The sequence below is a fragment of the Xanthomonas hawaiiensis genome (assembly GCF_031834635.1).
Taxonomy (GTDB): domain Bacteria; phylum Pseudomonadota; class Gammaproteobacteria; order Xanthomonadales; family Xanthomonadaceae; genus Xanthomonas_A; species Xanthomonas_A sacchari.
Genome location: NZ_CP115873.1, coordinates 1288840 through 1346510 on the forward strand (window position 1 = coordinate 1288840; position 57671 = coordinate 1346510).

The following is a 57671-nucleotide window of genomic DNA, read 5'->3' on the forward strand; positions in this document are numbered from 1 at the left end:
ATCGCGCTGGCGATGGTGGCGCTGGGCATGTGGCTGACCCAGTGCACCCGCTTCGGCCGCTGCGTGTACGCGCTCGGCGGCAGCGAGGCCTCGGCGCGGCTGATGGGCCTGCCGGTGGAGGCGACCCAGGTACGCGTCTACGCCTTCAGCGGCTTCTGCTCGGCGCTGGCCGGGGTGGTGTGCACGTTCTACATGCTGTCCGGCTACAGCCTGCATGCGCAGGGCCTGGAACTGGATGCCATCGCCGCGGTGGTGATCGGCGGCACGCTGCTGGCCGGCGGCAGCGGCTACGTGATCGGGACCCTGTTCGGCGTGCTGATCCTGGGCGCGATCCAGACCCTGATCGTGTTCGACGGCACGCTCAGTTCGTGGTGGACGCGCATCGTGATCGGCGGTCTGTTGCTGCTGTTCTGCCTGCTGCAGCGGTTGCTGACCCGGCGCCTGCCGGCGGCGGATGCGGATGCCTGAGCCAGGTCGCCGCGTGGCACCAGCGCGACCGCTCGCGCGCGCCTGCGTTCCCGGCGGCGGCACCCGCTAGCGGGGCGCCAACGCCGCGGTGTCGTCCTGCAGCGGGGTGACCGCGATCCAGTCGATGTCCGGCGCGTCGCGCGAGCGCAGCAGGATGTCGGGCGCACGCTGCGAGATGTAGTGGATGCCGTCGGCGTCCGGCACCTCTTCGCCTGAGATCTGGATGCGATTGCGCCCGGCGTGCAGTTCGACCGGCACGCTCAGTTCCCACCAGTTGTTGCGGTGGAAGCTGTGCGGGAAGCTCGCCAGGATCGGCGGTGCCCCGTTGACGCGAATGCGCCCGATGCGGGCCAGCGGATCGGGATTGTAGTGGCTCGCCTTCGACTGTTCGTCGTTGGCGTAGCGCAGGGTCAGCATGTACAGACCGGTGCGTTCGACCGTGACCGAGGCGAAGGTGAGCGTATTGCCGTTGCCGGGTTCGCCACCGATGCCGGTGACCGCCTCGCCGCCGCTGGCGAGGGTGGCCTTGGTGCGATGCGCAGTCCCGGCGAGGGTGGCCTGTTCGGCTTCGTAGCGCGGGCCGAGCACGGCGCCGGGACCCACCCGCAGGCGATCCAGCAGCGGGCGCTCGGCACTGCCGCCGACCACGATCTTGTTGATCCCGCCCATCAGGAACACGCGCTGCGCAGGCGCCTGCAGCGGGTGGCCGTTGACGGCGAGCGACAGCGCGCCGGGCGTGGCCAGGTCCAGCGACAGCGGCGTCATTCCTTCCTGCGGCGCATACACCCAGAAGGTGGCGGTGGCGCCGGCCGGCAGCGCCACCGCGCCGGCGCCGGAGACGTCGTCGCGGTCGTAGCGCGCCTGCGCGCCGCCCGCCAGCGCGGCGAGTTCGGCCTCGTAGACCTGCGTGTCGCTGGCGGGATCGGGCAACGACAGGGTGATGCGGTCGATCAGCGCATTGCCGCGCGTGTGCCGGCGCCCGTCCGCGCTTGCGCTGGCGATGCTGAGCACATGGCGGCCCGCGCGCAGTGCGATGCGCAGGTCGGCGTGGTCCCACACCACCGGCTTGTAGCCGAGCGGCAGCATCACCTCGCGTTCGCTGGCCGGATCCCCGTCGAGGCGCACGAAGACATTGGTCGGCCCGAGCGCGGCGACCAGCGGGTCCTGATTGAAACTGTTGGCGAGGATGCGCAGATCGTACACGGCGTCCTGCGGCACCTCGATGGGGAAGTCCAGGCGCACGTCGCGGTCGCTGGCGAATCCGCCGACGGCGTAGCGGCCGGAGGTGAAGAAGCGGTCGAGCGCCTGCGGCGAGCCTTCCGGACCGCGCCGTTCGTAGCCGCTGCCGTGGTGCGCGGCGTCCTCCGCCTCGTACTGCCGCTGCCAGCGCAGCGCCGGCGGTTGTGCAGGGCCGCCGTGCATGCCAGGCATGACCACCAGGCTGTAGGCCGATTCGGCCGCCAGCGCCGGCAACGCGCCATGGCCGAACTGCAGATCGATGCGGTCCGCGACGACCGGCACCTGCACGTCCGCGACAAGCCGCGGCGCGGCGGCGTCGCCGAGCTGTCCGGTCCAGGGGGTTTCGCGGACCACCACGCGAGCCTGCGCGCCGAAGCCGGCATGGGGAATGTGGATCAACGACAGCGTGGCGGGTCCGCTGCCGCCGCCGAACAGGACCCGCGCCTGCAGCTGTTGCGGATCGAACGCGGCCACCGCCTGCAGGCTGTCGTCCTGCCCGGGATGCGGTGGCGTGACCGCCACGGTGCGCATGCCGCGCATCGCGGCGTAGGCGTTCAGCAGCCACCACTGGCCGTTGCCGCGATTGGCCTGGACGGCCGAGTCGCTCAGGTTGCCGTCGATGTTCCAGTACGCCAGGTCGGCATCGACCTTCGCCGCTTCGATCGCCGCCGCCCACTGCACGATCTGCCCCGGCACCGAGGTGTGGTAGTTGAACGCGTACTCGTCGATGTTGATCGGCAGGTGCCGGCCGGCCAGCGCGGTGCCGGCGAACAGTTCCTGCTCCCAGCCGCGGAAGCGGGCCACGCTGCGCGTCAGCGACGCGGGATTGCTCAGCTCGTGCCAGGTGACCACGTCCGGCAGCGTGCCCGCGCGTAGCGCATGCTGCAGGAAACCCTTGTCCTGGTCGTACAGGATGCTGGTGTTGGGGCCGGCGATGCGCGCGTCCGGCAGGATGGCGCGGATGCGCCGCCACGCACGGTCCCATGCGTCGAAATAGGCGCTCGGGTCGCTGCGCCAATCCACGCCGTTGCAGCTGTCCGGACCCGCCTGACCCGGCGCGGCGGCCTTGGCGAACATATTGCCTTCGGGCTCGTTGAACGGCACGAACACCACGTGTCGGCGGTACTGCGCGGGCAGCGCCTTGATCTGCTCGACCTGGCGCGCGATCTCGTCCAGGTAGCGCGCCACCGACTGCGCGCAGTCGCCCTGCGTCCAGCGGTAAGGGAAACCGCGATGGATGTCGGTCATGTAGATGTAGGTATCGCCACCGGAGCCGGTGGCGATGGAACGAATCACCTCCAGCGCATCGGCGCCGGGATGCTGCAGCCCGTCCTGCGCCTTGGTCGCCACGCTGCGCAGGCCGATACCCTCGACCAGGTTCGGGAACGGCAGGCGCGCGTCGTAGAGGCCGTAGAGACTGCCGGACGCGCCGCCATGGAACGGGCCGGTGTCCTGCCCCAGGTCGACGCTGAGGCGATCGGCCGCGATCGCGGTGCCGGCGCAGGTGACCAGGCAGAAGGCCAGCAGCCGCGAGGCGGGAGAACGGTCGAATGCGCGCATGGGCGGGAGGTCGGTAGGGGAGCGATGCGTCCGGCAGGGCACAGCAACGGCGTCTGCCAGGCTTGGCGGCAGGATAGGGCAGCCGTCCGGCGCCGACCAATCACGTAAATCGGCCGCGCGATACGCAAACTGGAATGGTGCGCTGCGCCCGCCGCCGATCGCGATGGCGCGGCTGCGCATGCCGCGTTGGGCGCTGGCGCAGTGTGCGGGCGTAGAATCCGGCAACCGCAAGCGGAGTGCCGACATGCTGACCATCTGGGGCCGCCACAACTCGAGCAACGTCCGCAAGGTGCTGTGGTGCGTCGAGGAGATCGGCCTGGCCTACACCTCCATCGAGGTCGGCGGCGCGTTCGGCGGCAACGACGCACCGGCCTATCGCGCGCTCAATCCCAATGGCCTGGTGCCGGCGATCGAGGACGATGGCCTGGCACTGTGGGAATCCAACGCCATCGTGCGCTACCTGGCCGCGCGCTACGCGCCTGACACGCTGTATCCGCAGGATCCGGTGCTGCGCGCGCACGGCGACAAGTGGATGGACTGGACCACCTCGCGCTTTGCCGGCGCCTTCCGCGACCTGTTCTGGGGCGTGCTGCGCACCGCGCCCGAGCAGCGCGATGCGGGCAGGATCGCCGTCGCACTGGAACAATCGGCCGAGCTGCTGCGCACCGCCGATGCGGCGCTGGCGCAGCAGCCGTGGCTGTCGGGCGAGCACTTCGCGATGGGCGACATCCCGCTCGGCAGCTTCGCCTACGCCTGGTTCGAGATGCCGATCGAACGCCCGGCGCTGCCGCACCTGCATGCCTGGTACCAACGCCTGCAGCAGCGCCCGGCCTATCGCAAGGGCGCGATGACGGCGCTGACCTGAGTGGCCGCCGTCACCGCCGGCGCGTCGTCGTGGCGGCGGCCATGCCCGTGAACTGCTCGCGCGTGCGCGATCCCATCTGACGGCAAGGAGCCGCCACCCATGATCGAGCCTCCCAAGATCGTGCTCTGCATTCCCGGCCCATGGCCGGATCGGTCGGACCTGCTCGCGCGCATCGTCCAGGACAGCGGCGGCTACCTGTTCGCCGGGCAGGTGCTGATGCACATGGACAGCGGCCAGGCGTGCGAACTGCAATACGAGCCGCACGATGCACGCATGCTCGACGCGTTCGCCGCCGCCGGGCCGCACTGGCGCGGCTCCGCGGACATGGCGCGCATCGGGACGCATGCCTCGGTGGTCTACCTGATCGGTGCCGGCGGCTCGCGGGTGCGCGCGGAGGCGATGATGCGCGCGGCCGCGGCGGTGCTGGACGCCGGCGGCCTGGGAGTCAAGGTCGAAAGCAGCGGCGTCGCCCACAGCCCGGCCGACTGGCGGCAGCTGTGCGTGAATCTGGCGCAAGGCAGTGCCCATCGCGCCTACGTGCTGAACATCACCGGCGAGCAGGTGCATTCCTGCGGCATGCACCAGTTCGGCATGAAGGACGCGATCGTCGCGGCGCAGGCGGCAGCCGACCCGGTCGGCCTGCTGCACACCTTCACCTGCTACCTGTTCAACGAAGCGCCGGACGTGCGCGTCGGCCATACCTTCTCGGTCGCGGCGGACGCGCCGCGCTACCGGCTCCAGGCCGAGCCGAGTACCCAGTTCCAGCCCGGCGACCTGTTCGCCAATCCCTACGGGCTGTGGCGGCTGACGCCGCTGTGACCGCGGTTTTCTTGCCGCATCCGTGTACGCCGAGTCGGCGCTGCCGTCGTCGAACGCCTGCGTGCGTCAGGGGCGTCCGCCCGCTACCGCCGGCAGTGCGTCGCCGCCCGCGCGGCGCATCACCCAGTTGAACAGCGGGGTGGCCATCAGCGTGGAGGTGATGGCCATCAGCACCAGGATCGAGAACAGACCCTGCTCGATCACCCCGGCCTGCAGGCCGATGTTGATGATGATCAGCTCCATCAGCCCGCGCGCGTTCATCAGCGCGCCGATCGCCATCGCATTGCGGTTGTTCTCGCCGCTGATCCGCGCCGCGGCCCAGCAGGCGATGCCCTTGCCCAGGAACGAGGCCAGCAGGATCGCGCCAGCGGCCAGCAGGATCTGCGGGTCCAGCAGCACGCTCAGCTCGGTCTTGAGGCCGGAGAAGGTGAAGAACATCGGCAGCAGGAATACCACCACGAACGGTTGCAACTGCTCGCGCAGTTTCTCGGTCAGCGCCCCCTTGGGCAGGCAGGCGCCGAGCAGGAAGCCGCCGAACACCGCGTGGATGCCGATCGCATCCATCGCCCAGGCGCTGAGGCAGAAAAGCATCAGCACCACCGCCAGCACGCCGGCGCTCAGCGGCTGGTCGGGGCGCACGTGGTCGGCCAGGCGGCGCAGCCAATGGCGGCCGACCAGCAGCATGAACAGCGCGTAGCCCACGCCGCCGCCGATCGCCAGATAGGCGCTGCCCCAACTGCCGCCGAAGCTGGCCAGCACCACCGCCAGGATGCACCAGGCCGCGGCGTCGTCGACCGCGCCGGCGGTCAACGCCAGGGTGCCCAGCGGGCTGCCGGTGAGGCCGCGCTCGTGGATGATCCGCGCCAGCATCGGGAACGCGGTGATGGCGATGGCCGCGCCCAGGAACAGCGAGGCCTCCAGCAGCTTGGCCTTGGCCGAGAACAGCCCCGGCACGTGCAGCAGCCACGGCGCCAGCACGAACGCCAGCACGAACGGCACCGCGATGCCGGCCAGCGACACGCCCATCGCGCTGCGGTAGCGCGTGCGGAAGTGGTCGCCGCGGAAATCGGTGCCGACCAGGAACATGTACAGGCCCACGCCGAACTGCGCGGCCACGTAGAGCATGTCCAGGGTCGGCTTGGGAAACAGCGCATGCTGCAGGTCCGGCAGCAGCGCGCCGAACAGCGATGGCCCCAGCGCGACGCCGGCGATCATCTCGCCGACCACCTGCGGCTGGCCCAGGCGCCTGGCCAGCAGGCCGACCAGCCGGCACACCAGCAGGATCACCGCCGCCTGCAGGAAGAAATATACCGACATCTGCGGGGTGGTCATGGGCGGCCGTCCTGGAAGTGTCGGCGGATGATAGGAGGCCGGCGCCGCGAAATCCATGCGCGCGCCGCTTCACGTGGTGGGGCGGGGCGCGTTTGCGGTATGGTGCCTCGCGCGCCGCGTGGCACATGCCCGATTCGCTGTTCTTCCCGGCCACGGAGCAGGACAGGCGCGCGTTCGCCGCGGACCTGGTGCAGCGGCGCCGCGACGGCATCGGCGCGCCAGGGGAGAACCGGCTGCCGTACCTGCCCGACGTCAACACCCCACGCAAGCTCGAACGCGTCGCCGACGCGCTGCTGCGCCAGGGCTACGGTGCCCGGGTCGCCGAAAAGGTGCTGGGAGCGAATTTCGAGCGGGTGTTCGGCGAGATCTGGAGCGTGTGATGTTGCGCGATGCGCAATGGACCAGACGTTACGCCACGCCAGGGCGCGTTGCATGCAGCATCGTTCACCGTTCCAGCGACGCTACGCCGATCGCATTGACCCGGCCCGCGCACAGGTTCAGACTTGCGGCCACATCTCCACCCGAACGTCCTGCCGCCATGGCCCACGCACCGCTGCTGATATTGCCCAACGCCCTGCGCGTCAGCGCAGGCCGGGTGCGCCTGCCTGAAGGAGTGGTCGACGCCGTGCGCTAACGCCGGCCATCGTCGATCCGCCGCAGCCAAGCACCCGATGGGTGCTTTTTTATTGCCTGTTTTTCGCTGTTCCACCGTTCCGACACGCCAAGGAGAACGTGCCATGCACTACGCCGCCGAACCCGAAACCTAGCCGCATGCCCGCCTCGCCAACCGGGGCATGCGGCGTCCCCCGTGTTGGCAATGCGGAACCTAATCTCATGAACACGCACACCCTTTCCCGCTGGCGCAACCTCGGCATCATCGCCCACATCGACGCCGGCAAGACCACCCTCACCGAACGCCTGCTGTGGGTCACCGGCGCGATCCATCGCATCGGCGAAGTCCACGATGGCGCCGCCACCACCGACTTCTCCGAGATCGAGCGCGCCCGCGGCATCACCATCGGTGCGGCCGCGGTGCAGGCGCAGTGGGCGCCGGCCGGGCAGCCGGCGCATCGCCTGACCCTGATCGACACGCCCGGGCACATCGATTTCGCGATCGAAGTGGAACGTTCGCTGCGCGTGCTCGACGGCGCGGTCGCCGTGTTCTCTGCGGTCGACGGCGTGCAGCCGCAGTCGGAGACCGTGTGGCGGCAGGCGCGTCGCCACGGCGTGCCGATGCTCGCCTTCGTCAACAAGATGGACCGTGCCGGCGCCTCGTTCGACGGCGTGCTGGCGCAGTTGCGCGGCAAGCTCGACGCGACCGTCTGGCCGGTCGGCGTGCCGTTGCCGGGCGTCTCCGGCTTCGACGGCTGGAGCGACCTGGTCGGTGGCCGCCTGCTGACCTGGGACGACGAGGGGCAACTGCACGCGCGCGCCTGGAACACCGAGGAGCAAGCCACGTTCGCTGATGCACGCGAGCAGTTGATCGCCGCGGTGGCCGAGCACGACGAGGCGCTGGCGCAGGCCTATCTCGAGGAACGCGCGATCGACGCCGAACTGCTGCGCGCTGCCTTGCGCCGGGCCACCCTGGCCGGCGCCGGCGTGCCGGTGCTGGCCGGTTCGGCGTTCAAGCGCAAGGGCATCGAGCCGCTGCTGGACGCGATCGTCGACTGGTTGCCGTCGCCGCTGGACCGCCCGCCCGTCGCCGCCCGCGCCGACGCGGGCGCCGATGCCGAGGACGGACACGAGACCTTGCTGGCGCCGGATCCGGCCGGTCCGCTGGCGGCGTTGGTGTTCAAGTTCGCGCATACCGCGCAGGGGCCACTGGCGTTCGTGCGCGTGTATTCGGGCACCTTGCGCGTCGGCGACACGGTGTGGACCTCGCATGCGCGACGGCCGCGCCGGGTCGGGCGGCTGGCGGTGGTGCAGGCGCAGCGCACCCACGACGTGGACCAGGCGCAGGCCGGCGAGATCGTCGCCGTGCTCGGCTGGAAGGACGCGGTCAGCGGCGAGACGCTCAGCGGCGTGCAGGCGCGGTGGGTGCTGGAACGCATCCGCACACAGCCGCCGGTGCTGGCGTGGCGGCTCGGCGCGGCCAACGCGACCGAGCTGGTGCGGCTGGGTCAGGGCCTGGCGCGGTTGGCGCAGGAGGATCCGTCCTTCCGCGTCGACAGCGATCCGGAGACCGGTGAAGCGGTGATCTGGGGCATGGGCGAACTGCACCTGGAGGTGATGGTGGAGCGCTTGCGCAGCGAGTGGCACGTGGACGTGCGTACCGGGGCGCCGCGCGTGGCCTACCAGGAAACGCCGCGCGCGGCGGCGCTGGACGTGGCGGCGCGGCTGTCCAAGCAGAACGGCGGCCAGGGCCAGTTCGCGCAGGTAGTGCTGGATGTGCTGCCGCGCGCGGATGGTGCGGTCACCTTCGTCGACCGCAGCCGCGGCGGCGTGGTGCCGAAGGCCTTCGTCGCCGCCACCGAGAAGGGTGCGCGTGCGGCGCTGGCGCAAGGCCCGCTCGGTCATCCGGTGGTCGGCGTGGAGGTGGTGCTGGTCGATGGCCAGGCGCATGCGGTGGATTCGTCGGACCTGGCGTTCCAGCGCGCGGCGTCCGACGCGGTGAAGGCGGCGCTGGCGCAGGCCGGCACGCACCTGCTGGAGCCGGTGATGGCGGTGGCGATCGACACGCCGGCGGGTAGCGTGGGCGACGTGCTCGGCGATCTGCAGCGGCGCGAGGGACGCGTCTTGGCGATCGAAGAGCGCGGCTCCCGTGCCGAGGTCGTCGCGCAGGCGCCGCTGGCGCAACTGCAGGCCTATACCACCGCGTTGCGTTCGCTGACCCAGGGACGCGCATCGGCGAGCATAACCTTCGACGGCTATGCGCCGGTCAGGGCCGCGTGAGCCGGATCGCCTGCTGGCGATGCGGTAGGAGGACGAGGAGCCGGTTCGCCGGCTCCTCTTTTTTTGTCCGCGCTTGCGTCGGCGCCGCGATCCAGGCTTCATAGCCGGCCCCGATCGCCGGAGCCACCCATGCATCGCCGTCTTGCCCTCCTGACCCTGCTTGCCCTGTCGCCGGCGCTCGCCGCGGCGCAGCCGCCGGCATGCGCCACGCCGCTGCAGATGGCCGAGCGCCTGTACAAGGCGCGCGATTTCTACTGGCAGCCGCAGAACCTGGACGGGTTGCTGACGCCGTCCTTCGCGCACGCGCTGCAGGCCGACCAGCGCTGCGCCGCGCGCGAGGGCGTGTGCAGGCTGGACTTCGATCCGTGGACCAGCGCGCAGGACGGCGACATCCAGGGCGCACCGACCTTCACCCTGGTCTCGGGCGGTTCGCAGGCCACCGAGGTGGAGGTGCGGATGGACTACCGGCTCGCGCTCGGCGGCCGCGCCGCGCGGGCGCGCTCGGTCAAGATCGAGCTGCAGCGCCGCGGCAACGGTTGCTGGGCGGTCAGCGACCTGATCGCGCCGGACGGGCAGTCGCTGTTCGCGCTGCTGACCGATCCGGAGGACTAGGCGCGCAGAGCGTCGCGCCGCGCAGGCGTCCCAATCCCTCTCCGGGCAAGGGACGCGTGCGCCGTGCGCATGGCCGCATGCCGCCCTCAATGTGCGGGAGGCGATGGATGCGCAGGGGGGGGGCTCACTCGCACGCGCACGCTGGCGAGCGGTGGATTGGAATGGGGAGGAGTGGATGTGCGGCGCGGACCGACCCTCACCCCAACCCCTCTCCCGGGGGAGAGGGGCTAGCAGTGCGGCAGTGGCCTGGGGGCTACTTCAGCTTCAGCATCACGATCGCCTTGGCCGGCAGCGCCACCCGCAACGTGTCGCCCTGCAGGCGGGCGCCTGCGAACGCGGCTGGGCGTACCGCCTGCGGCTGGGCGAAGGTGTTGAGCGCGTCGATGGTCGGGGCGGTCAGGATCTGCCCGTCGACACTGCGCGCCTGCACGCCGTCGACCTGCAACGCGACGTCGGCGCTGCGGTTGGGGTCCAGATTGGTCAGCGCCACGTACACGTGCCCGTCCTTGGCCCTTACCGCCGAGCCGTGCACCGCCGGCACCGTGTAGCCGGCATGCCGGTAGTCCGGCGTACTGATCTGCAGCGGCAGTGCGGTCGCGTCCTGATAGGGCTTGTACAGCATGAACACGTGGTAGGTCGGCGTGAGCAGCATCCTGTCGCCGTCGGTGAGGATCATCGCCTGCAGCACGTTGACCATCTGCGCGATGTTGGCCATGCGCACGCGGTCGGCGTGCTGGACGAAGATGTCCAGGTTGAGGGAGGCCACCAGCGCGTCGCGCAAGGTGTTCTGCTGGCGCAGGAAGCCCGGGTTCACGTCGGGCAGGCCCTTGTACCAGGTGCCCCATTCGTCGACCACCAGCGCGACCTTCTTGTCCGGGTCGTACTTGTCCATGATCGCGCTGTGCTTGGTGATCAGCTCGTCCATCAGGAGCGTGCGCGACAGCGTCTCGATCCAGGCCGCCTCGTCGAACGTGGTGGACGAGGCGCGCGGCGGCCAGCCGCCGGGAATGGTGTAGTAGTGCAGGCTGAGGCCGTCCATGTATTTGGTGGCCTCGCGCATCATCACCTCGGTCCAGTGGTAGTCGGCATCGCTGGGGCCGGGTGCGATCTTGAGGATGGTCTGGTCGGCCGGCGCCTTGACGAAGGTCTGGTAGCGGCGGAACACGTCGGCGGCGTATTCGGCGCGCATGTTGCCGCCGCAGCCCCACAGCTCGTTGCCGACGCCGAAGAACGGCACCTTCCACGGCGCCTGGCGGCCGTTGCGCCGGCGTTGTTCGGCCAGGGTCGAGCGGGTGGGCGCGGTCATGTACTCCACCCACTGCGCCATCTCGTCCGGCGCCGCGTCGCCGACGTTGCCGGCCACGTAGGCCTGCGTTCCGAGCAGTTCGGTGAAATCCATGAACTCGTGGGTGCCGAAGCTGTTGGGTTCCTCCACGCCGCCCCAGTGGGTGTTGACGCTGGTGGGGCGCTGGCTGCGCGGACCGACGCCGTCGCGCCAGTGGTATTCGTCGGCGAAGCAGCCGCCGGGCCAGCGGATGTCGGGCACGTCCAGCGCCTTCAGCGCGGTGACCACGTCGTTGCGGTAGCCGCGAGTGTTGGGAATCTTCGAGTCCGGCCCGACCCAGACGCCGCCGTAGATGCCGGTGCCCAGGTGCTCGGCGAACTGCCCGAACAGGTGGCGCGACACCGCGGCGCCGGGGCGGTCGGCACGCAGGGTGCCGCGCACCTCGACGTCGGCGGCCTGGGCCAGCGTGGCGGCCAGCGCCAGGCCCAGCGTTGCGGCGAGCAGCGGCAGCCGCCGCCACTGCACCGCGCGCTGCTTCAGGGAACGGGGCGAACGCATCGGGAACTCCTTGTCGGGTAGGGCGGCGCTGTCGCCAGCGTCGCGTGGAAGCGACGGCCGGCAGGCGGCCACGACGTGGCGCCAAGCCGATGCCGCATTCGGGTGGCGCAACCCCGGCACGCATCGCCTCCGCGCCTGTCCCCGGTTGCCCCGCCCCCGAGCATAAAAGAGACGTGCAGGGCGGACCAATGTCCGAATGCGCTGCCGCCATATCCGAATTGCAATACGCGGCACCGCCCCGCGCGCAGCCCGGTCCGCGCGTGTGCGCGCTATCGCACAGCGCACGGCCGATGCTGGCGCAGCGATGGCCGCGCCGCGTCCTCGCTGGTTATGCTGCGGACCCCGCGCATGCGCATCACCGAACAGGCTCCTGCATGTCCTCGCTCTTCGGTCATCTTTCCGACGGTACCGCCATCCAGTGCGCGATCCTGGACAGCGGCGACGGCCTGCGTGCCGAAGTGCTGACCTACGGCGGCCTGCTGCGCAGCCTGCGGCTGCACGGCGCACACGGCGATACCGAGCTGGTGCTGGGGCTGCCGACGCTGCAGGACTACCTGCACGACCCGGCCTACCTGGGCGTGCTGGTCGGGCGCTTCGGCAACCGCATCGCCGGCTCGGCCTTCACCATCGATGGCCGGCACTACACCGTTACCGCCAACGAGGGCGCCAACCACCTGCATGGCGGGGCAGTGGGCTTCGGCCGGCGGGTGTGGACGGTGCTGGCGCAGACCGAGCGCATGCTGCAGTTGCGCTACGACTCGCCAGCCGGCGAGGAGGGCTACCCGGGCAATGTCTCGGTGGAGGCGACCTACCGCGTCGATGGTCGCTGCCTGAGCGTCGAGTTCGTCGCGCAGACCGATGCGCCGACCCCGCTCAATCTCACCCACCATCCCTATTTCAACCTGGCCGGCGATGCTGCGGTGCCGGCCGCGGCGCAGCGGCTGCGGGTCCCGGCGGATCGCTACCTGCCGGTGCGCGACGCCGCGCTGCTGCCGCGCGGCGAGGTCGCCACGGTCGTCGGCACGCCGTTCGATTTCCGGCAGGCGCGTGCGATCGCCGACAAGGACATCGCCGCCGATCCGCAACTGTCGCTCAGCGCCGGCTACGACCACTGCCTGGTGCTGGCCGACGGCCACGACTGCACCGCGCTGCTGTATTCGCCGCACAGCGGCGTGGCCATGCGCATCGCCAGTCCGATGCCGGCGGTACAACTGTACGAGGGCCAGGGCCTGGACCGGCAGCATCCGGAGCTTGGCCGTGGCATCTGCCTGGAGCCGCAGGGCTACCCGGACGCGCCGAACCAGCCGGGATTTCCCGATTGCATCCTGCGCCCGGGTCAGGTCTATCGCCACCGCATCGCCTACCACGTCGCCGAGGTTGGCCGCGGCGCCGACTGGGCGGCGGTGGAGGCGGCGCTGGTGGAGCAGGGCCGCGGTTGATGCGGGGGGGGGGGGGGCCAGCTTCAGCCGCGACCGGGCATTCCCGGCAGGACCGGTCGCGGCTGAAGCCGCTCCTACAAAACATACGTCGCGCTAGTCTGCTCAGGCTACTGCGCGTGCCCCAGCACCAGCTCGATCACGAACTTGCTGCCGAAGAACGACAGCAGCAGCAACAGCATCGCCGCCAGGGTCCAGTGCACCGCCTTGACCCCGCGCCAGCCATAGCGCCAGCGGCCGAACAGCAGCGCGCCGAACACGATCCACGACAGCACGCTGAGCACGGTCTTTTGCACCAGCCGCTGCGCCAGGAAATCCTGCACGAACAGCACCCCGGTCAGCAGGGTCAGGGTCAGCAGGATGAAGCCGACCACGATGGTGCGGAACAGCAGCGTCTCCAGTGCGGTCAGCGGCGGCAGCGCGCGCAGCCAGGGATGGAAGTCGCGGCGTCGCAGCGCGCGCTCCTGCAGCCACAGCATCACCGCCAGCAGGGCGGCGATGCCCAGCGTGGCGTAGGCCAGCAGCGCCAGCCAGGCGTGCAGTTGCAGCCGCCAGTCCAGCACCGGTGCCGGCGCGTGGCCGTAGCCGTGGTAGGCCAGCAGCAGCGCGGCCGACAGCGGGAACACCACCACGCCCAGCGCGGCCATGCGCCCGCTGGCGCCGACCAGTGCGGTCATCAGCGCCATGCCCAGGCTGACCAGCGACAGCGCGGCGAAGAAATGCATGTCCGGGCCGCCGGCGGTGTGCAGGGCCACCTGCACGTGATAGCCCGCATGCAGCGCCACCGCCGGCAGGGCCGGCAGTAACCAGGCCCGGCTGCGGTCCACCCGGTCGCGCACCACCGCGGCGATCAGCAGGCCGGTCGCGGTCAGGTACAGCAGGGCGGCAAGGACGGTGATGAGCATCGCGCCAGTTTCGCATATCGGCCCGCCGTCGTGACGGCGGCGCCGGGGATCGCCGGCGCGCCCGGCTATAATCGACGGCCGTTTCCCGTCCGCGACCCGCCCGCATGTTCGAATCCCTCACCCAACGCCTCTCCGGCACCATGCAGCGCCTGCGCGGCCGCGGTCGCCTGACCGAGGAGAACATCCGCGAAGCCACCCGTGAAGTGCGCATCGCGCTGCTCGAGGCCGACGTCGCCCTGCCGGTGGTGCAGGCGCTGATCGAGCGCATCAAGGTGCGCGCGGTCGGCCAGGAAGTGCTCAAGAGCCTGACCCCGGGCCAGGCGCTGATCAAGGTCGTGCGCGACGAGCTGACCGCGGTGATGGGCTCGGCCGCCAGCGACCTCAACCTCAACGTGCCGGCGCCGGCGATCGTGCTGATGGCCGGCCTGCAGGGCGCGGGCAAGACCACAACGGTCGGCAAGCTGGCCAAGCACCTGAAGGAAAAGCGCAAGAAGAAGGTGATGGTGGTGTCGGCCGACGTGTACCGTCCGGCCGCGATTGAGCAGCTCAAGACCCTGGCCGAGCAGGTCGGGGTGCTGTTCTTCCCGTCCGAGGCCTCGCAGAAGCCGGTGGACATCGTCCGCGCCGCCATCGCCGACGCGCGCAAGTCCTTCGTCGACGTGCTGCTGGTGGATACCGCCGGCCGCCTGGCCATCGACGCGGCGATGATGGAGGAGATCAAGGCGCTGCACGCCGCAATCGCCCCGGTCGAAACCCTGTTCGTGGTCGACGCGATGACCGGCCAGGACGCGGCCAACACCGCCAAGGCATTCAGCGAGGCGCTGCCGCTGACCGGCGTGGTGCTGACCAAGACCGACGGCGACGCCCGCGGCGGCGCGGCGCTGAGCGTGCGCTACATCACCGGCAAGCCGATCAAGTTCATCGGCGTCGGCGAGAAGCCCGACGGCCTGGACGTGTTCCATCCCGACCGCCTGGCCAGCCGCATCCTCGACATGGGCGACGTGCTGTCGCTGGTCGAGCAGGTCGAGCACCAGGTCGACAAGGACAAGGCGCAGAAGCTGGCCGAGAAGGTCGCCAAGGGCAAGAAGTTCGACCTCAACGACATGCGCGACCAGCTCGAGCAGATGCAGAACATGGGCGGCCTGTCCGGGCTGATGGACAAGCTGCCGGGCATGGGCCAGATCCCCGAGCACCTCAAGCAGCAGGTTGCCGGCAACAAGGACGTGCCGCGGATGATCGCCATCATCGGCTCGATGACCAAGAAGGAGCGGCGCAACCCGGGCCTGCTCAACGGCTCGCGCCGCGCGCGCATCGCCCGCGGCTCCGGCACCCAGCCGGCCGACGTCAACAAGCTGATGAAGCAGTATCAGCAGATGGAAAAGATGATGTCGAAGATGGCCGGCGGCGGCATGAAGGGCCTGATGCGCGGCATGAAGGGCATGATGGGCGGCATGGGCGGCCGCGGTGGTCTGCCGTTCCGCTGAGCCCGCGGCACGGCGCATCGCGCCCCGCGCCTGCGCCGCTTACGATCCATTGCAAGCAGGAGTCGATGATGAGTAAGGACACTACCTATTCCGTGGACGGCGAGGACGCGGCGATGCGTGAGGCGTTTCTCGCCGCGCGCCGCACCTTCAAGTTCTTCTGGCGCGAAATGTCCTGGGAGTACCGGCGCATCGTGCCGGGGCTGGACATGGCGGCGATCAAGCTGGCGTTCGCGACCGATTCCGACGACGGCGACGCGCCGCCCGTCGAGCACATGTGGGTGGGCGACGTGCAGTTCGACGGGGACACCGTCTCTGGCGCCTTGCTCAACGATCCGGCCTACATTTCCTCGCTGCAGGCTGGCGACGCCGTTTCCGCGCCGGTCGCCGAACTGGAGGACTGGATGTACGTCATCGACGGCAAGGCCTATGGCGGCTACACCATCGACGCGATGCGCCGCGACATGTCGGCGGCCGAGCGCGCCGAACACGACGCTGCGTGGGGGCTGGACTTCGGTGCGCCCGGGCAGGTCAGGCTGGTGCCGGCGGAGAAGAAGCGTGGGCTGCTCGGCGGCCTGTTCGGTCGCAACGACAAGGCCGAGGACGACGCCGACGCGCTCGCGCTGCGCGAGCACCCGATGAGCGAGAACATGGGGCCGCGCATGGACGAGGATCTGCGCGCCCGCCCCGATATGGCGCAGATGGTCGACGAGCAGGGCTGGACGCTGCTGCAGCGCGACGCGCTGGCCGGCAACTATCAACCGGTGGAGACGCTGTTGCGGCACGGTGCCGATCCGTCGCTGCGCAACCCGCGTGGCCACACGGCGCTGGAACTGGCGCAGCAGATGCAGTGGCCGCGGATCGTGCAACTGTTGCAGCAGGCGCACTGAGTATGAACGGCCTGGCAGGCGGGAAGTCCGCGGCGCGCGCGCGGGCATCGCGCTTTTGCCAGGATTTCGGCCTGCGCCTGCCCATCCTGCTCAGCCCGATGGCCGGCGCCTGCCCGGTGTCCTTGTCGGCCGCGGTCGCTGCGGCCGGGGGCATGGGCGCGATGGGCGCGGTGCTGTCCGCGCCGCAGGACATCGTGACGTGGATGGACGCGTTTCGCGCCGCCGGTGGTGGGCCGGCGCAGGTCAACCTGTGGGTGCCGGATGCGCCGCCCGTGCGCGACGCCGTGGCCGAAGCCGAGGTGCGCGCCTTTCTCGGGGCCTGGGGACCGCCGGTCGATGCCGCCGCCGGCGATGCGGCGCCGGCCGATTTCGACGCCCAGTTCGAGGCCCTGCTCGCGGCGCGGCCGGCGGTGGCCTCGTCGATCATGGGCCTGTTCCGCCCGGACCAGGTGCAGCGCTTGCAGCAGGCCGGAATCGCCTGGTTCGCCTGCGCCACGACCCTGGACGAGGCGCTGGCCGCGCAGGCCGCCGGCGCCGACGCGGTGGTCGCGCAGGGCGCCGAGGCTGGCGGCCATCGCGGTGCCTTCGAGGCCGGCAGCGCCGAGCGGCAGTTGACCGGGCTGTTCGCGCTGCTGCCGCGGCTGGTCGATCATCTGCGGATCCCGGTGATCGCCGCCGGCGGCATCGGCGACGGCCGCGGCATCGCCGCCGCGCTGACCCTGGGCGCGAGCGCCGTGCAGATCGGCACCGCCCTGCTGCGCAGCCCGGAGGCGGCACTGGCGCCGGCCTGGGCGGCCGCGCTGGCCCAGGCCGAACCCGAGCAGACCACGCTGACCCGCGCCTTTTCCGGCCGCCTGGGGCGCGCGCTGGACACCGATTACGTGCGCGCCGCCGCCGCGCCGGACGCGCCGCCGCTGCGGCCGTACCCGGTGCAGCGCGGGCTCACCGCGCCGATGCGCCAGGCCGCGCAACGCGACGACCGCCTGGCGGGGATGCAGGCCTGGGCCGGGCAATCGGCATGGATGGCGCCGGCCGAGCCTGCTGCGGAACTGCTGGCACGCTGGTGGGCGCAGGCGCAGAACCTGCTGTGAGCGCGCAGGTCTTCCACCGCGGGCAGCCTGCGGGCGCAGAACTGCTGGCCGCGGCCGCGCTTTTGAACTACGGGCATTTCAGCACCATGCAGGTCCGCGATGGTGCCGTGCGCGGGTTCGACCTGCATCTGCAGCGGCTGCAGCAGGCCAACACGGCGCTGTTCGGCAGCGATTTGCCTGTTGCGCGCGTGCGCGACGCGCTGCGAGCGGCGCTGGCCGCGTTCGGCAGTGGCGACGCTTCGCTGCGCGTCACCGTGTTCGCGCCGGGTTTCTCGCTGCGTCGGGTCGATGCCGACTGCGAGGTGGAACTGCTGGTATCGCTGGCGGAGCCGGCGCAGGCCGACCTGGCGCCGCTGCGCCTGCGCAGCGGCGTGTTCGCGCGCGAGGCGTCGCAGTTCAAGCATGTCGGCACCTTCGGCGCTTTTTACCAGCGCCGCCTGGCGCAGCAGGCCGGCAGCGACGACGCGCTGTTCGTCGACGCGCAGGGGCAGGTGGCCGAGGGGCCGACCTGGAACCTGGGGCTGTGGGATGGCGACTGCCTGCACTGGCCGCAGGCCCCGGCGCTGCACGGCACCCAGCAGCGGCTGCTGCAGGCGGGCCTGGCCGCGCTGGGCGTGCCGCAGCAGGTGCGACCGCTGTTGCTCCCGGAATTCGGATCCGACGCGGCCGCCTTCACCTGCAACGCTCGCGGGCAACATGCGGTCGCGGCGGTGGATGGGCGCACGCTGCGCCCAGCCGCGGATCTATTGGCCATGCTGGAGGCCGCGCTGCACACCCAGCCCTGGCAGGCGATCTGAGCACGCCGTGGACGGCCATCGCGGCATGGCTGCCGCTCCTGGCGAATCCCCAATCTCGAACCCCCAATCCCGCGGCCACAGGCCACAGCCCAGACTTGGCAGCGCCGGGGCCGCCCGCTATAATCGTCGGTTCACCGCGCCATCCTGGCGACTGGGCAACACCGGAAACTCACCATGGTCAAGATCCGCCTTACCCGTGGCGGCGCCAAGAAGCGCCCCTTCTATCACATCATCGTGTCCGACGTGCGCAGCGCGCGCGACGGCCGCAACATCGAGCGCCTGGGTTACTACAATCCGGTCGCCCAGGGCGCCGAGCCGCGCGTAGTGCTGGACCTGGCCCGCGTCGACCATTGGGTGTCCAATGGCGCGCAGCTGACCGACAAGGTGCGCAACCTGTACAAGGAAGCCACCAAGAACCAGGCCGCCGCGGCCTGATTCCGCGGGCCGCGCCCAGCGCGCGGCCCTTGCGTTTGCGCCAATGAAAGACAGCCAGCGCCGCATCCTGCTCGGTCGGGTCCTCGGCGCGTTCGGCATCCGTGGCGAGGCCAAGCTCGAGTCCTGGACCGAGCCGCGCCTCGCCATTTTTCGTTACCAGCCCTGGATCGTGCGCAGGCCCGACGGCAGCGAGAGCAGCCTCAGCGGTGTGCGCGGCCGCGAGTCCGGCAAGTCCCTGATCGCCACGCTGCCCGAGGTCACCGACCGCGATGCCGTGGAAGCCCTGCGTGGCACCGAGATCTACGTGGCGCGCAGCAGCCTGCCGCCGCCGCGCCCGGACGAGTACTACTGGGTGGATCTGGAAGGCCTGGATGTGCGCACCGTCGACGGCGTGGCGCTGGGGCAGGTGTCGCACCTGTTCTCCACCGGCGCCAACGACGTGCTGGTGGTGCGCGGCGACCGCGAGCGGCTGGTGCCGTTCGTGCAACCGGACTACATCAAGTCGGTGGACTTCGAGGCCAACCTGATCGTGGTCGACTGGGACCCCGAGTTCTGAGCTCAGCGGCCATGCGGCCGCTTTGGCTTTTGCTTTTCCCATTCCCCATTCCCGACTCCCCATTCCCAGCCTCATGCGCATCGACGTCATCAGCCTGTTCCCCGAGTTCGTCGCCCAGTGCGCCGGGTTCGGCGTGGTCGGGCGTGCCCAGGAACGCGCGCTGCTGGACCTGCACGGCTGGAACCCGCGCGACTACGCCGCCGGCGGCTACCGCAAGGTCGACGACCGCCCCTTCGGCGGCGGCCCGGGCATGGTGATGATGATCGAGCCGCTGCAGGCCTGCCTGCAGGCGGTGCGCGACGCCGATCCGCAGCCGGCGCCGCTGATCTACCTGAGCCCGCAGGGGCGGCCGTTGACCCAGGCCAAGGCCCGCGAACTGGCCGCGTTGCCGCGATTGCTGCTGCTGTGCGGGCGCTACGAGGGCGTGGACGAGCGCTTCGTCGCTGCCGCGGTGGACGAGGAAATCTCGATCGGCGACTACGTGCTGTCCGGCGGCGAACTGGCCGCGGCGGTGCTGGTGGATGCGGTGACCCGGCTGCAGGAGGGGGCGCTGAACGATGCCGAGTCCGCGGCCCAGGACAGTTTCGAAGGCCCGGACGGCCTGCTCGACTGCCCGCACTACACCCATCCGCGCGAACACGCGCTGGGCGAGGTGCCGGCGGTGCTGCGTTCCGGCAACCATGCCGCGATCGCGCGCTGGCGGCGCATGCAGGCGCTGGGGCGGACCTGGCTGCGGCGTCCGGAACTGCTGGACGAGGCTGCGCTGAGCGCGGCCGACCGGCGCCTGCTGCAGGAATTCCGCCAGGAGCGGGAGGCGGCGCTGGCCGCCGAACAGGAAAATCCATCCAGACCCTAGCCATTGCCGCCAGGCTGGGTTAAAATGCCCGGCTTTCCGGCCAGTGCGTTCCGTGCTTGGCCCATCCGATATCGCGCAATCGCCGTGCGGCGACTGCCGGACCACCTCACCAGACACAAGCGGTGCCCACCATGAGCAAGCTCAACAAGACCATCCTGGCCGACTTCGAAGCCGCCCAGATCCAGCGCAAGCTGCCGGAGTTCAACCAGGGCGACACCGTTGTCGTCAACGTCAAGGTGAAGGAAGGCAACCGCGAGCGCGTGCAGGCCTACGAAGGCGTGGTGATCGGCACCAAGAACGCCGGCCTGAACTCCTCGTTCACCGTGCGCAAGATCTCGCACGGCTACGGCGTCGAGCGCGTCTTCCAGACCCACAGCGCCACCATCGACTCGGTCGAAGTGAAGCGCCGCGGCAAGGTCCGCGCCGGCAAGCTGTACTACCTGCGTGGCCTGGAAGGCAAGGCTGCCCGCATCAAGGAAGACCTGGCCGCCGCTGCGCAGGCCAAGGTCGCGCGCCAGGCCGCTGCTGCCGCCGCCAAGGCCGAGTAATTCCCGGCGACCAATCGGTCGCTGCCGCAACGGCCGCCTTCGGGCGGCCGTTTGCGTTTGTGGAATGGCCAGGATGTGCGCCGTGGCTTGTGGTGCGGTGAGTCCCGGCGCTGTTTGCAACCGACGCCGCGCGAGGCACTCGTAGGAGCGGCTTCAGCCGCGACCGGGCCGCCGACCATCATCAAGACGCAGGCAGGCGCTTAGCGGTGAGCGATTCCAGGGGAATGCCCGGTCGCGGCTGAAGCCGCTCCTACAAATGGCGTGTGGATTCGGTCGCGCCGCGCTTAAGCAATGTCAGCGCGCCGGATCCTGCGCCACCGCCACGTCGGCGACCGGCGCCGGCGGCTGCACCGGGACTTCCGCCGGATGCGCCACCGTCTCCGGCGGCGCGGGCGCCAGCATCCGCGCGGTGCGCCAGTTGCCCCAGCGGTAATACGCCAGCGACACCAGCATCGCGCAGGTGGCGCTGGTCGGGAAGCTCCACCACACCGCATCGGCGCCCAGTTGCGGCTGCAGCAACTGCGCGAACGGCACGCGGATGCCCCACAGCGACAGCGCCAGGATCAGCAGCGGTGGGATCACCGCACCGGTGGCGCGGACCACGCCCGAGATCACGAAGGTGACCCCGAAGAACAGGAACGACCATACCGCGATGTGGTTGAGGTGGCGCGCGATTTCCAGCGCCGCGCTGTGCGGCGGCAGGAACAGCGCCAGGGTCCAGCGGTCGAACAGGATCAGCGGCGCGATCAGCGCGCCGGTCAGCAGGAAGTTGAACAGCACGCCCTTGCGCGCAGTCGCCGCGACGCGGTCCCAGCGCTGCGCACCGACGTTCTGCGCGGCCATCGACGAGCAGGCCGCGCCGATCGCCATCGCCGGCATCTGCAGGTAGGCCCACAACTGCAGTGCCGCGCCGTAGGCCGCGGACGTGTCGGTGCCGTAGCCGTTGACCAGGGCGATCATCACGATCATCGCCAGCGAGATCAACACCATCTGCAGGCCCATCGGCACGCCCTTGACGATCAGCGCGCGCAGGATCGGCAGGTCGAGCCGGAACAGCCGCGCGTCGCGGCGGCCCAGCCACAGCACGTGGCGCTTGCGGCGCAGGTACAGCAGCAACCCGGTCAGCGACACCGCCTGCGCGATCAGCGTGGCCCAGGCCGCACCGGCGATGCCCAGCTTGGGAAACGGCCCCAGCCCGAACAGCAGCAGCGGGTTGAAGCCGATGTCCAGCGCCACCGACAGCAGCAGGAAGCGGAACGGCGTGCGCGAATCGCCGGTGCCGCGCAGCGCCGCCGACAGGAACGCGAAGGTGTACAGCAGCGGCATCGCCAGGAAGATCACCCGCAGGTAGGCCTCGGCCAGCGGCAGCGACGCCGCTGGCGTGCCCATCGCCGCCAGCAGGTGCCGCGCCAGCCACCAGCCGCCGGCGGCGATCAGCACCGAGATGCCGATGAAGAAGGTGGCGCTGGTGCCCATCACCCGCCGCGCCTGGGCCACGTCGCCGCGGCCCATCGCCTGGCCGATCAGGATGGTGGCGGCCATGCCGATGCCGAACACCGAACCGATCAGGAAGAACATGATGCTGTTGGCGTTGGCCGCGGCGGTGAGCGCCGCTTCGCCGAGATAGCGGCCGATCCACACGGCGTTGACCGAGCCGTTGAGCGATTGCGCGATGTTGCCGGCCAGGATCGGCAGCGAGAACAGCAGCAACTGGCGGCCGATCGGGCCTTCGGTGAGCGCAGCGGGCTTGGTCATCGCGGGTCGGGATCGAGAGTGAGCCGGCCACACTAGCACCGACGGATGTCGCTGGGGCGATGGTCGGCTGGGGTCTGCTGCGTTCGTGCAGCAGGCCTACGTGGGGCCTGCTTGCGCCGCGCCATGGCGAGCGCGCCGTCGCGGGCGATGTCCAGTCCCACCCGAGCCATGCGGTCGTGCGCTTGCGGCGGGAGTGGACGCGCGTTCGGCACAGATCGCGTCATACGGGCCTTGGGCCTCGTGCACCCAAACACAGCGAGCCGCTGCGCGCCGCACCCTCACCCCAACCCCTCTCCCGGTGGGAGAGGGGCTTTGGCTTCTCCCTTTTCCCCTCGGGACCATGGCCCCCTTTTCGGGGGAAGGTGCCCCGCAGGGGCGGATGAGGGTGCGGACGCCGCCTCGTGCACCCAACCATCGCGAGCCGCACCGGTGTACGCGCCGCGCGTGGTCTGCTCCAGCTCGGCGATGATCTGCATGCAGCGCACCTCGGGGCAGCCGATGATGGTGTCCCCCGGGGAAGGTGGCGGGGGGATCGTCTCGGAGTGCATCCCAGCCGGTGATCGTCGATCCGTGCACGCCGCGCCCGGGCCAGCCCACCTTGTGACTGGTGGGCCTGCCAGCCCATCTTCGCCGCCAACCCATTCATCTCGGGGGAACGGGTTCCGGTGGGCGTGGTGCTTGCATTGGTGTGATCGCATCGCCATCTGTGCGGAGAGACCAGCGCGCCGACCATGCATTTGGGTTCTGATCCGGCGCCGCCCCTTGACTGCCTGCAACCCCAACGCGAGTGATGTCGAGCAACGCAATGAATCAACCTGTCGTGCAAGCTGCTTCGGTGCGCCTGGATGTCTGGCTGTGGGCCGCGCGCTTCTTCAAGACCCGCAGCCTGGCCAAGCAGGCGGTGGAGACCGGCAAGGTGGACGTGGCCGGGCAGCGGCCCAAGTCCTCGCGCGCGGTGCGCGTGGGCGAGCAGGTGCGGGTGCAGCGTGGCGACGAGGTGTTCGAGATCCAGGTGCTGGGGCTGAGCGACACCCGCGGCCCGGCCAGCGTGGCGCAGGCGCTGTACCAGGAGAGCGAGGTGTCGCGCGAACGCCGCGCGCAATTGCGCGCGCAGCGCAGCGCCGAGCGCAACGGCTACCAGGCACCGGAGGGCAAGCCGGACAAGCGCGCGCGGCGCCTGATCCGTGCGTTGGGCGATCTGGACGCGCTGTAGTCGAACGCCCTGCGTCGCCGTGCGATGGGCCGGGCGGCGTTGCGCCGATCCTGGTCAGAAAGTGGGCTGTGGCCTGTAGGCCGCTCGCGTCGATGGCAGTGGCGACGCGTCCGGTGTGCCGCAGTCGTAGCCGGCGCGGATCCTACGAGGAGGCTTTCGCCGCCGCCAATGTGCGGTATTCCCGATCCAGTCGCTCCACCGACGCCTGCAAATCCGCTGCGGCGCCGTCGTTGAGCACCACGTCGTCGGCAATGGCCAGTCGTGCGGCGCGGGTGGCCTGCGCCGCCAGCATGCGCTGCGCCAGGTCGGCGGTGATGCCGTCGCGCTGCATCAGGCGGGCGTGCTGCACTGCCTCGGGGGCGTCGATCACCAGGATCCGGTCGAGCCAGGGATAGGCGGCGCGTGCGCCGACCTCGGTGAGCAGCGGAATCGCCGCGATCGCGTACGGTCCTGCAGCCTCGCGGCACTGTTCCTGTAGCAACAGGCGGATGGCGGGGTGGGTGATCGCTTCCAGGTCGCGGCGTGCGGTCGCGTCCTCGAAGATGCGCTGGCGCAAGGCGGCGCGGTCCAGGTTGCCATCGTCCTGCAGGATCTGCGGCCCGAACCGCGCCACGATCTGCGCCAGCGCCGGATGCCCGGGCGCGACCACCGCACGTGCGGCGAGGTCGGCATCGGCGACGACGATGCCCCTGGCCTCGAAGCGGCGACTCAGTTCGCTCTTGCCGGAGGCCACGCCTCCGGTCAGGCCGACGACGAAATCAGTCAAGCCGCAGGCTCCGTCAGCGCAGTCCCGACCAGCGCATGTAGGTCTCGACGATCTCCGTGCCCCAGAAGAAGGTGATCCAGCCGGCGATCGCCAGGTACGGGCCGAATGGGATCGGCGTTGCGCGGTCGCGGCCCTTGGCCGCCAGCCACAACGAGCCCAGGATCGCGCCGACCAGCGAGGAGATCAGGATGGTCGGCAGGATGCCCTTCAGGCCGCACCAGGCGCCGATCGCGGCGAGCAGCTTGAAGTCGCCATGGCCCATGCCTTCCTTGCCGGTGATCTGCTTGAACAGCCACCACACCGACCATAGCGAGAAATAGCCGACCGCGGCGCCGAGCAGGGCAGGCTTGGCCGGCATGTACAGGTTGTCCATGCTGCCGATCAGGCCCAGCCACATCAGCGGCAGGGTCAACTGGTCCGGCAGCAGGCGGGTACGCAGGTCGATGCCGGACAGCGCCACCAGGAAGCAGCTGAACACGATCGCGCCGAAGCCCTGCCAGCCGAAGCCGAAGCGCCACACGCTCGCAACCACCAGCAGACTGGTGAGCAGTTCCACCAGCGGGTATTGCGGCGAGATCGGTGCATGGCAATAGCGGCATTTGCCGCGCAGCGCCAGCCAGCTGAACAGCGGAATGTTCTCGAACCAGGCCAGCTTGTGCTTGCAGTGCGGACAGTGCGACGGCTCCACCACGATGCCGGGCGGCGGCGGATCGTAGAGGTCCGGAAGCTCCAGGATCTCGCGCGCGTCGCGCTTCCACTGCCATTCCATGCGCTTGGGCATGCGCAGGATCACCACATTGAGGAAGCTGCCCACCAGCAGGCCAAGCCCGGCCGCGGCCGGAAAGCCGAGGCCGGGATGTTGATCGAGAAATGCCATTAATGCTTATCCAACGACGGAGGCCAGCTTGAAGATCGGCAGGTACATGCCGATGACCATGCCGCCGACGATGGTGCCGATGAACACCATGATCAACGGCTCGATCAGGCTGCTCAAGGCATCGACCGCGTTGTTCACTTCCTGCTCGAAATACTCGGCTACCTTGAACAGCATGGCATCCAGTGCGCCGGCCTCTTCGCCGATCGCGGTCATCTGGATGACCATGTGCGGGAACAGATTCGTCTGCTTCATCGCCATGTTGACCGGATAGCCTACGGCCACGTCGTCGCGCATGCGCAACACGGCTTTTTCGTAGACGCTATTGCCGGTGGCGCCGGCGACGATGTCCAGCGCCTCCACCAGCGGCACGCCGGCACGGAAAGTCACTCCCAAAGTGCGCGAGAAGCGCGCCACTGAACTGTTGTGCATGATCTGACCGATGATCGGCACCTTGAGCACCAGTCGATCCATGCCGTGCTGCATCGAAGGAGAGCGTTTGTAGGCAAAGATGAAGCCGCCGATGCTGCCGACCAGTAAGAGCAATAGCATCCACCAGTAAGAAACCATGAAGCGTGAGGCGGTGACGATCATCTGGGTGAAGGCAGGCAGTTCCGCACCGAAACCCTTGAACACATCCTCGAACTGTGGCACCACCCACACCAACAGGATTGAACTGACGATCAAAGCGACGGCCATTACCATGGCCGGATAGAACAAGGCTTTCCTGATCTTGCCCTTCAGTGCTTCGATGTTTTCCTTGTAGGTTGCGACCGTCTCCAGCACGGTCTCAAGAACGCCGGCGCCTTCGCCGGCACGTACCAAGTTGCGGTACAACTCGTCAAATTGCACCGGATGTCTGCTGATTGCTTCATAGAGCGAAGAGCCGCCCTCGATGTCTGTCCGGATATGGTCGACCATCTGCTTCATGCGCGGGTTCTTGTGCCCGCTGGCGATGATCTCCAGGGAGCCCACGATCGGGACGCCGGACTTCATCATGGTCGCCATCTGGCGGCTGAAGAAAGCGATGTCCTTGGCGCCGATCTTGCGGCCGTTAGCGCCGAACAAAGGTTTTGGCTTGGGCTTGACTAAAGACGGAGTGATGCCTTGGCGGCGGAGTTCTGCGCGCAGTAGGTTGGCACTTTTCGCCGTCTGCTCGCCCTTCATCTTGATGCCGCGCTTGTCCGTGCCCTCCCAGACGAAAGGTACCTGCTGGCTGGCCGCACGCGCGACCGGTTCTTTTTTGACTGCGCTGCGCGTTGCGGACATCGGATCGTCTCCCCGTCCGGCCATCCCCGGGCGGACTGGAGGATAGTATAGGTTTCTGCGGCAACTGGCACCTAAGGCCATAACGCGCGCCATCCCTTTCGAGGTGACGCATTGCGTCACTTTTTGACGCATCGGGTCGAATGGTCCATCCCGTCGCAAATCGCTGATTTGGGAGAATTTCGTCCGCCACTCTCAGGCATCATGGTCGTGCGGGGCATTTGGCGAGGCGTGCTACGAGGCGTGAGAAGTTGGCACGCGATCTGCTTGAAGCATCTCGCACGTGGCACTTCGCCGCGGCGCTCGGGGAGTTGCCTTCGCGGGCGAGTGCCAGATACCTCAACCTGTACAAACCATCTCTAGGGGTTCATTATGAAGAAGCAAGAGGGCTTTACCCTGATCGAATTGATGATCGTTGTCGCGATCATCGCTATTCTTGCCGCCATTGCGTTGCCGGCCTATCAGGATTATACCATTCGGTCCCGTGTCAGCGAACTCGCAGTCATGGCGAGTTCGTTCAAGACGACCGTCGCTGAAAATATCGCCAACAATGGGGGGGCGCTCTCTGCCAAAAACTGTACTGGGGTTGGTACCACTGCGGCAACCACAAACATGGCCTCTATCACTTGTACAGATGCGACCGGTGTTATCACTGTCACTGGTGATGCAACTAAAACCAAGGGTACCATTTTGACCTATACCCCTACGGTTGGTGCGGCTGATTCCGCTGTTGGTACGACCTGGAAATGTGTTGGTAGTGGTAGCCAGGCTAAGTATTACCCTGCCGAATGTCGCTGAGTGTTTGTATCTTGATTTAAGTTATGAAAAGTCCCGCGCAAGCGGGACTTTTCATTTGGTGAGAATTGGTTATTGATTAGGTGTTGTGTTTTTATGCGTCTGGGTGGTGGCCATGATTCTATCGGCTTTATGGGGGTGATTAGTGCGCTGGATGTTGTATTGACTGTTTGGTCGCTCAAAATCCATTTTAGTATGATGGCTTATGAATAATCTAACATCTGCCAACCTCGTGGGTATCACCGGAATTGCCCGCCGCCTTGTTCAGGATGGCGCGCTGGAGGAAGCTGCTGCGCGGACGGCGATGGCACACGCGGCCGAGGCCAAGGTCCCGCTGCCGCAGTGGTTCTCCGAGAAGAAGCTGGTCACTGCCGCGCAGTTGGCCGCCGCGAACGCGGTCGAGTTCGGCATGCCGTTGATGGATGTCTCGGTTTTCGACGCCAGCCAGAACGCGATGAAGCTGGTCAGCGAAGAACTGCTGCAGAAGTACCAGGTGCTGCCCCTGTTCAAGCGCGGCACCCGCCTGTTCGTCGGCATCAGCAACCCGACCCAGACCCGGGCGCTGGACGACATCAAGTTCCACACCAACCTGACGGTGGAGCCGATCCTGGTCGACGAGGACCAGATCCGCCGGACGCTGGAGCAGTGGCAGGCCAGCAGCGACACCTTCGGCAGTGCGCTGGGGGGCGATGACGAGGGCATGGACAACCTCGACGTCAGCACTGGCGACGAGGACATGGGGGGCAGTGGCGACACTGGCATCGACGCCAAGGGCGACGACACCCCGGTCGTCAAGTTCGTGAACAAGGTGCTGGTCGATGCGATCCGCCGCGGCGCGTCCGACATCCACTTCGAGCCCTACGAGGACGACTACCGGGTGCGCCTGCGCATCGACGGCCTGCTCAAGAGCGTGGCCAAGGCCCCGGTCAAGCTCAACCAGCGCATCGCCGCGCGCCTGAAGGTGATGGCGCAGTTGGACATCGCCGAGAAGCGGGTCCCGCAGGACGGGCGCATCAAGCTCAACCTGTCCAAGAACAAGCAGATCGACTTCCGCGTCAGCACGCTGCCGACGCTGTTCGGCGAGAAGATCGTGCTGCGTATCCTCGACGGCAGCGCGGCCAAGCTGGGCATCGACAAGCTCGGCTACGAACCCGAGCAGCAGAAGCTGTTCCTGGATGCAATCCACAAGCCGTACGGCATGGTCCTGGTCACCGGACCCACCGGCTCGGGCAAGACGGTGTCGCTGTACACCGCGCTGGGCATCCTCAACGACGATACCCGCAACATCTCCACCGCCGAGGACCCGGTCGAAATCCGCCTGCCCGGGGTCAACCAGGTGCAGCAGAACAACAAGCGCGGCATGACCTTCGCCGCGGCGCTGCGCTCGTTCCTGCGCCAGGATCCGGACATCATCATGGTCGGCGAAATCCGCGACCTGGAGACCGCCGAGATCGCGATCAAGGCCGCGCAGACCGGCCACATGGTGCTGTCCACCCTGCATACCAACGACGCGCCGCAGACCATCGCGCGCCTGATGAACATGGGCATCGCGCCCTACAACATCACCAGTTCGGTGACCCTGGTCATCGCCCAGCGCCTGGCGCGGCGCCTGTGCAACAACTGCAAGCGCCCGGTCCAGTTGCCCGAGAAGGCCCTGCTGGCCGAGGGCTTCACCGAGGCGGAGATCGCCGCCGGCGTCCAGCTGTACGAGGCGGTCGGCTGCGACGAATGCACCGAGGGCTACAAGGGGCGCACCGGCATCTACCAGGTGATGCCGATGAACGACGAGATCGCGGCGATCGTGCTGCAGGGCGGCAACGCCATGGACATCGCCAGCGCCGCGCAGAAGATCGGCGTCAAGGACCTGCGCCAGTCAGCCCTGCTCAAGGCCCGCAACGGCATCACCAGTTTGGCCGAGATCAATCGGGTGACGAAGGATTGAAGAGCTGGGAATGGGGAATGGGGATTGGGGAATCGGAAAAGCGGCTTTCCCATCCCTGGTGGCCTGCTGGTATTCCAAGTCTTATTCCCAGGTCTCTCGTAGCGCAGGGCGCACGATGTCGGTCGCGCCCAATCGCATTACCCGTCTGGTCGGATCACTCCCTCGGGCGAAGGGCCGAGAGGGCCGAGGTAGCCGGAAGAGCGGCTTTTCCCATTCCCAAATCCCGATTCCCCATTCCCGGCTCCACTACTCCATCCCCAACTTCTTCAGCTTGTAGCGCAACGCCCGAAAGGTGATGCCCAGTTGCGCGGCGGTGCGGGTCTTGTTCCAGCGGTTCTCTTCCAGTGCCTTCTGGATCGCGGCGCGTTCGAGTTGCTCGATGTAGGACGGCAGGGCGGAGGAGCTGGGGTCGATGTCGACCACGCCGCGCGGCAGCGCCGGGGCGGCCTCGGCGGCGCTGCGGGCGTGGTTGCCGGGTTGCGGCAGGCGCAGGTCGGCGGCGCTGATCTGGTCGTCCTCGGCCATCGCCAGGGCGCGTTCGAGGATGTTCTCCAATTCGCGCACGTTGCCGGGGAAGGCGTAGCTGCTCAGGGCGTCCAGCGCCGAAGGCGACAGCAGCGGGGTGGGGCGGCCGTGGCTTTTGGCCAGTCGCGCCAGGATCGCCGCGGCCAGCTGCGGCAGGTCGCCGCCGCGCTCGCGCAGCGGCGGCACGCGCAGTTCGATCACGTTGATGCGGTAGTACAGGTCGTGGCGGAAGCGGCCCTCGGCGACCAGGTCGGCCAGGTCCTTGTGCGTGGCCGAGAGGATCCGCACGTCCACCGGCACTTCGCTGGCGGCGCCGACCGGGCGCACCGATTTCTCCTGGATCGCGCGCAGCAGCTTGACCTGCATCGGCAACGGCAGTTCGGCGACCTCGTCGAGGAACAGCGTGCCGCCGTGCGCGGCCTGGAACAGGCCGGCCTGGTCGGCATGGGCGCCGGTGAAGCTGCCCTTCTTGTGGCCGAAGAACTCGCTTTCCATCAGTTCGGCCGGGATCGCGCCGCAGTTCACCGGTACGAACGGGCCGGCGGCGCGGGCGCCCTGCTCGTGGATGGTGCGCGCGACCAGTTCCTTGCCCACGCCGGATTCGCCGAGGATGTAGACCGGCGCCTGGTTGCGCGCGACCTTGGCGATGGTGCTGCGCAGCGCGTCCATCGCCGCCGAGGCACCCAGCAGGCGGCTGGCCTGCTCCGGGGCCGGCGGCGGCGGCGCGGCGCGGCTCTCGTTGTTGAGTTCCAGCGCATGCTTGACCAGGCCGCGCAGCACCTGGATGTCCACTGGCTTGCTGACGAAGTCGAAGGCGCCGGCCTTCAGCGCCTCCACCGCCAGGTCCATGCTGCCGAAGGCGGTGATCATCGCCACCGGCGTGCGCGGGTAGTGTTTGGCGATCTCGCTGACCAGTTCGATGCCGTTGCCGTCGGGCAGGCGCATGTCGGTGATGCACAGATCGTAGGGATTGCTCGCCAGCAGTTCGCGCGCTTCGGCGAGGTTGGCGGCGGTGCTGATGCGCAGCCCCATCCGGCCCAGGGTCAGGACCAGCAACTCGCGGATGTCGCGCTCGTCGTCGACGACCAGGGCGCTTCGGGTTTCGTTCATGTGCAGGGAAGATAGCGTAGGAACCGGGGCATGCGCCAATTTACCGGCGCCGGCCGCGCGCTGGCGGAGCGATTCTCACCTGTCAGCCGCTGAGCATGGCGTGTGGGCCGGGCAGGGCGACGCGGAAACAGGCGCCGCCGGCAGGCACCGGCACGTACTCCAGACGCGCCTGGTTGGCCCGGCACAGTTCGCGGGCGATGTACAGGCCCAACCCGGTGCCGTGCTCGGAAGTGGTGAAGAACGGCCGGAACAGCTGTGCCGCCACCGCCTCGGGGATGCCGGGGCCGCGGTCCATCACGTCGACAATGGCGTTGCGCTCCTGCAGCGCCACGCGCAGGCGCACCCGCGCCGGTTCCTCCATCACCCGCCCGTACTTGAGCGCGTTGTGCACCAGCGCGCTGAGGATCTGGTGCAGGTGCTTGGGATCGACCAGCGCGTGCACCGGCTGCGGGGCGAGGATCGCTTCGAGGCTGTCGGTCTCGATCGACAGGGTCTGCCGGTACTCCAGGACGAAGCGGCGCACGAACGCGCCCAGGTCCAGGTTCTCCGGATTGGAGCGTTCGCGCCGGGCCAGGCCGAGCACGCTCTCGACGATGCCGTTGGTGCGCTGGCACTGCTGGTGGATGATCTGCAGCAGGCGGCGGTCGGCATCGCCGATCGCCGGCGATTCCTCCAGCAATTGCGAGGCGTAGTTGATCGCGGCCAGCGGGTTGCGGATCTCGTGGGCCAGGCTGGCCGAGAAGCGGCCCAGCGCCGACAGCGTCAACGACTCGGCGCGCCGCGACACCACCGTGGCGTCGTCCAGGAACACGAGGGTCAGGTCGCCCTCGGCCAGCAGCCGGGCGAAGCGCGGCTGCACTTCCGGCTGGTCCGGCGACAGCTGCAGCGGGCTTTCGTCCTGGTTCCAGCCGTTGCGCCAGCGCTGCAGGCGCCGGGCCAGTTCCGGCGCGGCGCTGAGCAGGTCGAGCCGGCCGCTTTCGCTGTTGCCGTCGGTGTCGCCGAGCAGCGCCGACGCGGCCTCGTTGGCCAGCGTCACCCGGTTCTGCGCGTCCACCACCAGCACCCCGGTGCGCATGCGGCGGATGATCAGTTCGTTGATTTCGTAGAGGTTGGCCACCTCGGCGCCGCGGCGTTCGGCCAGGCTCTGGCTGGCGCGCGCGCGCTGGCCGAGGCGGTTGCAGATGTAGGCCACCGCCAGATAGCTGGTGGCGAACATTGCCAGTTCGGCCAGGCTGCGGGTGTTGTCGGCGCCGTCCAGGACGCTCCAGATGTACTCGGCCAGCGTTGCCGCCGAGGCGGTCAGGGCGACGGCGAGGCCGCCGCGCAGGCGCAGCAGCATCGCCGCGGCGGCGACGTTGAACAGCAGCATCATCGCGATGCCGGCGCTGGCCGCGGGCAGGGCGTGCGCGGCCAGGGTCGCGGCGACGATGTCGGCGACGGCGCTGAAGCCGACGATCGGCGCCAGGTGCGCCTCGTTGCGGCCCCACACCAGCAGCGCCAGCGCCACCGCCAGATAGGCGGTGGACAGCGTGCTGGCCAGTTGCGGGTAGCGCGGCTCGCCGACCAGCACACTGAGCGGGCTGAACACCAGGGCGGCGATCAGCCCGGCCACCAGCACACGGTACAGCGCGAAGAAGTACAGCTCGCGGCGCGGAATGGACTCGATGCGATCGATGAGCGAGGCGCTGGTGGGCAAGCCGGACTCCGGGCGGACAGCGGACGGCGCGAGTATAGGGGCGGTGCCGTCTGCGCGGATGGCGGCCAGGGCGGCGGCGGCCTGGCCGGGCCGTCGCCGCCGGTGGTCCGGTTCCCGGTCGGGGCAGGAGGAAGCACGGGCGAGCACGTCGGGGCGGATGCCCCCGCCAGTCGATGGCGCCACCGGGGACCTCCCCGATGTCCTCGGCCGGGTCAGCGCGCCGGCGCTTTTGCGCCGCCGCCCTCGGTCGGCGACAATAGGCGCCCCGTCCGTACCGCTCCCGGCCGCCACTCAGGGCCCGGATCGCTGCGGGACGGCCGTTCCTTTTCCCACGGTGACGCATGAATTTCCACGAATATCAGGCAAAACAACTGCTTGCCGAGTACGGCATCCCGGTCCCGGCCGGCAAGGTCGCGGCTACTGCGGAAGAAGCGGTTGAAGCCGCCAAGTCGCTGGGCGCTGGCCCTTGGATGGTCAAGGCGCAGATCCACGCAGGTGGCCGCGGCAAGGCCGGCGGCGTCAAGTTCTGCAAGACCACCGACGACGTGAAGGCCGTTGCCGAGAAGCTGCTCGGCACCAAGATGGCCACCTACCAGACCGCCGGCGTCGAGCTGCCGATCAACCTGGTGCTGGTGACCACCGCCGGCGAGATCGTCAAGGAGCTGTACCTGTCGGTGCTGGTCGACCGCGGCACCCGCACCATCAGCTACATCGCGTCCTCCGAGGGCGGCATGGAGATCGAACAGGTCGCCGCCGAGACCCCGGACAAGATCCACACGCTCAACGTCGACTTCGTCGAGGGCGTGCAGGGTTACCACGGTCGCGACATCGGCTTCAAGATGGGCCTGACCGCCAAGCAGGCCGGCCAGTTCGCCAGCATCATGGTCAACCTGTACCGCATCTTCAACGAGAAGGACCTGGCGCTGGTGGAGATCAATCCGCTGGCCATCCTGGACGACGGCAACCTCTACGCGCTGGACGGCAAGTTCAACAGCGACGACAACGCCAACTTCCGCCACAAGGAACTGGTCGCCATGCGCGACAAGTCCCAGGAAGACGAGACCGAAGTGACCGCTTCGGAGCTGGACATCAACTACGTCACCATGGACGGCAACATCGGCTGCATGGTCAATGGCGCCGGTCTGGCCATGGCCACCATGGACGTGATCAAGCTCAACGGCGGCGAGCCGGCGAACTTCCTGGACGTGGGCGGCGGCGCCAACAAGCAGCGCGTGATCGAGGCGTTCAAGCTGATCCTGTCCTCGGACAAGGTCGAGGGCATCTTCGTCAACATCTTCGGCGGCATCGTCCGCTGCGACATGATCGCCGAGGGCATCATCGCGGCGGTCAAGGAAGTGGGCGTCAAGGTTCCGGTCGTGGTGCGCCTGGAAGGCACCAACGTGGAAGAGGGCAAGCAACTGCTGCGCGACAGCGGCATGGCCATCATCCCGGCCGACAACATCAACGACGGCGCCAAGAAGGTCGTTGAAGCTGTCAAGAACGCCGCCTGATCCACGACACCAAGGAACTCCAATGTCTGTTTTGATTAACAAGAACACCAAGGTGATCGTGCAGGGCTTCACCGGCCAGCAGGGCACCTTCCACGCCACCCAGATGATCGAGTACGGCACCCAGGTGGTCGGCGGCGTCACGCCGGGCAAGGGCGGCACCACCCACATCGACCTGCCGGTGTTCAACACCGTGGCCGATGCCGTGCAGAGCACGGGCGCCGATGCCTCGGTGATCTACGTGCCGCCGCCGTTCGCGGCCGACGCGATCCTGGAAGCGGCTGCGGCCGGCATCAAGGTCATCGTCTGCATCACCGAAGGCATCCCGGTGCTGGACATGCTGCGCGTCAAGAACGTGCTGACCCGCTCGCATCCGGAGACCGTGCTGATCGGGCCGAACTGCCCCGGCGTGATCACCCCGGGCGAGTGCAAGATCGGCATCATGCCGGGCCACATCCACAAGCCGGGCAAGATCGGCATCGTCTCGCGTTCGGGCACGCTGACCTATGAAGCGGTCAAGCAGACCACCGAAGTCGGCCTGGGCCAGTCCACCTGCATCGGCATCGGCGGCGACCCGATCAACGGCCTGAACTTCGTCGACTGCCTCAAGCTGTTCAACGAGGATCCGCAGACCGAAGGCATCATCATGGTCGGCGAAATCGGCGGCGACGCCGAGGAAGCCGGTGCCGAGTACATCGCCAAGCACGTCAAGAAGCCGGTGGTCGGCTTCATCGCCGGTGCCTCGGCGCCGGCCGGCAAGCGCATGGGCCACGCCGGTGCGATCGCCTCGGGCGGCAAGGGCACGGCCGAAGGCAAGTTCGCGGCGATGGAAGCCGCTGGCGTCAAGACCGTCCGCTCGCCGGGCGACCTCGGTGCGGCGATCGCCTCGCTGGTGAAGTAAGCTGCCAGCGCTGCGGCAGCGACCCGCCCTCGGGTGTGTCGTTGTCGCCGCCGCTGTCCGCAAAGGCCTCGCGCAAGCGGGGCCTTTTTCGTTTCGGCTGGCAGGTGCACGGCACCGTTGCGGCACCCTGGCGTGACGGGCCGGGCGCGGACGGTCACGCGATGCAGCCCGACCAGCCCCTGCGCAATCAAGCGTTTGCATTATGCCCGGGGGCGCCACTCGTCCCTGCCGACCCGCCATTGGTCCCCAGGCCTGGGGTTGCCGTCCCTGCTGCGCTGACAGGAACCGGCGCGGTGCCGACACTGGCGCCACTTTCTTCGGCAGCGACAGGAGCGGATGCGTGATCAGGCGATGGCGGGCAGCGGTATGCGGGGCGGGCATGGCGATGGGCATCGGTGGCCTCTGCGCGGCGGCGCCAGGCGACTGGGCCAGTTATGCCGGCGCGCCCGGCGGCGGGCAGTACTCGCCGCTGACCCAGATCACCCCGGACAACATCGGCCGGCTGCGCATCGCCTGGTCGTTCCGCACCGGCGAACTCGGCGCGGGCCTGCCTGATCCGGAACGGCGCCGCTTCGAAGCCAATCCGCTGGTGCTGGGTGGGCGCATGTACCTCACCACCGGGACCGGCATCGCCTTTGCGCTGGATGCGACCAGCGGCCGCGAATTGTGGTCGTTCGATGCCAAGGTCGCGCGCAACAAGCACTACAGCGATCCGGCCTCGCGTGGGGTGAGTTTCTGGCGCGACATCCAGGCGACGGCGGGCGCGTGCCGCGAGCGCATCGTGTTCGGCACCCTGGACGCGCGGCTGATCGCGCTGGATGCCGCCGACGGCAAGCCCTGCGCCGGGTTCGGCAATGGTGGCAACGTCGACCTGCATGCCGGCATCGACGTGCACGACAACGCCAGCGATGCCTGGGCCAACTATGCGGTGACCTCGCCGCCGGTGGTGGCCGGCGACGTGCTGGTGGTCGGCAGCTCGATCGGCGACAACCGCGGACATGCGCTGGAACAGGGTGTGGTGCGCGGCTACGACGCGCGCAGCGGCCGCGAGCTGTGGCGCTGGGATCCGGTGCCGCGCGATCCGGCCAAGGCCACTGCCGCCGGCTGGCAGCCGGAGCAGGCGGCCACGGTCGGCGGCGGCAACGCCTGGGCGCCGCTGTCGGTGGATCCGGCGCTGGGTCTGGTGTACGTGCCGACCGGCTCGGCCAGCCCGGACTACTACGGTGGCGAGCGCCTGGGCGACAACCGCGACGCCGACTCGCTGGTGGCGCTGGACCTGCACAGCGGCCGCCGGGTGTGGGCGCAGCAACTGGTGCACCACGATCTGTGGGACTACGACCTGGCCTCGCAGCCGGTGCTGACCACGGTGCAGACCGCGCAGGGGCCGCGCGCGGCGGTGCTGCAGGCGACCAAGACCGGCTTCCTGTTCGCCTTCGATCGCCGCGACGGCACGCCGCTGTTCCCGATCAGCGAGGTGCCGGTGCCGGCCTCCGACGTGCCGGGCGAACGCACCTCGCCGACCCAGCCGATGCCCGAGCCGGGGTTGCGCCTGGCCCGGCATACGCCGCTGACCGCCGCCGATGCCTGGGGGGCGACGCCGGGCGCGCGCCGCGAATGCGCCGCGCTGATCGCCGGGCTGCGCTCGGAAGGCCTGTTCACCCCACCCAGCGTGCGTGGCACGATCGCGCTGCCGGGCTGGGCCGGCGGCGTGAACTGGGGCGGCATCGCGGTGGATCCGCAGCGCCAACTGGCGATCATGCCGGTGTCGGACCTGCCGATGCAGGTGGCGCTGATCCCGCGCGAACAGTTCAGCGAGGCCGAGCACGCGCGCCATCCGGACCAGCAGTTCAACGAAATGGAAGGCACGCCGTACTACATGCGCCGCGGCATGTTGAGCTCGTCCGGCGGCATTCCCTGCGTCAAGCCACCGTGGGGGCGGCTGGTGGCGGTGGATCTGCGCACGCGCAAGATCGCCTGGGAGCGTCCGCTCGGCACCTTGGAAGAGAAGCTGCCGTGGCTGCCGCTGGACGTGGGCACGCCGCTGCTCGGCGGCGCAGTGACCACCGCCAGCGGCCTGACCTTCATCGCCGCGGCGGCCGATGCGCGCCTGCGCGCGCTCGACAGCGCCACCGGCAAGACCCTGTGGGAGGCCAAGCTGCCGGCCGGCGGCCAGGCCACGCCCTCGGTCTACGCGGTGGGCGGCAAGCAGTATGTGGTGATCGCGGCCGGCGGGCGCGAAGGCATGGGCACGATGGGCGATTACGTGGTCGCCTACACGCTCGATGGCGCGGGCAAGGACGTGGTGTTCCAGCATGGCGTCGGCGTGCGCATGGCGGTGCTGGGTCTGGTCGCGCTGAGTTTGTGTGCGGGAGTGGTGCTGCTGGTGCGGCGCTGGCGCCGGCGCCGCCGCGCGCGGGCTGGCACTGACGCGCGCTGAAGCACATGGTGGTGGCTGGCTGGCGCTTCGGGGTTGCTGCAGTCGGGACTGAAGTCCCTCCCACAGTGCACCCGGTCAGCGCACGGCATGTTTGCCCCTTGTGGGAGCGGCTCAGCGGCGATGGGCGTCACCGGGAATGCCTGTCGCGGCTGAAGCCGCTCCTGCGAGGTGTAACGTCATGGCCGCTGAGTCGTGGCAAAAGCACGTATTCGAGCTGCGCTGAAGTCCTCCGGCGGCGCACCAGCCAGGGCTTGGCCTGCCGCTCCTTGTGGAAGCGACTCAGTCGCGACGCGGTTTCTCGCAGCAGTTGGCTTTGAATCCGACCGAAATCCTTCCAGCAGTGCACCCACCCGGTGACCGGCCCAGCATGAGGTGGGCGGGCCGATCGCCGACCGCGGCGCTAAACTGGGCATTGCGCCGTGCGCATCTCGGCGACGCTGCTGCTGGCACCATCCTGTGAGTGGCCGGCATCGGCGCGACCGCCGCGCTTTTTCCCTCCCGCTTCTGCAAGGTTGTCCATGTCTTCTTCCCTCCGTCTCGCCATGGCCCAGTTCGATTTCCCGGTCGGCGCCGTGGCGCAGAACACCGACCGGATCATCGCCTTGATCGAGGAGGCGCGCGACGAGTACGGCGCCGACGTGGTGCTGTTCCCGGAGCTGGCGGTCAGCGGCTATCCGCCGGAGGACCTGCTGCTGCGGCCGGGCTTCCTGGCCGACTGCGAGCGCGCGTTGCAGCGCATCGCCGCGCAGGTGCACGGCATCGTCGCGGTGGTCGGCTGGCCGCAGAGCGCCGGCAGCGTGGTCTACAACGCCGCCAGCGTGCTGCGCGGCGGCCGTATCGAACGCACCTACCGCAAGCGCGAACTGCCCAACTACGCGGTGTTCGACGAGCGGCGTTATTTCGACGTGGACCCGGACGGCGAGCACTGCGTGTTCGAGGTCAAGGGCACGCCGGTCGGCCTGGTGATCTGCGAGGACCTGTGGTTCCCGGAGCCGCTGGCGGCGACCGTGCGGGCGGGCGCGGAACTGGTCCTGGTGCCCAACGCGTCGCCCTACGAGCGCGGCAAGCACGCGCAGCGCGATGCCCTGCTGGCCGAGCGCAGCCGCGAGAGCGGCGCGGCGCTGGCCTATCTCAACGTGGTCGGCGGCCAGGATGCGCTGGTGTTCGACGGCGCCTCGGTGGTGGCCGATGGCGACGGCACCGTGCATCCGGCCGCGGCCGCCTTCACCGACCAGTGGCTGGTGGTGGACTACGACACCGCTGCACGCCGCTTCGCGCCGCTGCGCTGGACCGACGACGGCGACGAGAGCATGGATGCGCTGGCCTGGCGCGCGGTGGTGCGCGGGCTGCAGGACTACTGCGCCAAGAACCGCTTTTCCAAGGTCTGGCTCGGCCTGTCCGGCGGCATCGATTCGGCGCTGGTGCTGGCGATGGCGGTGGACGCGCTGGGCGCGGACAACGTCACCGCGGTGCGCCTGCCGTCGCGCTACACGGCCGACCTGTCCAACGACCTGGCCGCGGACCAGTGCCGGGTCCTCGGCGTGAAGCTGGAGACGGTGGCGATCGAGCCGGCGTTCGAGGGCTTGCTGAGCGCGCTCGGTCCGCTGTTCGCCGGCACCGAGCCCGACGTCACCGAGGAGAACCTGCAGTCGCGCAGCCGCGGCGTGATCCTGATGGCGCTGGCCAACAAGTTCGGCGGCCTGCTGCTGACCACCGGCAACAAGAGCGAGTACGCGGTGGGTTACGCCACCATCTACGGCGACATGTGCGGCGGCTATGCGCCGCTGAAGGACCTGTACAAGACCGAGGTGTTCGGCCTGGCGAAATGGCGCAACACGGTCGGCGGTACGCCGGTGATCCCGCCGGCGGTGATCGCGCGGCCGCCCTCGGCGGAGCTGCGCGCCAACCAGACCGACCAGGATTCGCTGCCGCCCTACGACGTGCTCGACGGCATCCTGTACCGCTACGTCGACCAGGAAGAATCGCGCGACGAGATCGTCGCCGCCGGCTATGCCGCCGACGTGGTCGACCGGGTGGTGCGGCTGGTGCGCATCAGTGAGTGGAAGCGCCACCAGGCCGCGCCGGGACCGAAGGTGTCGCGCCGCGCGTTCGGCCGCGAGCGGCGCTATCCGATCAGCAATGGGTATCAGGCCTGACGCGGTCGTCGACCTGGCATCTGTCTCATCTGTAGGAGCGGCTTCAGCCGCGACGGGCCTTGCCAGGGGCAATGGGAACGCCCGTCGCGGCTGAAGCCGCTCCTACGCGGGATGTTACGCGGGGTGTCGTTGGCAGGAAGCCGCCGCAACGCGCGCTGGATACGCTTTTGCGAATCCCCAATCCCCAATCCCGGCCTTCATACCACCTGCAGCAACCGCAAGCCGAACGCATCGTCCTGCGCATTCCAGCCATGGCTGACGCGCAGGCCGGCTTCGGCGGCCATCGTGGCGAAGCTCTGGTCGGTGTACTTGTGGCTATATTCGACCTGCATCGCTTCGCCGTCGGCGAAGTCGAAGCGCTGCCCGGCCACGGTCACCTGCTGCGCGCACTGGCTGACCAGGAAGGTCTCGATGCGCTCGCGCGCTTCCGCATAAACGGCACGGTGGCGGAACTGCGCCAGGTCGAAGTCGCTGCCGATCTCGCGGTTGAGCCGGCGCAGCAGGTTCAGGGTGAACGCGGCGGTGACCCCGGCGGCGTCGTTGTAGGCGGCCTCCAGCAGCGCCGTGTCCTTGACCAGGTCGATGCCGATCAGCGCACAGCCGTCCGTGCCCATGGTCTGGCGCATCGAGCGCAGCAGGGCGATGCCGTCCTCGCGGGTGAAGTTGCCCAGGGTCGAGCCGGGAAAGAACACCAGGGTGCGACGCGCGCCGCGCTGCGGCGCCGGCAGCGCCACCGGCGCGGTGAAGTCGGCGCACACCGGCAGCATCTGGATGTGCGGGAAGCGCTCGGCCAATCGCACGGTGCTGGACATCAGCATGTCGCGGGAGATTTCGATGGGTGTGTAGGCCACCGGCATGCGCAGGCCGTCCAGCAGCAGCTGGGTCTTGCGGCCGCTGCCGCTGCCCAGTTCCACCACGTGCGCGCCGGTGCCCACCGCCTGCGCGATCGACGGCATCCGCGCTTCCAGCAGGTCCAGCTCGGTGCGGGTCAGGTAGTACTCGGGCTGACGCGTGATCGCCTCGAACAGGCGCGACCCTTCGGCGTCGTAGAAATACTTGGACGGCAGTTGCTTGGGGCTGCACGACAGCCCGGCGATCGCATCGGCGGTAATGTCGTCCGGCTGCGGATGCAGGTCGGTCAGGGCGGCTTCGGTCAGGGCACGGGCGGTTGCGGCATTCATGCGGAATCCTTGGCCAGGCGCACGCCGGCGAACTGCCATCGCGCATCGGAGGGGAAGAAGTTGCGGTAGCTGGCGCGGATGTGATCGTGCGGCGTGGCGCAACTGCCGCCGCGCAACACCCACTGCGCGTTCATGAACTTGCCGTTGTATTCGCCCAGCGTGCCCGACCACGGGCGGAAGCCGGGGTAGGGCAGGTAGGCGCTGCCGGTCCATTCCCAGACATCGCCGAACAGCTGCTGCAGGCCGGTGTCGGTCGGTGCCGCCGACTGCGGGTGCAGCGCATCGGTCTCGACGAAGTTGCCGGCGATGGCGACGCCGGTGGCCGCTTGTTCCCACTCCGCCTCGGTCGGCAGGCGTGCGCCGGCCCAGCGCGCGAAGGCGTCGGCCTCGAACAGGCTGAGATGGCACGCCGGCGCATGCGGATCGCGCTCGCGCCAGCCGCCGAGGGTGAATTCGCGCACGCCGTCGGCATGCCAGTACAGCGGGCGCTGCCAGTCCTCGGCGCACCGTCGCGCCCAGCCATCGCTGAGCCACAGTCCGACCGTGCGATAGCCGCCGTCGGCGATGAAGTCGGCGTACTCGGCATTGCTCACCGGGCGGCTGGCCAGCGCATGCGCCGGCACCAGAACGCGATGCCGCGGCGATTCGTTGTCGTAGGCGAAGCCGGTATGCGCCGGCCACGGCGCGGCGCCGATCTCGCCGATCTGTTCGTCGCGCTGCAGCCAGCGCAGCGGAGAAGCGGACGCGTGCCGTGTCGCCAGGTCGGCGCGATATGCCGGACCCAGCGGATTGCGCCAGAACGCATGCTTGATGTCGGTCAGCAGCAGTTCCTGGTGCTGCTGCTCGTGCTGCAGACCCAGCTCGAGGATCTGCAGGGTCTGCGGCTCCAGCGTGCCAGCCTGCAACTGCGCCAGCACGCGGCTTTCGATCTCGCTGCGGTAGTCCAGCACCTGCGCCAGCGATGGCCGCGACAGCAGGCCGCGATGCGGCCGCGCATGCGCCGGACCGATGCTCTGGTAGTAGCTGTTGAACAGGTAGTCCCACTGCGGATCGCGGGCGCGGTACGCCGGATCGGCGCCGAGCACGAAGCGCTCGAAGAACCAGGTGGTATGCGCCAGATGCCATTTGGCCGGGCTGGCGTCGTCCATGCTCTGCACCATCGCGTCTTCTTCGCTCAATGGCGCGGCGAGATGACGGCTGCGCGCGCGCACGCGGCGCAGGCGCTCCGCCAGCGTCGCGGCAGACGCGATGGGCGAGGGCGGTGACGCCGGAGAGATCGCTTGCATCGACGCAGTCTTAGCGCTGGGGCGTGAACGGACCGTCACGCGTCGGCAACCGTGGCGTTACCCTAGATACATGTCTACGACCGCCTCGCGCCATGCTGCCAGTCCGGCTTCTGCGGAAGAGCTGGTCGACCTCGATGCCGCGGCGGAGGCGTTCGCGCTGCCGCCCGGCGTGCGCTACCTGGACACCGCCAGCAAGGGCCCGCGGCTGCACCGGGCGCTGGCCGCGGGGCAGGCGGCGCTGGCCGATGCGATTGCGCCGTGGACGCTGTCCTTCGATGCCTGGCGCGCGCAGATCGAAGACCTGCGCACGCTGGCCGCGGCCACGGTGTTTTCGGGCGATAGCGAGGGCGTGGCGATGGTGCCGTCGGCCGCGTACGGCCTGGCCATCGCGGCGCGGCAGGTGACGCTGGCGCCTGGCGATGCGGTGCTGCTGCTCGATGGCCAGTTCCCATCGAATTTGCTGGCGTGGCAGCAACGCTGCGCCGAGAGCGGCGCACACCTCGCGGTGGTGCGGCCTGCGCCGGACCAGGACTGGACCGATGCGGTGCTGGCCACGCTCGACGCGCAGCCGCGCGTGCGCGTGGCGACCCTGCCCAACGCCTACTGGCGCGACGGCAGCTTGCTGGATCTGGACCGGATCGCGCCGCGTGTGCATGCGGCCGGCGCGCTACTGGTGCTGGACCTGAGCCAGAGCCTGGGCGTGCTGCCGGTGCGGTTGGACGCCTGGCGACCGGATTTCGTGGTCTCGGTCGGGCACAAATGGCTGCTCGGTCCGATGGGGCTGGCATGGCTGTGGGCCTCGCCGTACTGGCGCGCGCACGGGGTCCCGTTCGAGCAGCACTGGCAGGCGCGCGATCCGGGCGGCGACTGGCAATTCCCGGCCGAGGCGCCGCCGCCGTACCGCAGCGGCGCGCGCCGCTTCGATGCCGGTGGCGTGGCCGATCCGCTGCGGCTGGCGATGGCCAGCGCGGCGCTGCAGCAGGTGCAGCAGTGGCAGCCAGCGCGCATCGCGCAGCGGCTCGGCGAACTTGGCGCGGCGTTCGATGCAGAACTCCTGGCGCTGGGCGCGGACGACTGGATTGCGGCGGGGCATGCGCCGCATCTGTACGCGCTGCGTCCACCGGCGTCGACGATGCCGGTGTTGCTGCCATGGCTGCAGCACGCGCAAGTCATCTGTACTCATCGGCATGGCGCGCTGCGCATCGCGCCGTATTTGCAGTTGGCGCCGGAGGCAATGCGCGGCCTGGCGCAAGAGATGGTGGCTGCGGTGCGTGCTTGAACGCACGTGCGTGAGTTCGTTGGCTGTCTTCGGTTTCGATGGGCAATCGACTACTGGTGCGCATCGTCGATCCTGTTGGGTGCATGGCTTCGTTCGTCGCGGCTGAAGCCGCTCCTACGAGAGAACGGACGGTAGACGCCGTAGGAGCGGCTTCAGCCGCGACCCGATGCCGCTGTGATGCGTTTGGCGCGGCTGCGGGTGCCGAAGGCCGGTCGCATCTTTGAAGCGCGCGGCGCCTGGTTTACCGCCGCGCCGCCAGGCGCAATCCACGCGGTGTGAGCACCCGCTCCAGCAGCTCGAACAGGCCCTGGACCAGCAGCGCCAGCAGCGCGGCCGGCACCGCGCCTTCCAGGATCAGGCCGAGGTCGTCCAGGCGGATGCCGGTGAGGATCGGCTGGCCGTAGCCGCCGGCACCGATCAAGGCGCCCAGGGTCGCGGTGCCGACGTTGATCACCGCTGCGGTCTTGATGCCGGCGAGGAGGGTGCGCAGCGCCAGCGGCAGTTCGATCCGCCACAGCCGGGTGCCCGGCGGCAGCCCGAGCGCGGCAGCGGTCTCGCGCAGCTCGCGAGGAATGCCGGTGATGCCGGCATGGGTGTTGCGCACGATCGGCAGCAGGCTGTACAGGAACAGTGCGGCGATCGCCGGTTTGGCGCCGATGCCGAAGAGCGGGATCATGAACACGAACACCGCCAGCGACGGCAGCGTCTGCAGCACGCCGGTCAGCGCCAGCACCGCCTGACCGAGCCGTGGCCGATGCGCGGCCAGGATGCCCAGCGGCAGCGCCACCAGCAGGGCCAGTCCCAGCGACAGCCCGACCAGCGCCAGGTGCTCGCGGGTGCGTTGCAGCAGCCGCTGCATCCGCCCGTCTTCGGCCGGCGCGGCGATGCCCAGCCAGTGTGCGGCGATGGCGCTTTCTGCACGCTTGTCGAGCTTGGCCTCGGCGTTGAGCCGCTGCATGGTCGCCGCGTCGATGCGTCCGCCCAGGCCCTGCAGCGCCTGCACGAAGCGCGGCGCGCGCTGCGCCAGGTCGGCGCGGTACAGGAACACCGCCGCGTAGCGCGGGAAGTAATGCTTGTCGTCCTGCAGCACCAGCAGGTCGTGCGCGGGGATTTCGGCGTCGGTGCTGTACAGGTCGGTGAGGTCGATCGCGCCGCTGTCCAGTGCGCGGTAGGCGAGGTCGTGGTCCAGGCCGGTAGGCGTCTGCGGCAGGCTGTAGGCGTCGCGCACGCCGGGCCAGCCATCGGCGCGCGAGACGAATTCGTTGCTCAGCCCGAACTTCAGCGTCGGATGCGCGGCCAGGTCGGACAGGCGCACGATGCCCAGCGCCTGCGCGCGTTGCCGGCGCATGCCGAACGCATAGGTGTTGTCGAAGCCGAGCGGCGCGCTCATCGCCAGGCCGTGCTGCGCCAGCGCCTGCCGCAGCGCGGCGTCGTCGGCGCCGGGCATGTGCAGCAGTTCGGCGGCCAGGGTGCCGGTGTACTCGGCGTAGGCGTCGATCGAACCCTGCTCCAGCGCGCGCCACAGGATGCGGGTGCCGCCGAGCTGGCGACGGTGTTCGACCTCGACGCCGGCCTGGCGCCCGGCGCCGGCGGCGATCTCGCCCAGCACCACCGCTTCGGTGAAGTTCTTGGAGCCGACCACGACCTTGGTGTCTGCGGCAGCAGCCGGCAGCCCCAGCAGGCCGGCAAGACTGCCCAAGGCGACCGCTGCGATCGCGCGCCAGCGCGCGCCCGGCGACGTCATCGCGCATCCTCCAGGGTGCGCTGCGCCTGCAGGAACTGGCCGACGAACGGATCGGCCGGCGCCTCCAGCAAGGTGCGCGCACTCCCTTCCTGCAGCACGCGGCCGCCGCGCATCAGCACCAGGGTGTCGCCCAGGTAGGCGGCCTCGGCGACGTCGTGGGTCACCAGCACCACGGTCTTGCCGAGCAGCGCGAACAGTTCGCGCATCTGCGTCTGCAGTTCGTGGCGCACGATCGGGTCGAGTGCGCCGAGCGGTTCGTCCAGCAGCAGCACCGGCGGATCCAGCAACAGCGCGCGGATCAATCCCACCCGTTGGCGCTGGCCGCCGGACAGCTCGGCTGGGTAGCGCGCCAGCAGCGCCTCCGGCAGCCGGCACAACGCGGCCAGCTCGTGCAGGCGCGTGGCGATGCGCGGCCGCGCCCAGCCCAGCGTGCGCGCCAGCAAGGCGGCGTTGTCGCGGGCGGTCAGGTGCGGGAACAGGCCGCCTTCCTGGATCACGTAGCCGATGCGCCGGCGCTGCGCCAGCAGGGTGGCGCGACGCAGCGGCTCGCCCTGGAAGCGCACCTCGCCGCTATCGGGCCATTCCAGCCCCAGCAGCAGGCGCAGCACGCTGGACTTGCCGGCGCCGCTGGGGCCGATCAACGCGGTGGTGCGGCCGGGGGCGATGCGCAGATCGACCCGGTCCAGCGCCAGCATGTCGCCGTAGCGGCGGGTGACCCGATGCAGTTCGAACATCGCCGCAGCATAGCCGCAGGCGGCGACCACGCCGCGCGAAGACGGCGGCCGGCTCAGCGCGCGGCGTCGGTCAGCAGGTCCAGCGTCGGCTTCGGCCGGCTCAGGTCGTACATCAGGCCGAAATGCGCTTCCGCACCCTGCTGGTCCGGCTGGTCGAGCAGTTCGTAGAGATTGATCTCGGCGACCACGTCGGCGTAGTCGCTGCGCAGGGTCTGCAGCAGGTCCGCCACGCTGTCGTAGCAGGCGCCGTCGCCGGGATGGCCGCCGTCGGTGTTGCCGGTGTACACCTCGGCGCAGTTGAGCTCGTTGACGTACACCTTGGTGGCGTACTTCTGCGCGGCGGCGCGCAGCTGTCCCAAGTACAGATCCATCCAGTAGCCGCGCTCGCCGTGGAAGGCGTAGTAGTGGAAGCTGATCCGGTCGAAGTCGAAACCGGCGGCCTTGGCCTGGTCGAGGAACCACAGCGAGCCGTTGCGGTCGCCGGGGCAGCGCGCGTTGGCCGAACGATCGTCGCTGTTGCAGGCGGTGATGTTGATGGTGAACTGCAGGCCGGCGCCCAGTTCGTCGGAGGCCTGCTTCATGCCGCGGTACATCGTGGTCATGGCGGCGATCCGCGCCGGTGCGGCGGCGCGGTCAAGGTCCTGCTCGTTGCCGATCTCCCAGACCTTGATGTCGCCGGCATAGCGACGCGCCAGCGCGTAGCCGATCTCCTGCGACATCGGATACACCATGGGCCGCAGCGCGATGTTGTACTGGCGCGAGAGCTGCACCAGCCGGTCGAGCACGGTGAAGTTGCGCGGGTCCACGTCGAACCGGTAGCTGCGCAGGTTGCGCTGATCGAGCAGGCGGAACACTGCCTCGCTCTGGCTGAGCGGGTAGGCCTGGCGGCCGTCGTGGCCATTGACCCCATAGACGATGGCCGGTGCCGCGGCGGCCGGAAGAGCGGCGGCGGCGAAGACGGCGGCGAACAACCACAGCAGCGGGCGCAGGATGGGCATGGGCATGGTTCCCAGCGGATCGGCATGGAGGAGGCGTGGGGGCAGCCTAGCAAGCCTGCGCGGCGGCCTGGCCGACAATCGTCCGGAATGGAGCGGGCGTCGCAGTCCGAGGCGCCAGGCGGGTCCGGCGGTGCGCTGCCGCGCGGCGCCTGCTCCGATGGCCCGCCCTTGCAGGCGAGGCTATGGACGCTGTGGTAGCCCCAGAACGCGACAGGGGCCTTGCGGCCCCTGTCGGTGTGCATCGTGTCGGCGCGGTGGATCAGCGCTGCATCTGCGAATTGGACTGTCCGGTGGCGGCGGACTTCTCGCCGGCGAACGGGTTGAGCTTGCGGATCATCCACGGGTACTTCGGCCAGTTGCCGGTCAGCCACGGGTGCTGCGGATCGTTGAGTTCGAGCACGCGACGCGCGTCGGCGGCCAGGGTCTTGTTGCCCAGGTGGGTGTAGGCATCGGCCAGCACCGCCACCGCGTCGTTCTGGTAGGCGCTCTGCGGGTAGGTCTCCAGCAGGTAGGTCGCGCGCGAGGCGGCCGACACCCAGGCGTCGCGGCGCAGGTAGTACAGCGCGTTGTCCAGCTCGTGCTGGGCGAACACGTTGCGCAGGGCGATCATGCGTGCGCGCGCGTCGGCGGCGTAGCGGCTGTTCGGGTAGCGCTCGGCGACGGTGTTGAAGTCGGCGTAGGCCTGCTGCGGGGTGGACAGGTCGCGACGGCTCGGGTCCAGCGACCACACCCGGCGCAGGAACACCGTGTCGCGGTTGGAGTTGGACAGCCCGCGCAGGTAGTACATGTAGGCGATGTTGCGCTGGGTCGGATAGGTGCGGATGAAGCGGTCGATGGTCGACACCGCGTCGTCGTGCTTGCCGGCCTTGTACTGGGCGTAGGCGCTCTCGATCATCGCCTGCTCGGTGTAGTTGCCGTACGGGTACTGCGCGATCAGCCGCTTGAAGCTGCTCTCGGCGCCGGCCCAGTTGCCGGTCTCCATCTGCCCGTGCGCCTTCTGGTAGAGCTGCTCCACCGGCATGCCTTCTTCGGGGTTCTTCTTCGAACGGTGGCAACCCGTCGCCACGACCAGCGTGACCAGCAGCAGGGCGATGAAACGGACGTGCGCGGACAGCGGGACGGAGCGTCGGATCATGGGTTCGGGCGCGGCAGGGCAGGAATACGAAGGGGCGATGATAGCCTAGTGGCCTGTCCTGCGACTGACTACGGCCGCCGCGACCCCCTTTTCCGACCCAAGCCGTGCCCCTGCCATGCCCCATACCCCCCCGGATCTGCCCGAGGACGCCGTCAGCGACGGCCCGCGCCAGGCGCGCGTCCCCGATCACGCCGCCGGCCGCCGCTTCGACGCGGTGCTGGCCGAACTGTTCCCCGAATATTCGCGCTCGCGCCTGGCCGAATGGATCAAATCCGGCGACGCCCTGCTCGACGGCGCCCCGGCGCGGCCGCGCGATGCGCTGCGCGGCGGCGAGATCGCCAGCCTGCACGCGGTGCTGGACACCCAGACCCACGCCCTGCCCGAGGACATCCCGCTGGAGGTGCTGTACGAGGACGACCAGGTCATCGTGCTGAACAAGCCGGCCGGGCTGGTGGTGCACCCGGGCGCCGGCAATCCCAGCGGCACCCTGGTCAACGCCTTGCTGTACCGCGATCCGGGGCTGTCGGCGCTGCCGCGCGCCGGCATCGTGCACCGCCTGGACAAGGACACCAGCGGCGCCATGGTGGTGGCGCGGACCCTGCCGGCGCATACCTCGCTGGTGGCGCAGCTGTCCGCGCGCGACGTGCACCGGCAGTACCTGGCGGTGGTGGTCGGGGCGCTGGTCTCCGGCGGCACCGCCAACGCGCCGATCGACCGCCATCCGCGCGACCGCCTGCGCATGGCGGTGCGCGAGGACGGCCGCGACGCGGTCACCCATTACCGGCTGCGCGAGCGCTTCCGTGCGCATACGGCCCTGGAATGCCGCCTGGAGACCGGCCGCACCCACCAGATCCGCGTGCACATGGCGCACCTGAAGCACCCCATCGTCGGCGACCCGCTGTACGGCGGCCCGCTGAAGCTGCCCAAGGGCGCCAGCGAGGAGCTGATCGCCGAACTGCGCGGCTTCAAGCGCCAGGCGCTGCACGCCGAAACCCTGGAGTTCAAGCATCCCTCGAGCGGCGAGCCGGTCCGCGCCACCGCCGCGGTGCCGGCCGACCTGCAGCAGTTGATGGCCGCCCTGCGCGTGGATGCGCAGGCGGCGGCCGAGCGGGCGCGGCGCTGAGCATGGCCGGGGTGCCGGTCTCCCGCGCCGTGGCGCGCGGCTGCGTCTCGCGCGGCGGCCGGGGGCGCCAGGCTGGCGGCATGTCGGCCGATGTCGGGCGAGGGCGCGGCCGATGAGCGACTTCGCCTTGGCGGCCGACTGGCCGGCACCGCCGCGGGTCCACGCCCTGACCACCCTGCGGCGTGGCGCTGGCGCCTCGCAGCCGCCGTTCGACTGCTTCAACCTCGGCAACCGCAGTGCCGCCGACGGCGACGACCCGGCCACGGTGCAGCGCAACCGCGACGAGTTGGCCGCGCGGCTGGCGCTGCCGACGCCGCCGCACTGGCTGCGGCAGGTGCACGGCGTGCAGGTGCTGCGTTTCGACGGGCCGCCGCCCGGCACCGGCATCGACGCCGAACCGACCGCCGATGCCGCGGTCACCGCCGAACCGGGTGTGGTGCTGGCGATCCTCACCGCCGATTGCCTGCCGGTGGTGTTCGCCGCCCGCGACGGCAGCGAGGTCGGCGCCGCGCATGCCGGCTGGCAGGGGCTGGCCGGCGGCGTGCTGGAGGCCACCGTGGCCGCGCTGCGCACGGCGCCCGCGCAACTGCAGGCCTGGCTGGGGCCGGCGGCCGGACCGCAGCACTACGAGATCGGCGCCGAGGTGCGCGAGGCGTTCCTGCGCCACGATCCGGCCGCCGCGGCCGCGTTCGTCGCCACCCGGCCCGGTCATTGGTTGGTGGACCTGTACGCGCTGGCGCGGCAACGTCTGGTCGCGGCCGGCCTGGCCCCGGAGCAGATCCACGGCGGCGGGCTGTGCACCATCGCCGATGCGCAGCGCTTCTACTCCTATCGGCGCGACCGCCGCAGCGGGCGCATGGCCACCCTGGCGTGGATCGCGCCCTGACGCCGCCGCTGTTCGCGCAGGTGCTGGGGCCGGCGTTCGCGCAATTGCCGCCAGTGCTGCGCGAACTGCACACACCCTCGTCGCAGTCGCGCTATGTCGGCCAAGCCATGGTCCAGCGCGGCCACCATCCGCTGCTGCCGCTGTGCGCGTGGCTGGTGCGGCTGCCGCGCACCGGGCCGGCGACGCCGGTGGAAGTGGTGTTCCGCGCCGATGCCCGCGGCGAGCGCTGGGAGCGCCTTTTCGGCACGCATGCCATGCCCTCGCGGCTGTGGCTGCACCGCGGCCGCCTGCGCGAGCGCCTGGGTGCGGTGGTGTTCGAATTCGCCCTGCGGGTCGACGGCGCCGGCATCGAATGGCGTGCGGCGCGCGCGTGGGCGTTCGGCGTGCTGCCGCTGCCACGGCGTTGGCTGGCCGGCGTGCACTGCCGCGAAGACCAGCGCGACGGCCGCTACGCGTTCGTGATCGCGGTGACGCTGCCGTGGATCGGCCCGTTCATCCGCTACGAGGGCTGGCTTGCGCCGGCCTGAGCCGCCACCGGGTGCGGCGCCCGCGGCGTCGGAGGACACGGCCATCGTCGTGTTCGACGGGGTGTGTGCGCTGTGCAGCCGATGGGTGCGGTTCCTGCTGCGCTTCGATCGCCGCGGCCGCTACCGCTTTGCGGCGATGCAATCGCCGCGCGGCAGCGCGCTGTTGCGCGAACACGGGCTGGATCCGACCGATCCGCTGTCGTTCCTGCTGCTGACACGGCACGGCGCATTGACCGATTCGGACGCGGCGATCGCGGTGATCGCCGGGCTTGGCGGGGTGTGGCGTAGCATCGCGGTGCTGCGCCTGCTGCCGCGGCGCTGGCGCGATGCCGGCTACCGTGTGCTGGCGCGCAACCGCTACCGCTGGTTCGGCACCACTGCGCAGTGTTTCCTGCCCACGCCGCAACAGCGCGCGCGTTTTCTGGAGTGAGGGCGATGCGCGGACCGGCTCAGCCGGCGCCGCGCGCGAACGGCACGACCTTGCCGTTCGCGTCACCGGCACGGCCGCTGTCGATCCGGAACACCGCAACCGCCGCCGCCAGCCCGCCGGCCTGTTCCTCCATGCTGCGCGCGGCGGCGGTGGCTTCCTCGACCAGGGCGGCGTTGCGCTGGGTCACTTCGTCCAGTTGCGTCACGGTGCGGTTGACCTGCTCGATGCCGCTGGACTGTTCGCCGCTGGCGGCGCTGATCTCGCCGATCAGGCCGGTGACCCGCTGCACCGAACCGACGATCTCGTGCATGGTGGCGCCGGCGCGGTTGACCAGTTCGGCGCCTTCGCCGACGGTGCGGGTGGAGGCCTCGATCAGCTCCTTGATCTCCTTGGCCGCATCGGCCGAGCGCTGCGCCAGCGAGCGCACTTCCGAGGCGACCACGGCGAAACCGCGGCCCTGTTCGCCGGCGCGCGCGGCCTCCACCGCGGCGTTGAGCGCCAGGATGTTGGTCTGGAAGGCGATGCCGTCGATCACCCCGATGATCTCGCCGATGCGCTGCGAAGACGTGCTGATCGCGCGCATCGTCGCCACCACCTCGTCCATCACCTGGCCGCCGGAACGGGCGACCTCGCCGGTGTTCTGCACCAGGCCGTTGGCCTGCTGGGCGTTGTCGGCGTTCTGTTTCACCGCCGAGGTCAGCTCTTCCATCGAGCTGGCGGTTTCCTCCAGGCTCGCGGCCTGCTGCTCGGTGCGGTCGGACAGGTCGGTGTTGCCCGCGGCGATCTCCGAGGCGGCGCGGCGGATCGTTTCGGCCGACTCCTGGATGCCGACGATGATCTCGGTGAGCTTGGCGACGGTGCGGTTGGTGTCCTCGCGCAGCCGCGCGAACACGCCCTGCGCCTGGCCGTCGACGCGGTGGGTGAGATCGCCTTCGGCCAGCGCCGTCAGCGCCCCTGCCAGTTCCGCCAGGTTGCTTTCCACCGCGTCGGCGATGCGGTTGACGCCTTCGGCCAGCGACTTGAGCACCCCGTCCATCGTCGCGGTGTCGATGCGCTGGCTGAAATCGCCGCGCGCGGCGGCCTCGATCACCGTGGCCAGCGCCTGTTCTGCGTTGACCTGCGCGGTCACTTCCTCCCATTGCGCGATGGTGCCCAGGCGGCGGCCGTCGGCGCCGTCGATCGGGCTGTACACGAAATCGATCTGGCGGCCGAAGAACGGCGCGCGCACACGCTTGGAGCCGGTCAGTGCGCGCATGCGGTCGATCGCCGCCTGGCTGTCCGGATAGATGTCGCCGATGCTGCCGCCGACGAACTGTTCGGCGCGGAATTCCGGGCGGAAGCGCTGCACGTCCGGTTCGATGGTCTTCAACATCTGCAGCAGCTTGCGGTTGGCGAAATGCACGCGGCCATCGTCGTCGGCGATGCGCACCATGGTGTCGAGATCGTCCAGCGCCTGGATCACGAAGCGGCCATGCTGCAGCTCTGCTTCGGTCTGCGCCTGGCGCGCGGCCAGCGCCTGTTGTGCGTTCTGCAGCGCCCGCAGCAGGGCCATCTCGGACGCATCGCCGGCCAGTTCCAGGCGCTGCTCGAAGCGCCCTTCGCCCAGCGCCTGCAGCGCCTGCGTGGCCTGCTCCAGTGCGCGCGGCGCGCTGCGCCCGCCGAGCCAGGCCAGCGCCGCGGCGACTGCCATGGCGATCAGCAGGGCCGGCAGCAAGCGCGGCAGCGCCGATCCGGTCGTACCGACCGCGCGGCCGACGTGCAACGCATAGCCGGCCAGGGCCAGCAGGAGCAGGGCATGGAAGAGGGCAAACAGCGCCGAACGGGAGCGCAGCCACGAGGCGGTGGTGGAGCGGGGAACGGCGGATGGCGAGGGCATGGTCTGCACCGGCTGGGAAACAACGGGCAACGCCGCGAGGGCGATGCAATCGCGCGGGGGTTCATCCAGTATCGGCGCATCACCGCGCCGGCTTGATCGCCTTCACCTGCCGTTCGTCGGAAACTTCACGTGGCTCGAACGCCGGCGGCTGAGCGCCAAAGGCGTGATGGTGTGCTGCGGTGCGGCAGGCGATTGATCCAGGGCCGCGGGAGGGGCGCGGCTCGGGCGAGCCCGGGAACTCAGCATCGGGGCGGCCATACGCCACCGGCCGCATCTGCGCGGCCGGTGGCGGGGTGGGGCTGCCTACTTACTTCGCCTGCGTCGTCGCGTCGGGTAGCGTCCAGGCGATCACGCTGTCGCCGGCCTTGGTGTCCATGCGATCGTGGCCGCCGATGGCGGCGACGATGTACTGCTTGCCGCCGACGGTGTAGCTCAGCGGCGCGGCCTGCGGACCGGCCGGCACCCGCACTTCCCACAGCAGCTTGCCGGTCTGGGTGTCGTAGCCGCGCAGGAAGTTGTCCAGCGCTGCGCCGATGAAGGTCACGCCGCCGGCGGTGGCCAGCGAGCCGCTGTTGTTGGGCGTGCCCAGTTCGAACTTCATCTTCGACGGGATGCCCATCGGGCCCTGGTCGTAGCCGGTGCCCAGCGTACGCCGCCAGATCACCTGCTGGGTGCGCAGGTCCACGCCGGAGATGTAGCCCCACGGCGGCGCCACGCACGGGGTGTTCAGCGGCGACATCCACGGCTCCTTGCGCGCGCCGTAGGGCAGGCCTTCCTGGGCCATGTAGCCGGGCGTCCTGCTCTTGCCGTTGAACACCGACACCACGCCCAGCGCCTGCATGTCCTGCCGCGGGTACACGTGTTCGGTGTAGGGCAGGCGATTGCTGTTCATCACCATGATGCCGCGCTGCAGGTCCACCGACACGCCGCCCCAGTTGATGCCGCCGTGGTTGCCGGTGAAGGCGAGCGAGCCGCCCAGGCTGGGCGGGGTGAACATGCCTTCGTAGCGCAGCCGCTTGAACTGGATGCGGCACACCAACTGGTCGAACGGGGTGATACCCCAGGCGTCGGATTCGACCAGGGTCTCGTACTCGTGGCTGGGCGCGCCGACGGTGTTGGGCATGCCCGGCGATACCGGCTGGGTCTTGGCGGTCCAGTCGCCGTGGTCGGTGCCCTGCGGCACCGGCTTCTGCTCCACCGGCATGATCGGTGCGCCGGTTTCGCGGTCGAGCACGAACACCTGGCCGGACTTGGTGGCCTGGATCACCGCCGGGCGGGTGCCGCCGCCGGGCACCGGGAAATCCACCAGGTTCGGCTGCGGGCCGATGTCGTAGTCCCACAGGTCGTGATTGACCGTGCGGAAGTGCCAGCGTTCCTTGCCGGTGGCCGCGTCCAGCGCGACCAGCGAGGCGGTGTACTCCTCTTCCTGCGGCGTGCGCTGCTTGCCGAAGAAATCGCCGGAGGCGTTGCCGGTGGGCAGGTAGACCAGGCCCAACTGGTCGTCGGCGGCCATCAGCGACCACACGTTCGGGGTGGAGCGGGTGTAGGTCTGGCCGGCCGGCGGCGCCGCGTCGATCGCGGGGTTGCCGAGGTCCCAGGCCCAGCGCAGCTGCCCGCTGATCGCGTCGAAGGCGCGCACCACGCCGGACGGCGCGTCGCGTTCCTGGCCGTCGCGGATCTGGCCGGTGGGCTGGATCACCACGCCGCGCATCACCACCGGCGGCGAGGTCGGGCCGACGAAGCCGGGCTTGGTGTTGCCGGTGTCCTTGTTGAGGTCGACATAGCCGTGCGTGCCGAAGCTCTCGCACAGCTTGCCGGTGAGGGCGTCGAGCGCGCCCAGGCGGCCGTCGACCATCGGCCAGAAGATGCGCTTGGCGCATTCGGCGACCGGGGTGGTGGCCTCGAAATAGGACACCCCGCGGCAGGTAGTAGCGGCGACGCCGGCCATGGCCTTCGGATCGGTGTGCGGATCGAAGCGCCAGCGTTCCTTGCCGGTGGTGGCCTCCACCGCGATCACCTTCTGCGTGGGCGTGCAGATGTAGACCAGGTCGCCCACCTTCAGCGGGGTGTTCTGGAACGCGTAACCGAGCTTGGAGCCGGCCGGCTTGAGGTCGCCGGTGTGGAATTCCCAGGCGATCTTCAGGTCCTTGACGTTGTCCGGGGTGATCTGCGCGCCGGGGCTGTAGTGGTTGGACAGGTTGGAGCCGGCATAGGCGGTCCAGTTGCCGGCGTCGTGGTTGCCGGCGACGTTGCCATCGGGGCTGTCCACCGTGGCGCGGCTGAAGGCGGCCTGCGGGCGCTGTGCGGCCAGGCCGGGGTCGGCCAGTTCCACCGTGCGCGGGAACAGCAGCGGCACGAACACCAGTGCCGCACCGAGCACCGGCAGCACGCCGGCGACCAGCAGGTAGCCGATGCCGGAGACGGGCGCCAAGCGCCAGCGCGCCACCTTCCAGAACGGCAACAGCAGCAGGCCGAGCACCGAGATCATCGCCAGGCGCGGGATCAGCGCCCAGCCGTCCAGGCCGACCTCGGCCAGGGCCCAGGCGATGGTCGCGGCCAGGGTGACGCCGAACAGCCACAGGCCGGCGCGACGGCCGAGCGCGAGCAGCAGGCCGGACACGGCCAGCGCCACGCCGGCGAGCAGGTAGTACCAGGAGCCGCCGACGGCGACGAGTTGCCCGCCCATGATGGCGAGCGCGACGCCGATCGCGGCGATGAGGACGGCATAGCCGGCGAACAGCCAGCGGCCGGCATTCGGTGGGGAAGAAACGGTCATGAGCAAAACATCCGACGAGGATCCCTGGCGCGTGGCGCGAACGGCGGCGGTGCAGGCGGATCGTGGGGGGAGAGGCGAAGGCGGGGCCGCAAGTGCGGCGTGCATCGCGAAGCAGCGACCGCGCCGCGGTGGTCTCGCAAAGCAGAGGAACCGGTGCGGCGCGTGAGCCATTTTAGGCGACGCAGGTGGTCGGGCCGTGACGGAACACGGAACACTGCGTCATGCCGCGCCATGGCAGACGCGGCATGGCGTGCAAGGTCGGATCGCGCGGTGCACAGGCGATGCGCACCGCGTCGCGCGAAGCGCGCGCTGCCGCTAGCGCACGCTCTCCAGCGCCTGCAGATAGCGCTGGCGCCACGCATTGATGTCGTGCTTGCGCAGGTGATCCATCATCGCCTGCCAGCGTTCGATGCGCTTGGGCTTCGGCAGCGACGCACCGGTGGCGATGGCGTCGGCGACACCGTCCAGGTCGTGCGGATTGACCAGCAGCGCTTCCTTCAGTTCGTCGGCGGCGCCGGCCAGCAGCGACAGCACCAGCACGCCGGGATTCTCCGGGTCCTGCGCAGCCACGTACTCCTTGGCCACCAGGTTCATGCCGTCGCGCAGCGGCGTCACCAGGCCCACCTGCGCGGCGCGGTAGAAGCCGGTGAGCGTGGCATGGGTGAAGTTGCGGTTGACGTAGCGCAGCGGGGTCCAGTCCGGCTCGGCATGGCCGCCGTTGATGTGGCCGGCGATCTGCTCGAGCTGGTTGCGCAACTGCTTGTATTCGGTGACGTCGCCGCGCGAGACCGGGGCGATCTGCAGGTAGGTGAGGCTGCCGCGCTGGTCCGCGTGCCGTTCCAGGTAGCGTTCGAAGCCGAGGAAACGTTCCGGCAGGCCCTTGGAGTAGTCCAGCCTGTCCACGCCGATCGCCAGCTGGCGATCGCGCAGACTGTTGCGCAAATCGCGTACCGCCGGCTTGGTCACTGCCGCGCGCGCCTGCTGCGCGATCAGGTTGGTGTCGATGCCGATCGGGAACATCGCGGCGCGGAAGCGGCGGCCGCCTGGGGCTTCCAGTACGCCGTCCTTGATCACCTTGCCACCGCCGAACAGGCGCACGTAGGCCTGGAAGCGGTCGACGTCGCGGCGGGTCTGGAAGCCGATCAGGTCGTACGCGTAGAACCCGGAGAACAGCCGTGCGTGATCGGGCAGCGCCTGGATCAGGTCGGCCGAGGGGAACGGCACGTGCAGGAAGAAGCCGATGCGGCAGCCGATGCCGCGCTCGCGCAGCAGTGAGGCCAGCGGGATCAGGTGATAGTCGTGGATCCACACCGTGTCGTCCTCGCGCAGCATCGGCGCGAGCTTGTCGGCGAACATGGCGTTGACCCGGCGATAGCCCTCGCGCGTGGCGCGGTCGTAGTCGACCAGGTCCAGGCGGAAATGCAGCAGCGGCCACAACGTGCGGTTGGCGAAGCCGTTGTAGTACGCGTCCAGGTCGGCGCGATTGAGGTCCATGGTGACGAAGCGGATGTCGCCTTGGGTCTGTTCGTGCATGGCGCCGCTGTCGCCGCGCACGGTCTTGCCGCTCCAGCCGAACCACACGCCGCCGCGCTCCTTCAGCGCCGCCAGCAAGCCCACTGCGAGGCCGCCGGCGCGGTTCTCGCCGGGCAAGGCCACGCGGTTGGATACCACCACCAATCTGCTCATGATGCCTCCTGCCAACTGCGCGACAAGCGCATGGCGGCGATGATCAGGCCGACATGCGAATAGGTCTGCGGGAAATTGCCCCAGGCCTCGCCGTTGTCGAAGGCCAGATCCTCCGACAGCAGGCCCAGGTGATTGCGCCGGGCGAGGATGCGCTCGAACAGCTCGCGCGCCTCGTCCTTGCGGCCGATCGCGGCCAGAGCGTCGATGTACCAGAACGTGCAGATGGTGAAGCTGGTCTCCGGTTCGCCGAAATCGTCCGGCGCCACGTAGCGGTACAGCGCATCGCCATGCTTGAGGTCGCGACCGATCGCCTCGACGGTGGCGATGAAGCGCGGATCGTCCGGGGCGATGAAGCCGATGTCGGCCAGCAACAGCAGCGACGCATCCAGCCGGTGGCCGTTGAAGGTGTCGGTGAAATGCCCCAGTTCCGCGCTCCATGCC

Annotated in this window: 47 protein-coding genes and 1 pseudogene (2 of these 48 only partly in view); 27 read left to right on the forward strand and 21 right to left on the reverse strand. The window is 69.5% G+C overall.

The features are described 5' to 3' along the window. Positions 1-468: the 3' end of a galactofuranose ABC transporter, permease protein YjfF gene (yjfF, locus tag PG878_RS05760; protein ID WP_209029505.1), read on the forward strand. The gene continues 558 nt to the left of window position 1, outside the view; the window shows 468 of its 1026 coding nt (coding positions 559-1026); the start codon falls outside the window, past its left edge; its stop codon occupies positions 466-468. A gap of 66 nt (positions 469-534) precedes the next feature. On the opposite strand, the gene PG878_RS05765 is transcribed toward yjfF, so the two are convergent. Then, a complete protein-coding gene (locus PG878_RS05765) occupies positions 535-3267 on the reverse strand; it encodes a carbohydrate-binding protein (protein WP_209029506.1) in 2733 nt (910 codons plus the stop codon). A 244-nt stretch (positions 3268-3511) separates the two neighbouring features. Between PG878_RS05765 and PG878_RS05770 the strand changes: the two genes are divergently transcribed. Continuing rightward, positions 3512-4132 carry a glutathione S-transferase family protein gene (locus tag PG878_RS05770; RefSeq protein WP_209029507.1) on the forward strand — a complete coding sequence of 207 codons (621 nt, stop codon included), beginning with the start codon at positions 3512-3514 and terminating at the stop codon, positions 4130-4132. A 99-nt stretch (positions 4133-4231) separates the two neighbouring features. Further along, complete coding sequence (locus PG878_RS05775; RefSeq protein WP_209029508.1) at positions 4232-4951, forward strand: hypothetical protein; 720 nt, start codon at positions 4232-4234, stop codon at positions 4949-4951. Between the two features lie 66 nt (positions 4952-5017). On the opposite strand, the gene PG878_RS05780 is transcribed toward PG878_RS05775, so the two are convergent. Continuing rightward, positions 5018-6283, reverse strand: coding sequence for a cation:proton antiporter (locus PG878_RS05780; protein WP_209029509.1), 1266 nt, complete (start codon positions 6281-6283; stop codon positions 5018-5020). Positions 6284-6408: 125 nt separating this feature from the next. On the opposite strand from PG878_RS05780, the gene PG878_RS05785 reads away from it, so the two are divergent. From PG878_RS05785 to PG878_RS05795, 3 genes are all read left to right on the forward strand, one after another. Beyond that, positions 6409-6663 (forward strand): membrane dipeptidase, encoded by a 255-nt coding sequence (locus tag PG878_RS05785; RefSeq protein ID WP_244672428.1) that lies wholly within the window; start codon positions 6409-6411, stop codon positions 6661-6663. 454 nt (positions 6664-7117) lie between these two features. Continuing rightward, positions 7118-9175, forward strand: a complete 2058-nt coding sequence (gene fusA / locus PG878_RS05790) for an elongation factor G (protein WP_209029510.1) — start codon at positions 7118-7120, stop codon at positions 9173-9175. Between the two features lie 129 nt (positions 9176-9304). Beyond that, entirely contained in the window at positions 9305-9787 is a 483-nt protein-coding gene (locus PG878_RS05795) for a hypothetical protein (protein ID WP_209029511.1), read from the forward strand. A gap of 253 nt (positions 9788-10040) precedes the next feature. Here the strand turns inward: PG878_RS05795 and PG878_RS05800 are convergent, their stop codons facing one another. Further along, positions 10041-11597 carry an alpha-N-arabinofuranosidase gene (locus PG878_RS05800; protein ID WP_209029846.1) on the reverse strand — a complete coding sequence of 519 codons (1557 nt, stop codon included), beginning with the start codon at positions 11595-11597 and terminating at the stop codon, positions 10041-10043. A 407-nt stretch (positions 11598-12004) separates the two neighbouring features. Between PG878_RS05800 and PG878_RS05805 the strand changes: the two genes are divergently transcribed. Then, the gene (locus PG878_RS05805) at positions 12005-13069 is read left to right on the forward strand and encodes an aldose epimerase family protein (RefSeq protein ID WP_209029512.1); all 1065 of its coding nucleotides are present in this window, start codon (positions 12005-12007) and stop codon (positions 13067-13069) included. Positions 13070-13176: 107 nt separating this feature from the next. Here the strand turns inward: PG878_RS05805 and PG878_RS05810 are convergent, their stop codons facing one another. Then, positions 13177-13971 carry a cytochrome C assembly family protein gene (locus tag PG878_RS05810; RefSeq protein ID WP_209029513.1) on the reverse strand — a complete coding sequence of 265 codons (795 nt, stop codon included), beginning with the start codon at positions 13969-13971 and terminating at the stop codon, positions 13177-13179. Between the two features lie 104 nt (positions 13972-14075). On the opposite strand from PG878_RS05810, the gene ffh reads away from it, so the two are divergent. From ffh to rplS, 8 genes are all read left to right on the forward strand, one after another. Continuing rightward, complete coding sequence (gene ffh, locus PG878_RS05815) at positions 14076-15455, forward strand: signal recognition particle protein (RefSeq protein ID WP_209029514.1); 1380 nt, start codon at positions 14076-14078, stop codon at positions 15453-15455. 68 nt (positions 15456-15523) lie between these two features. Then, positions 15524-16342 carry a DUF2314 domain-containing protein gene (locus PG878_RS05820; protein WP_209029515.1) on the forward strand — a complete coding sequence of 273 codons (819 nt, stop codon included), beginning with the start codon at positions 15524-15526 and terminating at the stop codon, positions 16340-16342. A gap of 2 nt (positions 16343-16344) precedes the next feature. Further along, on the forward strand, positions 16345-17433 hold the full coding sequence (locus tag PG878_RS05825; RefSeq protein ID WP_209029516.1) for an NAD(P)H-dependent flavin oxidoreductase: 1089 nt from the start codon (positions 16345-16347) through the stop codon (positions 17431-17433). Further along, positions 17430-18230, forward strand: a complete 801-nt coding sequence (locus PG878_RS05830; protein WP_209029517.1) for an aminotransferase class IV — start codon at positions 17430-17432, stop codon at positions 18228-18230. Before PG878_RS05825 ends, PG878_RS05830 begins: the two co-directional genes overlap by 4 nt. Positions 18231-18404: 174 nt before the next feature. Further along, positions 18405-18665, forward strand: a complete 261-nt coding sequence (rpsP, locus tag PG878_RS05835) for a 30S ribosomal protein S16 (protein WP_209029518.1) — start codon at positions 18405-18407, stop codon at positions 18663-18665. 43 nt (positions 18666-18708) lie between these two features. Next, positions 18709-19221, forward strand: a complete 513-nt coding sequence (gene rimM, locus PG878_RS05840) for a ribosome maturation factor RimM (protein WP_209029519.1) — start codon at positions 18709-18711, stop codon at positions 19219-19221. Positions 19222-19294: 73 nt separating this feature from the next. After that, a complete protein-coding gene (trmD, locus tag PG878_RS05845) occupies positions 19295-20077 on the forward strand; it encodes a tRNA (guanosine(37)-N1)-methyltransferase TrmD (RefSeq protein WP_209029520.1) in 783 nt (260 codons plus the stop codon). 131 nt (positions 20078-20208) lie between these two features. Beyond that, on the forward strand, positions 20209-20625 hold the full coding sequence (gene rplS / locus PG878_RS05850) for a 50S ribosomal protein L19 (RefSeq protein WP_010342237.1): 417 nt from the start codon (positions 20209-20211) through the stop codon (positions 20623-20625). Positions 20626-20919: 294 nt separating this feature from the next. On the opposite strand, the gene PG878_RS05855 is transcribed toward rplS, so the two are convergent. Together PG878_RS05855 and PG878_RS20825 are read right to left on the reverse strand one after the other, a co-directional pair. Next, positions 20920-22380, reverse strand: a complete 1461-nt coding sequence (locus tag PG878_RS05855; protein ID WP_209029521.1) for an MATE family efflux transporter — start codon at positions 22378-22380, stop codon at positions 20920-20922. Positions 22381-22781: 401 nt separating this feature from the next. Beyond that, a pseudogene (locus PG878_RS20825) lies at positions 22782-22895 on the reverse strand (chorismate-binding protein); the annotation flags it as partial. 290 nt (positions 22896-23185) lie between these two features. Here PG878_RS20825 and PG878_RS05865 point away from each other — a divergent pair. Continuing rightward, on the forward strand, positions 23186-23593 hold the full coding sequence (locus PG878_RS05865) for an RNA-binding S4 domain-containing protein (protein ID WP_209029522.1): 408 nt from the start codon (positions 23186-23188) through the stop codon (positions 23591-23593). Positions 23594-23735: 142 nt separating this feature from the next. Here PG878_RS05865 and coaE read toward each other — a convergent pair whose 3' ends face one another. The 3 genes from coaE to PG878_RS05880 are packed head-to-tail and all read right to left on the reverse strand — an operon-like array spanning position 23736 to position 26502. Beyond that, on the reverse strand, positions 23736-24359 hold the full coding sequence (coaE, locus tag PG878_RS05870; RefSeq protein ID WP_209029523.1) for a dephospho-CoA kinase: 624 nt from the start codon (positions 24357-24359) through the stop codon (positions 23736-23738). 13 nt (positions 24360-24372) lie between these two features. After that, positions 24373-25236 carry a prepilin peptidase gene (locus PG878_RS05875; RefSeq protein WP_209029524.1) on the reverse strand — a complete coding sequence of 288 codons (864 nt, stop codon included), beginning with the start codon at positions 25234-25236 and terminating at the stop codon, positions 24373-24375. A 6-nt stretch (positions 25237-25242) separates the two neighbouring features. Continuing rightward, a complete protein-coding gene (locus tag PG878_RS05880) occupies positions 25243-26502 on the reverse strand; it encodes a type II secretion system F family protein (protein WP_209029525.1) in 1260 nt (419 codons plus the stop codon). Between the two features lie 369 nt (positions 26503-26871). Between PG878_RS05880 and PG878_RS05885 the strand changes: the two genes are divergently transcribed. Both PG878_RS05885 and pilB read left to right on the forward strand, forming a co-directional pair. Beyond that, positions 26872-27297 (forward strand): pilin, encoded by a 426-nt coding sequence (locus tag PG878_RS05885; protein WP_209029526.1) that lies wholly within the window; start codon positions 26872-26874, stop codon positions 27295-27297. Positions 27298-27499: 202 nt separating this feature from the next. Beyond that, positions 27500-29236 carry a type IV-A pilus assembly ATPase PilB gene (pilB, locus tag PG878_RS05890; protein WP_209029527.1) on the forward strand — a complete coding sequence of 579 codons (1737 nt, stop codon included), beginning with the start codon at positions 27500-27502 and terminating at the stop codon, positions 29234-29236. Between the two features lie 246 nt (positions 29237-29482). Here the strand turns inward: pilB and PG878_RS05895 are convergent, their stop codons facing one another. Further along, complete coding sequence (locus PG878_RS05895) at positions 29483-30871, reverse strand: sigma-54-dependent transcriptional regulator (RefSeq protein ID WP_209029528.1); 1389 nt, start codon at positions 30869-30871, stop codon at positions 29483-29485. An 82-nt stretch (positions 30872-30953) separates the two neighbouring features. Beyond that, positions 30954-32567 (reverse strand): sensor histidine kinase, encoded by a 1614-nt coding sequence (locus PG878_RS05900; protein ID WP_209029529.1) that lies wholly within the window; start codon positions 32565-32567, stop codon positions 30954-30956. 341 nt (positions 32568-32908) lie between these two features. On the opposite strand from PG878_RS05900, the gene sucC reads away from it, so the two are divergent. The 4 genes from sucC (at position 32909) to PG878_RS05920 (ending at position 39569) form a co-directional block, all read left to right on the forward strand. Continuing rightward, positions 32909-34078 carry an ADP-forming succinate--CoA ligase subunit beta gene (sucC, locus tag PG878_RS05905; protein WP_209029530.1) on the forward strand — a complete coding sequence of 390 codons (1170 nt, stop codon included), beginning with the start codon at positions 32909-32911 and terminating at the stop codon, positions 34076-34078. A gap of 22 nt (positions 34079-34100) precedes the next feature. Next, positions 34101-34976, forward strand: coding sequence for a succinate--CoA ligase subunit alpha (sucD, locus tag PG878_RS05910; protein WP_209029531.1), 876 nt, complete (start codon positions 34101-34103; stop codon positions 34974-34976). Positions 34977-35355: 379 nt separating this feature from the next. After that, a complete protein-coding gene (locus tag PG878_RS05915; RefSeq protein ID WP_209029532.1) occupies positions 35356-37413 on the forward strand; it encodes a pyrroloquinoline quinone-dependent dehydrogenase in 2058 nt (685 codons plus the stop codon). A 518-nt stretch (positions 37414-37931) separates the two neighbouring features. Further along, positions 37932-39569 carry an NAD+ synthase gene (locus PG878_RS05920; protein WP_209029533.1) on the forward strand — a complete coding sequence of 546 codons (1638 nt, stop codon included), beginning with the start codon at positions 37932-37934 and terminating at the stop codon, positions 39567-39569. Positions 39570-39766: 197 nt separating this feature from the next. Here the strand turns inward: PG878_RS05920 and egtD are convergent, their stop codons facing one another. Both egtD and egtB read right to left on the reverse strand, forming a co-directional pair. Beyond that, complete coding sequence (egtD, locus tag PG878_RS05925) at positions 39767-40750, reverse strand: L-histidine N(alpha)-methyltransferase (RefSeq protein ID WP_209029534.1); 984 nt, start codon at positions 40748-40750, stop codon at positions 39767-39769. Further along, positions 40747-42036, reverse strand: coding sequence for an ergothioneine biosynthesis protein EgtB (gene egtB / locus PG878_RS05930; protein WP_209029535.1), 1290 nt, complete (start codon positions 42034-42036; stop codon positions 40747-40749). The genes egtD and egtB overlap by 4 nt, the downstream gene beginning before the upstream one ends. 70 nt (positions 42037-42106) lie before the next feature. Here egtB and PG878_RS05935 point away from each other — a divergent pair, with 70 nt between their 5' ends. After that, complete coding sequence (locus tag PG878_RS05935) at positions 42107-43315, forward strand: aminotransferase class V-fold PLP-dependent enzyme (RefSeq protein ID WP_244672429.1); 1209 nt, start codon at positions 42107-42109, stop codon at positions 43313-43315. Between the two features lie 241 nt (positions 43316-43556). Here PG878_RS05935 and PG878_RS05940 read toward each other — a convergent pair whose 3' ends face one another. From PG878_RS05940 to PG878_RS05955, 4 genes are all read right to left on the reverse strand, one after another. After that, entirely contained in the window at positions 43557-45059 is a 1503-nt protein-coding gene (locus tag PG878_RS05940; RefSeq protein WP_244672430.1) for an ABC transporter permease/substrate-binding protein, read from the reverse strand. Then, on the reverse strand, positions 45056-45793 hold the full coding sequence (locus tag PG878_RS05945) for an ATP-binding cassette domain-containing protein (RefSeq protein ID WP_209029536.1): 738 nt from the start codon (positions 45791-45793) through the stop codon (positions 45056-45058). The genes PG878_RS05940 and PG878_RS05945 overlap by 4 nt, the downstream gene beginning before the upstream one ends. A 53-nt stretch (positions 45794-45846) precedes the next feature. Further along, positions 45847-46791 carry a hypothetical protein gene (locus PG878_RS05950; protein ID WP_425611763.1) on the reverse strand — a complete coding sequence of 315 codons (945 nt, stop codon included), beginning with the start codon at positions 46789-46791 and terminating at the stop codon, positions 45847-45849. 259 nt (positions 46792-47050) lie between these two features. Next, positions 47051-47926 carry an outer membrane protein assembly factor BamD gene (locus PG878_RS05955; RefSeq protein ID WP_209029537.1) on the reverse strand — a complete coding sequence of 292 codons (876 nt, stop codon included), beginning with the start codon at positions 47924-47926 and terminating at the stop codon, positions 47051-47053. Between the two features lie 115 nt (positions 47927-48041). Here PG878_RS05955 and rluD point away from each other — a divergent pair, with 115 nt between their 5' ends. The 4 genes from rluD (at position 48042) to PG878_RS05975 (ending at position 50892) form a co-directional block, all read left to right on the forward strand. Continuing rightward, positions 48042-49049 carry a 23S rRNA pseudouridine(1911/1915/1917) synthase RluD gene (gene rluD, locus PG878_RS05960; protein ID WP_209029538.1) on the forward strand — a complete coding sequence of 336 codons (1008 nt, stop codon included), beginning with the start codon at positions 48042-48044 and terminating at the stop codon, positions 49047-49049. Positions 49050-49161: 112 nt separating this feature from the next. Continuing rightward, on the forward strand, positions 49162-49935 hold the full coding sequence (pgeF, locus tag PG878_RS05965) for a peptidoglycan editing factor PgeF (RefSeq protein WP_209029539.1): 774 nt from the start codon (positions 49162-49164) through the stop codon (positions 49933-49935). Further along, on the forward strand, positions 49920-50462 hold the full coding sequence (locus PG878_RS05970) for a DUF4166 domain-containing protein (protein ID WP_209029540.1): 543 nt from the start codon (positions 49920-49922) through the stop codon (positions 50460-50462). The genes pgeF and PG878_RS05970 overlap by 16 nt, the downstream gene beginning before the upstream one ends. Then, on the forward strand, positions 50449-50892 hold the full coding sequence (locus PG878_RS05975; RefSeq protein ID WP_209029541.1) for a thiol-disulfide oxidoreductase DCC family protein: 444 nt from the start codon (positions 50449-50451) through the stop codon (positions 50890-50892). The genes PG878_RS05970 and PG878_RS05975 overlap by 14 nt, the downstream gene beginning before the upstream one ends. Before the next feature lie 19 nt (positions 50893-50911). On the opposite strand, the gene PG878_RS05980 is transcribed toward PG878_RS05975, so the two are convergent. From PG878_RS05980 to PG878_RS05995, 4 genes are all read right to left on the reverse strand, one after another. After that, on the reverse strand, positions 50912-52768 hold the full coding sequence (locus PG878_RS05980) for a methyl-accepting chemotaxis protein (protein WP_209029542.1): 1857 nt from the start codon (positions 52766-52768) through the stop codon (positions 50912-50914). 307 nt (positions 52769-53075) lie between these two features. Then, positions 53076-55508 carry a membrane-bound PQQ-dependent dehydrogenase, glucose/quinate/shikimate family gene (locus PG878_RS05985; RefSeq protein WP_209029850.1) on the reverse strand — a complete coding sequence of 811 codons (2433 nt, stop codon included), beginning with the start codon at positions 55506-55508 and terminating at the stop codon, positions 53076-53078. Between the two features lie 351 nt (positions 55509-55859). Next, positions 55860-57230: an alpha,alpha-trehalose-phosphate synthase (UDP-forming) gene (gene otsA / locus PG878_RS05990; RefSeq protein WP_209029543.1), complete on the reverse strand. Its 1371-nt coding sequence runs from the start codon at positions 57228-57230 to the stop codon at positions 55860-55862. Next, positions 57227-57671, reverse strand: the end of a protein-coding gene (locus PG878_RS05995) for a glycoside hydrolase family 15 protein (RefSeq protein ID WP_209029544.1). The gene runs 1337 nt beyond the window's last position; only the last 445 of its 1782 coding nucleotides appear in the window; its start codon lies beyond the right edge, outside the window; it ends in the stop codon at positions 57227-57229. Before PG878_RS05995 ends, otsA begins: the two co-directional genes overlap by 4 nt.

Coding starts and splice junctions, on each gene's coding strand:
- PG878_RS05935 (WP_244672429.1), top strand. CDS start 42,107: ATGTCTACGACCGCCTCGCGCCATGCTGCCAGTCCGGCTTCTGCGGAA.
- otsA (WP_209029543.1), bottom strand. CDS start 57,230: ATGAGCAGATTGGTGGTGGTATCCAACCGCGTGGCCTTGCCCGGCGAG.
- rpsP (WP_209029518.1), top strand. CDS start 18,405: ATGGTCAAGATCCGCCTTACCCGTGGCGGCGCCAAGAAGCGCCCCTTC.
- PG878_RS05805 (WP_209029512.1), top strand. CDS start 12,005: ATGTCCTCGCTCTTCGGTCATCTTTCCGACGGTACCGCCATCCAGTGC.
- PG878_RS05855 (WP_209029521.1), bottom strand. CDS start 22,380: ATGACCAAGCCCGCTGCGCTCACCGAAGGCCCGATCGGCCGCCAGTTG.
- egtD (WP_209029534.1), bottom strand. CDS start 40,750: ATGAATGCCGCAACCGCCCGTGCCCTGACCGAAGCCGCCCTGACCGAC.
- PG878_RS05885 (WP_209029526.1), top strand. CDS start 26,872: ATGAAGAAGCAAGAGGGCTTTACCCTGATCGAATTGATGATCGTTGTC.
- PG878_RS05770 (WP_209029507.1), top strand. CDS start 3,512: ATGCTGACCATCTGGGGCCGCCACAACTCGAGCAACGTCCGCAAGGTG.
- trmD (WP_209029520.1), top strand. CDS start 19,295: ATGCGCATCGACGTCATCAGCCTGTTCCCCGAGTTCGTCGCCCAGTGC.
- ffh (WP_209029514.1), top strand. CDS start 14,076: ATGTTCGAATCCCTCACCCAACGCCTCTCCGGCACCATGCAGCGCCTG.
- PG878_RS05915 (WP_209029532.1), top strand. CDS start 35,356: ATGGCGATGGGCATCGGTGGCCTCTGCGCGGCGGCGCCAGGCGACTGG.
- PG878_RS05920 (WP_209029533.1), top strand. CDS start 37,932: ATGTCTTCTTCCCTCCGTCTCGCCATGGCCCAGTTCGATTTCCCGGTC.
- PG878_RS05880 (WP_209029525.1), bottom strand. CDS start 26,502: ATGTCCGCAACGCGCAGCGCAGTCAAAAAAGAACCGGTCGCGCGTGCG.
- PG878_RS05825 (WP_209029516.1), top strand. CDS start 16,345: ATGAACGGCCTGGCAGGCGGGAAGTCCGCGGCGCGCGCGCGGGCATCG.
- PG878_RS05955 (WP_209029537.1), bottom strand. CDS start 47,926: ATGATCCGACGCTCCGTCCCGCTGTCCGCGCACGTCCGTTTCATCGCC.
- PG878_RS05775 (WP_209029508.1), top strand. CDS start 4,232: ATGATCGAGCCTCCCAAGATCGTGCTCTGCATTCCCGGCCCATGGCCG.
- PG878_RS05765 (WP_209029506.1), bottom strand. CDS start 3,267: ATGCGCGCATTCGACCGTTCTCCCGCCTCGCGGCTGCTGGCCTTCTGC.
- pilB (WP_209029527.1), top strand. CDS start 27,500: ATGAATAATCTAACATCTGCCAACCTCGTGGGTATCACCGGAATTGCC.
- egtB (WP_209029535.1), bottom strand. CDS start 42,036: ATGCAAGCGATCTCTCCGGCGTCACCGCCCTCGCCCATCGCGTCTGCC.
- sucC (WP_209029530.1), top strand. CDS start 32,909: ATGAATTTCCACGAATATCAGGCAAAACAACTGCTTGCCGAGTACGGC.
- PG878_RS05865 (WP_209029522.1), top strand. CDS start 23,186: ATGAATCAACCTGTCGTGCAAGCTGCTTCGGTGCGCCTGGATGTCTGG.
- PG878_RS05810 (WP_209029513.1), bottom strand. CDS start 13,971: ATGCTCATCACCGTCCTTGCCGCCCTGCTGTACCTGACCGCGACCGGC.
- sucD (WP_209029531.1), top strand. CDS start 34,101: ATGTCTGTTTTGATTAACAAGAACACCAAGGTGATCGTGCAGGGCTTC.
- PG878_RS05795 (WP_209029511.1), top strand. CDS start 9,305: ATGCATCGCCGTCTTGCCCTCCTGACCCTGCTTGCCCTGTCGCCGGCG.
- rimM (WP_209029519.1), top strand. CDS start 18,709: ATGAAAGACAGCCAGCGCCGCATCCTGCTCGGTCGGGTCCTCGGCGCG.
- PG878_RS05950 (WP_425611763.1), bottom strand. CDS start 46,791: ATGCCCATCCTGCGCCCGCTGCTGTGGTTGTTCGCCGCCGTCTTCGCC.
- PG878_RS05940 (WP_244672430.1), bottom strand. CDS start 45,059: ATGACGTCGCCGGGCGCGCGCTGGCGCGCGATCGCAGCGGTCGCCTTG.
- PG878_RS05780 (WP_209029509.1), bottom strand. CDS start 6,283: ATGACCACCCCGCAGATGTCGGTATATTTCTTCCTGCAGGCGGCGGTG.
- PG878_RS05820 (WP_209029515.1), top strand. CDS start 15,524: ATGAGTAAGGACACTACCTATTCCGTGGACGGCGAGGACGCGGCGATG.
- PG878_RS05875 (WP_209029524.1), bottom strand. CDS start 25,236: ATGGCATTTCTCGATCAACATCCCGGCCTCGGCTTTCCGGCCGCGGCC.
- rluD (WP_209029538.1), top strand. CDS start 48,042: ATGCCCCATACCCCCCCGGATCTGCCCGAGGACGCCGTCAGCGACGGC.
- rplS (WP_010342237.1), top strand. CDS start 20,209: ATGAGCAAGCTCAACAAGACCATCCTGGCCGACTTCGAAGCCGCCCAG.
- pgeF (WP_209029539.1), top strand. CDS start 49,162: ATGAGCGACTTCGCCTTGGCGGCCGACTGGCCGGCACCGCCGCGGGTC.
- PG878_RS05785 (WP_244672428.1), top strand. CDS start 6,409: ATGCCCGATTCGCTGTTCTTCCCGGCCACGGAGCAGGACAGGCGCGCG.
- fusA (WP_209029510.1), top strand. CDS start 7,118: ATGAACACGCACACCCTTTCCCGCTGGCGCAACCTCGGCATCATCGCC.
- PG878_RS05980 (WP_209029542.1), bottom strand. CDS start 52,768: ATGCCCTCGCCATCCGCCGTTCCCCGCTCCACCACCGCCTCGTGGCTG.
- PG878_RS05895 (WP_209029528.1), bottom strand. CDS start 30,871: ATGAACGAAACCCGAAGCGCCCTGGTCGTCGACGACGAGCGCGACATC.
- PG878_RS05945 (WP_209029536.1), bottom strand. CDS start 45,793: ATGTTCGAACTGCATCGGGTCACCCGCCGCTACGGCGACATGCTGGCG.